The following is a 55,594-nucleotide window of genomic DNA, read 5'->3' as shown; positions in this document are numbered from 1 at the left end:
CCGGTCCTGATCGTCGGCTGCATCATCATCCTTGTCAGCTTTGCCGTCCGGGCCAGTTTCGGGGTCTTCCAGATCCCCATCGCCGAGGAGTTCGGCTGGGCGCGGGCCGAGTTCAGCCTGGCCATCGCGATCCAGAACCTGGCCTGGGGCATCGGCCAGCCGCTGTTCGGCGCCTTTGCCGAGCGGCTGGGCGACCGGGTGGCCATCATCCTGGGCGCGGTGATGTACGCCATCGGGCTGGTGCTGTCGGGCCTGTCGAGTGACCCGTTTTCGCTGCAGGCGCTGGAGGTGCTGGTGGGCTTCGGTATCGCGGGCACCGGCTTCGGTGTGATCCTGGCGGTGGTGGGCCGGGCGTCCAGCGCCGAGAACCGGTCGATGTCGCTGGCGATTGCCACGGCGGCGGGCAGCGCCGGGCAGGTGGTTGGCGCGCCGGTGGCCGAGGCGCTGCTGTCGCTGATGGCCTGGCAGATGGTGTTTTTCGTCTTTGCCGGCGCGATCCTGGCGGTGCTGCTGACCCTGCCCCTGATGCGGGCGCCGGCGGCCTCGAAAACCGAGATCGAGGAAAGCATGGGCGTGATTCTGCGCCGGGCGTTCCGCGATCCCTCTTTCTCGCTGATCTTCATCGGGTTCTTTTCCTGCGGCTACCAGCTGGCCTTCATCACGGCGCATTTCCCGGCGCTGGTGACGGAGATGTGCGGGCCGATCGCCGTGGGCGGCACGCTGCATTCGCTGGGGGTGACGACGACCTCTGCGCTGGGGGCAGCCTCGATCGCACTGATCGGGCTGTTCAACATCGCCGGGACGCTGACGGCGGGCTGGCTGGGCAATCTCTTTCCGCGCAAGTACCTGCTGGCGCTGATCTATACCGCGCGCACGGTGGTCGCCGCGGCCTTTATCCTGATGCCGATCACCCCGGGCAGCGTTCTGGTCTTTTCGGCGGTGATGGGCTCGCTCTGGCTGGCGACGGTGCCGCTGACCTCTGGCCTGGTCGCGCATCTTTACGGGCTGCGCTACATGGGCACGCTGTATGGCGTCGTCTTCTTCAGCCACCAGGTCGGCGGGTTCCTGGGGGTCTGGCTGGGCGGGCGGCTGTATGACGCGACCGGGGATTACACGATGGTCTGGTGGATCGGCGTGGGCGTAGGAGCGTTGAGCGCGCTGGTGCACCTGCCGATCCGGGAAAACCGGGCGTTGCCAGTGCCTGTGACGGCCTGAGGACAAGGGGGGCGCTGCCCCCCGGCTCTGCGAGCCTCCCCCGGAGGTATTTTTGGCCCAAAGAAACGCCGGGTGGTCAGAGGTCGAGCGCGCGGGCGAGTTGATCCGTGTGGGTATAGGTGAGGCCGTGGCCGGCGCCGTCGATGACCTCTTGCCGGGCGGTGCGGTTCCACTGGGTCAGCGTTGCCAGGGCACTGAGCGGGATCACCTTGTCCTCGCGGCCCCAGACCGCCGTGACGGGGATTCCGGCCCCGGCGATTTTCCGGTGTTCCTCTTGCAGGGGCGCGCGCAGAACGCCGCGCAGCGAGGACAACACCGAACGCAGTAAACCGCGCCGGTCGAGCTGGGCCAGTTGCAGGTCCGCGATCCCCTGAACCGAAGAGGGCAGGGCGCGCTCTGCCTCGATGCCCGCGCGTAACTGGCGGGGATAGCCCATGTGGAAGAGCCAGTCGCCCAGGAGAGGCACGCCGGTGTTGAAGCGGGCGATCGGCCCGAGATCGTGGCCCATGCCGGCGGGCGCCACGAGGGCCAACCGGTGCACGCGGTCCGGATGCGCGGCGGCAAAGCAGGTGACGATGGCGCCGCCCATCGAGTAGCCCACAAGGGTCACGGGGGTGTCGATCCCCTCATGCTCCAGCAGGTCGGACAGTTGCCGGGTGAAGAAGGCGCCGGTCTGGCGGCCGCGCGGCGCGTCGGAAAAGCCGCGCCCGTAGAGATCGTAGCTGAGTACCCGTGCGCCTGCGGCGGTCAGGTGCGGGATCAACCCGCGCCAGACGAAGGAAGGGGTGGTCAACCCGTGGACGCAGACGACGACCGGGGCGTCCTCGGGGCCGGACCACTGGTAGTGGGTGCGCCCCTGAGACAGTACGGCGAATTGCCCGGGGGCGCTGATCTGCAGGTCGGGGGTCCTTTGGCGGCGGGTTTCGCGCCAGGCGGGCAGAGCGGCGGCGCCGAGCGCGGCAAGCGCCAGCGCGCCGCCGAGCAGGGTCATGCCGCTTGCCAGGCGTCGAGGATGTAGCGCGCGCACATCAGGTCGAGATGGGCGCCGCCACCGTTCTTGAACAGGGTGATCTCTTCGTCGCTACGGCGGTGGAAGAGTTCCGGCGCATAGTAATCGGCGACGATGTCATGGCCGGTGATCAGCCCGTTGGTGAAGGGGATCTTGAGCTCTCCGATATGGGCCAGCGTGGTGTCGTAGCTGTCGACAAAGAGCCGCGCGCGCTTGATGGCGGTGTCGTCGGCCTCGCGCATGTCGGGGCGGTAGGCGCCGATCAGGTCGATGTGCTGGCCGGGGCGGAACCAGTCGCCTTTCAGCAGGGGGTTGGTGCTCATGGTGGCGGAGGTGACGATGTCGGCAGCGCCCACCGCCTGTTCGAGATCCTCGGCCCAGGCGATGCCGCGCTCTTCGGCGAAGGCGCGGGCCTTGTCGGGGGTGCGGTTCCAGACGGTGAATTCGGCCTCGGGGAAACCGGCGGAATAGGCCTGGTGAAGCGATGCGCCCACGGTGCCCGCACCGACGATCAGGATCTTGCGGCTGTCGGGGCGGGCCAGTTTCAGCGCCGCGCAGAGACTGTCGCCTGCGGTCTTCCACTTGGTGACAAGGTGGAAATCCACCACCGCGCTCAGGCTGCCGTCACCGTCGTCGAATAGGTTCACCGCGCCGCCGATCATCGGCTTGCCCTTACCGGGGTTGCCGGGAAAGACCGTGGCCGCCTTGACCGCGATGCCCAGCCCGTCGATCCAGGCCGAGCGATTCAGCAGCGTGTCCTTGCCGCGGTAGAGAAAGACATCCTCGATTTCCGCCTTGGGGCGCTGGTGGCCCGCGTCGAAAGCCCGCGCGAGGCCCAGCCAGTCGAGGTTTTTCTCGCCGTCTTCGAAGGGGATGATGGTGGTCATTGCGCCTCGCTTTCAGTCAGCAGGCCCTCGGCGACGAGCCTTTGCGCCCAGCCGTCGGGTCCGGTGAAATGATGGGTGTGCCAGCCGCGCGCGGCGGCGGCGGCGATGTTGTCGGCGCGGTCGTCGGTAAAGAGCAGCGCCTGACCGGGCAGGCCAAGTTGCGTTTCGACCTGTTGGTAGATCTCGGGCTCGGGCTTGATGACGCCCATGTGGCCGCTGACGAAAGCCTGATCGAATTCGTTCAGGAAGTCATAGGCCGGAGTGGCGATTTCCCATGTGCCGATGCCGAAATTGGTCAGCGCGTGGACCGGCGTGCCTTTGGCCCGCAGCGCCCGCATCACGCGGACGGAACGGGGAATGGCGGGTTTCGCCATTTCCAGCCAGTCGTCGTGCCAGAGGCGGATTTCCTCGCCCCATTCCGGGGTTTTCTCTGCCCAGTCGTAGACCGTGCCGCGAAAATCGCCGCCGCGGTCGATCACGTCGTTCATGCCGTGAAGGTCCAGTTGGGCGAACATGGCGCGGCGCCGGTCCTCGCCGATCCGTGCGTCGTAGTAACGTTCGGGCTGCCATTCGATCAGCACGTTGCCGATGTCGAAGATCACCGCCTTGATGGTCATGTCCTTGTTTTCCCTGCCTGCCGGACGGCCCGTTCCAATGCGTCGAGGAAACGGCTGCGGTCGGCCTTTGTAAACCCCTTGCCCGAGCCCTGCCGAAAGGGATCGGCGGCGCGCAGATCGCTCATCAGGTCGCGCATGGCCAGTTGCGCGCCGATGTTGGCCTGCGTCAGCGCAGAGCCGTCCGGGCGCAGCACCTGCGCGCCGGCCTCGACGCATTTGGCGGCCAGGGGGATGTCATTGGTGATGACCACGTCGCCGGGGCCGGCGCGGTCGGCGATCCACTTGTCGGCCTCGTCGGGGCCGTCGGGGACGATCTGCAGGCTGACCAGCGGGTTGCGCGAGGGGCGCAGCCCGCCGTTGGCGACCAGCACCATCGCCAGCCTGTGCCGGGTGGCGACGGTTTCGGCCTCTGCCTTGACCGGGCAGGCGTCGGCGTCGACGTAAAGCGTCATCGCACGGCCCCGCCCGGAAGGAGGTCCCGGCGCAGGGCCGGGACGGGGTCACGCATGGAGCGCCTCGGAGTGGAAGGCAACGTGGTCTTCCATGAAGGTCGAGACGAAGAAATAGCTGTGGTCATAGCCTTTCTGCATCCGGAAGACGCCATCCTGGCGGCGGGCGGCCATCGCTTCGGCCAGGCATTCGGGTTTGAGCAGATCGAGGAACTGGTCATCGCCGCCCTGGTCGATCAGCACCGGCCCGTCAAAGCCCTTGTCCCGCATCAGCAGGGTGGAATCATGGGCCGCCCAGGTCGACTCATTCGCGCCCAGGTAGGCGCCCAGCTGCTTGCGGCCCCAGTCGCTGGCGGAGGGGTGGGTGATCGGCGCAAAAGCCGAGACGCTGGCGAAACGGCCCGGCAGGCCCATCGCCAGGGTCAGCGCGCCATGCCCGCCCATCGAGTGCCCGGTGATCGCCTGCCGGCTCATGTCGAGCGCGAAATTTTCGCCCACCAGCGCAGGCAGTTCCTCTGCCACGTAGTCCCACATGTTGAAATGCGGCGCCCAGGGGGCCTCTGTCGCGTTGACGTAGAAACCGGCGCCCTTGCCCAGATCGTAGGCCTCGTCGTCGGCCACATCGTCGCCGCGCGGCGAGGTGTCGGGAAAGATCAGCGCCAGCCCGTGTTCGGCGGCCCAGCCCTGTGCGCCCGCCTTGACCATCGCGTTTTCATGCGTGCAGGTCAGCCCGGAGAGATACCAGAGCACGGGCACCGGCACATGCGCCGCCTCTTCGGGCAGGAACAGGCCAAAGGTCATGTCGCATTTGCAGGCGTCGGAGGCATGCGTGTAAACGCCCTGGGTTCCGCCAAAGCATTTGTTTTCGGATACGGTCTTCATCGTGTCTCCCAGCGCGCCCGCCGGGGGCGCTTGTCATGTTCCGTAGCGTGCCATGAAGGTTTCGACGGCACCATCCACGACTCGTGCGATGTCGTCATCGCTGAAACTGGACTGAATGCCAAATATGATCTTGGGCCAGAGGTCCGCCTTGCAGAGTTCCGCGAACTGGTCCGAGGCCAGCGTCATGTCGTCGATCTGCAACTCGCCGCGTTCGCAGGCGGCGGTGAGATAGTCGGTCATCACGCGGCGCATGATCATCGGCCCGCTCTGGTAGAACTGGCGGCCAAGCTCGGGGAAGCGGTCGGATTCGGCGACGCAGATCCGGAAGATCCGCTGCCCCATCTCGGAATAGAGAAAGCCAAGGAACTTGCGCCCGGCGCGGGCGAGGACCTCACGCGGGGGGCGGGTGAGGTCCATCGTCAGCAGGGCCTGGTCGGCCTGGTTGCGGCACTGGGCGCTGGCCACCTCGATGAAGAGCAGGCGCTTGTCGGGGAAATAGCTGTAGAGCGTCGCCTTGGAGACGCCCGCCTCGCGCGCGATGTCGTCGACGCTGGCGCCTTCGAAGCCGTCACGCAAAAAGATCTCGCGCGCGCCATCGACCACCTGGTCGAACTTGCGCCCTTTCCGGACCGCCGATTGTGTGTTCATTGCGCCCCTCTCTTTCGCAGGGTTGATTATAGACTGCTCGGTTCAGTTTGGGCAAGGAATGCGCGGCGTCACTTGCAGACCTGCGGCCCCGCGCAACCCTGCGAGGACATGTCGGGATGCGGCTGTGGCGCGGGGAAGGTGAGGTCGGGCAGGAAGACCGGGCCGACGTCGGCCAGTGCGGGACCGGTGACAAGGGCAGCAGCGGCGGCGAGGGCAAGGAGGATGCGTTTCATGACTGGCTCCATCTTGGAAATCGAACCGAACGGTTCAGTTGAATAAACTATACGGTTCAGTTTGATTTGCAAGAGGCAGGCAACGAATGCGGCAGATTGGCCAACCGCGGGACTTGGCGCTTGCGCTTGGGCAAATGCTGACTACTGTTTAGAATAATTCTAAAACGAGGCCCAACATGCTTTACATGGGAAACCGCCGCCGCTTTCGTGACCTCTCGGAACAGGAAGTGCTGGCACTTGCGATCTCCTCGGAAGAGGATGACGCACGCATCTATCGCAGCTTTGCCGAACGCCTGCGGGCGGACTACCCGGACACCGCGGCGGTCTTTGACGGTATGGCCCAGGAAGAGGACGGCCATCGCCGCGCCCTGATCGACCTGCACAGCGCCCGGTTCGGAGAGGTGATCCCGCTGATCCGCCGCGAACATGTGGCGGGGTACTATGCCCGCCGCCCCGTCTGGCTGACCGAAAACCTGTCGCTGGAACGGATCCGCGACGAGGCCGCCAGCATGGAGCGCCAGGCGGAGCGGTTCTATCACATGGCGGCGCAGAACGCGCAGGACGCGGATACCCGCAAGCTGCTGGGTGACCTGGCCGCGATGGAGGCGAAACACGAGGACCGGGCGCACGAACTGGAAGCCGAGCACCTGGGCGGAGAGGCCCGGGACGAGGAAGACGACCGCGCCAAGCGGCAGTTCGTCCTGACCTGGGTGCAGCCGGGGCTGGCGGGGCTGATGGATGGGTCGGTCTCGACCCTTGCGCCGATCTTTGCCACCGCCTTTGCCACCCACGATCCCTGGACGACTTTCCTGGTCGGGCTGGCCGCCTCTGTTGGCGCGGGGATCTCGATGGGCTTTACCGAAGCTGCTTCGGACGATGGCGAGTTGTCGGGGCGCGGGTCGCCGACGAAACGCGGCATCGCCTCTGGCGTGATGACCACGGTGGGCGGGCTGGGCCATGCGCTGCCCTACCTGATCCCGCATTTCTGGACCGCGACGACCATCGCCCTGATCGTCGTTTTCATCGAGCTTTGGGCGATTGCCTGGATCCAGAACAAGTTCATGGAAACGCCGTTCCTGCGCGCCACCTTCCAGGTTGTCCTGGGCGGGGCGCTGGTCTTTGCCGCCGGGGCCTTGATCGGCTCGGGGTGACAGCCGGTTTGGGACGGTGGGCGCCGCTCTTTCAGCCAGCTGAAATTCGCCCCGCCCGCCGTCCCACCGGACGCCTGCCGCCGGAGGCCCCGCTGGTATACCAAGCGGCGCTTGACGCTTGTGCCGCTTTCGGGGCTTGGTTATTCCAAGAAAAACCCACTCCACGGGAGGAGCCAAGCCCATGCTCAAGCGTCCATTCGACAAGACCAAACTGCCCAGCCGCCATGTCACCGAAGGCCCGGCGCGCGCACCGCATCGGTCGTTCCTGTACGCGATGGGGCTGACCGAGGAAGAGATTCACCAGCCGCTGGTCGGCGTGGCCACCTGCTGGAACGAGGCCGCGCCCTGCAACATCGCGCTGAACCGGCAGGCGCAGGCGGTCAAGCTGGGCGTCAAGGAAGCCAGCGGCACCCCGCGCGAGTTCACCACCATCACCGTGACCGACGGCATCGCGATGGGCCACGAGGGCATGCGTGCCTCGCTGGCGTCGCGCGAGGCCATTGCCGACACGGTGGAACTGACCATGCGCGGCCATTGTTACGATGCCATCGTGGGCCTGGCGGGCTGTGACAAGTCGCTGCCGGGGATGATGATGGCGATGGTGCGCCTGAACGTGCCCTCCGTCTTCATCTACGGTGGCTCGATCATGCCGGGCCGGTACAAGGGCAAGGACATCACCGTCCAGGATGTTTTCGAGGCGGTGGGCAAGCACCAGGCCGGTGCCAACAGCGACGAGGAGCTGCGCGCCATCGAGAAGGCGGCCTGCCCCTCAGCCGGCGCCTGCGGCGGCCAGTTCACCGCCAACACGATGGCCTGCGTCTCCGAGGCGATCGGCCTGGCGCTGATGAATTCCTCGGGCGCGCCGGCGCCGTATGAAAGCCGCGACGCCTATGGCACCGCGTCGGGCATTGCCGCGATGCACCTGCTAGAACAGAACATCCGCGCGCGCGACATCGTCACGCGGAAATCGCTGGAGAACGCGGCGCGTGTCGTCGCCTGTACCGGCGGATCGACGAACGCCGGGCTGCACCTGCCCGCCATCGCGCATGAGGCGGGGCTGGAATTCTACCTCGACGATGTCTGCGAGATCTTCCGCGACACGCCCTATTTCGTCGACCTCAAGCCGGGCGGCAACTACGTCGCCAAGGACCTGTACGAGGCGGGGGGTGTCCCGGTGGTGATGAAGGAGCTGCGCAAGGCGGGCCTGATCCACGAGGACTGCATGACCGCCAGCGGCCGCGCCATCGGCGAAGAACTGGACCTGATCGAGCGCGAGGCCGACGGCAAGGTGATCTATCCCATCGAGACGCCGATCACCCAGACCGGCGGTGTCGTGGGCCTGAAGGGCAACCTTGCCCCGCAGGGCGCCATCGTGAAGGTCGCGGGCATCGCGGCCGAAGACCAGGTCTTTACCGGGCCGGCGCGGGTGTTCGAATGCGAAGAGGACGCCTTTGAGGCGGTCAAGATACGCGGCTACAAGGAAGGCGAGGTCATCGTCATCCGCAACGAGGGTCCGGCGGGCGGCCCCGGCATGCGCGAGATGCTGGCCACCACGGCGGCACTGTCCGGTCAGGGCATGGGCAAGAAGGTGGCGCTGATCACCGATGGCCGGTTCTCGGGCGCGACGCGGGGGTTCTGCGTCGGTCACGTCGGCCCCGAGGCGGCGCATGGCGGACCGATCGCGCTGGTGCAGGACGGTGACGTCATCACCATCGACGCGGTGAACGGCGCTATCTCCGTCGACCTGACCGACGAGGAACTGGCCGCCCGCAAGGACGCCTGGTCCGGCCCCAGGGAGACGATCTACGCCTCCGGTTCGCTGTGGAAATACGCGCAACTGGTCGGCGAGACCTACAAGGGCGCGGTGACCCATCCCGGCGGCGCCGCCGAGAAACACGTCTACGCGGATCTCTGACCCGGTGGCGGCGCGCAGCCTCATGACGTGCGCCGCCGGCGCGCTGTTCCTGGCCGGTTGTCTAAACACCCTGCCGGGGTCGAACCCAGATGGCGCCGACGCCGAGGCGCTCGCGGGTCTTGCGGCCTTCTTTGCCGGAGGGGGCGGGCAACGGCGGGCACCGCTGGCCAAGGCCAGCCTTGCCGGGGGCGATGTGGTGGTTGCCGGGCCCGATGGCTATTGCCTCGACCCGGAGTCCAAGCGCGCGGGGCCGGAACGCGGGTTCGCGGTCATCGCCTCGTGCCATATCCTCAGCGGCGGACAGGCGGGGCGTCCGGTGGCGCCGGTGCTGGTCACCGTCACGGTGGGGCCGCGCGGCGATACCACGGACCTGCCCACGCCGCAGGCGCTGGCGCAGGCGGCGGGGGCCGAACTGCTGGATGGCGATACGCGGCGGGGCCGTGTCACGGCGCATCTTTCCAGCGGCGGCGACACGATGTTCGAGGGCAGCGACCCGCGCTATTGGCGGGCGGCCTTCCTGCAGGGCGGGCGCCTGGTCGGGCTTGCGCTTTACGCCCCGCGCGGCAGCGCGCTGGCGGGCGACCGGGGCGAGGCCATGCTTGGCCGGGTCAGGGACAATATTTCGCGTCTCAGCCCCAAGGAGGCCGGTGCCGCGCAGCCGAAACCGGCAAACGGCATGCTGGGGCGTTTATTCAATCGTTAGGATTTGCCAGAATAGTTTCCGATACGGAAACCATTCCCCGTGACCATCGCGCCCCGGCGTGACAGGTCAGGGGCGCAAGGGAACACGGGGGCGACAGTGCAGGACTGGTTGAGCCGGGCAGGCCATGCCGCCATGCTGCGGCGCTGGACACGGCTGGCGCGTGCCGCGGCCGGGATGGACCTGGCCGACTTGCGCCGCCAGAGGGCGCTGGCCCGGCGATTGCGGTCGCGTCTGGACGAGGTCCTGCATGTCGCGGATGCCCGGCTTGCGCTGCCGCAGGTCGGCAACCAGTCCTTTCCGCGTCCCAGGGACGCGGACTGGGCCTGGCGCCCCGAGATATGGAGCGGGCCGCTGCCGGTGCAGGGCATCGCCGAGGTCCAGAGCAAGACCCAGCTGGGACAAGAGGCGCGGCTGTTCCACGATTGCCCGCGATCCGAGATCACGCTGCGCCAGGTCCGCAACCGGCGCGCCGCCGATCTAGCGGCCTACGGGCTGCAACTGGATGTCTTCGGCTTTTCGGGGTCCTATCTGTCGCTGGCGGTTGAATTGCCAGAGGCGGCGGCGCAGGGTTTGTCGAAACAGCACCTGGTGCGGATCGAAACCATCGTCGAGATGGAACGCCCGCTGGAGATCTTTGCCCGTCTGAACGTCAAGCACGGGCCGAATACCGAACAGGTGGTCCGCGAACTGCCGCTGAACGCGGAGACCGTGCAGGTGGAATTCGACCTGGCCTATTCACGCCTGAACGAGAAACGGGTCGAGAAGATCTGGCTGGACCTGATCTTTGAAGGTCCACGGATGAACCAGGTCACCTTGCACGACCTGACCTTCAGCCGCCGTCGCAGGGCGGCGCTGTGACTGCCGGAGGGGCCAAGCCATGAGCGTGTTCACACTGACCAAGACCCGGTTCCGCGATGGCCTTTGGGAGGGGCTCTTGGTGCGGCAGCAGCAGGGCGCCGAACAGGTGCCCGAGATCGTGGCCAGCTTCGAGGACCGCCCGATCCGCGGCGTCACACTGACCGACACCGCCGAGCCGGGCCGCTGGGTCGTCGAGGTGCCCGTCCCGGTCGAGGCCCTGGGCGACGGGGTCAGCACCGTCCTGATCCGCGACGCGCGGGAGGAATGCGTGCTGGCCAGCTTTACCCTGGTCGCGGGTGAGGCGCTAGCAGAAGACATCCGCGCCGAAGTTTCGTTGTTGCGTGCGGAACTGGATCTTTTGAAACGCGCCTTCCGCAAACATTGCCGCGATACCGGTTGACCTGACGTTGGGTTCCAGGGGGCGATTGACCTTGGCTGCGCGCAGGTCCAGTGTTGCGCCATCCCCGAAGGAGCCCCCATGTCCCCGCTGCGTGGCATCGCGCTGAAGCTGACCTCTGTCGTCCTGTTCACCATCATGGCCTCGCTCATCAAGGCGAGCTCCGCCCATGTGCCGACAGGCGAGGCGGTGTTTTTCCGTTCGTTCTTTGCCATGCCGGTGATCGTGGCCTGGCTGGCCATGCGCGGCGATCTCAAGACCGGACTGAAGGCGAAAAAACCGGTTCTGCACGTCTGGCGCGGGCTGATCGGGGTGACGGCGATGGGCTGCGGCTTTGCCGCGCTGGGGTTGCTGCCCTTGCCCGAGGTGACGGCGCTGGGCTTTGCCGCGCCGATGCTGACGGTGCTGCTGGCCGCTCTGCTGCTGGGCGAGCGGTTGCGCCTGTTCAGGCTGTCGGCGGTCGTGCTGGGGCTGGTCGGGGTCTGCATCGTGCTCTGGCCCCGGCTGACGTTGGACAGCGTGGACGATGCGGCCATGCTGGGGGTGGCGCTGGTGCTGGCCTCGGCGGTGATGCGGGCGCTGGCGCAGATCCAGATCCGCCGCATGGTCGCGGTCGAGGAGACCTCTGCCATCGTCTTCTATTTCTCACTGACGGCGACGGGGTTTTCGCTGCTGACGCTGCCCTTTGGCTGGGTCGTGCCGGATGCCCATGTGCTGGCGATGCTGGTGGGGGCGGGGCTGATCGGCGGTGTGGCGCAGATCTTCATCACCTCGGCCTATCGTTTTGCCGGGGCAGCGGTGGTGGCGCCCTTCGACTATGCCTCGATCCTCTTCGCGATCCTCTTTGGCTATGTCTTCTTCGACGAGGTGCCCACGGCGATGGTGCTGGTCGGCTCGGCCATCGTGATCGCGGCGGGCGGGATCATCATCTGGCGCGAACGGCAGCTGGGCATCCAGCGTGGCAAGGCCCGCCCCAACATGACCCCGCAGGGGTGAGGCGCGGTCCGGGCGCAGCCCCGGCCCGAAGGGAGACGCGGTCCGGCAAGGCGCTACAGGTCGAAAGCCTCTGCCATCAGGTAGGCCGGCGCCATCAACAACCGGCGCCGACGACCAAGGGGAAAGCGCGGCGGCGGCGTGGCAAGCCAGTTCGGGGCGTCGGGGCGGTCGCCCAACACCTGATCCGCCGCCAGTCGCCCGGCATAGGATCCCATCGCGACCCCGTTGCCGTGAAACCCCAGCGCGGCGAACAGGCCGGGATGATCCGGCACCGGTCCGACGAAGGGCACGAGGTTGCGCATCAGGCAGACGAGGCCGGACCATTCATGCGTGATCTCCACATCCTTCCAGGCCGGGAAGATCCGCGCGAAATCCGCCCGTATGCGGCGCGACAGCCGTGCCTCGGCACCTGGCGTGGCGCGCAGACCGCCGCGCATCCCGAACAGGAACCGACCGTCGGGCATCTTGCGGAAGTAGTGCAGCAAGAGCCGCGTGTCATAGGCCATCTGGTCCGACCACCAGCCCGCCGCCTGCTGTTCCGCCGCACTCAGGGGGCGGGTGACGATGACATTGGATTGCAGCGGCAGGGTGCGGGCGCGCAGCCAGGGCGGCAGGGTCTCGTGGCTGTAACCATTGGTGGCCAGGATCACGTTTTGGGTGGTGACGGTGCCGCCATTGGTCGTCAGGCGCCAATGGTTGCCGACGCGCTCCATCCCGGTGACGGGACTGTGGGCGAACAGGCGCGCGCCCGTTGCCGTCGCTTCACTGGCCAGTGCCGCGTGATACTTGCGCGGGTTCAGGGCAAAGCCGATGGGCAGGGTCATGCCGCCATGCCACGGCCCGCCCAGGCCCCGGGCCGCGAGGTCGTCGGTGGTATGCACTTCTGGCGACACGCCATAGGTGGCGGCGGTCTCCTCGGCCTCCGCGCAGAGCGCGCGGTAGGCGCGGGGCTTGTGCGCCAGCAGGGTTTCGCCCTGTGAATGCCGGTCGACCTGCCAGCCGTGGCGGTCGATCAGTGCTTCGACATGGGAAACGGCGGCTTTCTCGGTCGCGGCCCAGTCCTGCGCCGCGCCTTGCCCGAACCGCCGGTTCAGCAGCGCAGCGGGGGCCTTGCTGCCACCGAGGCAGCAGAACCCGCCGTTGCGCCCGGAGGCCCCCCAACCGGGGTGCTCTGCCTCCAGCACGGCAAGCGACGTGCCGCGCGTGGCCAGGTGCAGGGCGGCGTTCAGACCTGCAAAACCGCCCCCGATCACGGCCACATCGACCGTCAGGTCGCCGTCAAGCCGCGGCCAGTCATCGGGCGTGACCGTGTCGGCCCAGTAACAGGCCCCTTGAGGCCCGTAGGCCGCCGGTTCGTAGAGCCGGCTCACGCGGTGCGCTGCGCGGCCTGTTCCTCGCGCCGGCGCTGGACCGCCGCGCGTTTCGACACCAGCGAGGCGGTGATGACACCCACGGTCACGATGCTGATAAGCAGGGTGGAGAGCGCGTTGATTTCCGGCGAGACCCCCAGCCGGACGGCGGAGAAGACCTTGATCGGCAGGGTCGTGGCACCCGGCCCGGTGGTGAAGCTGGCGATCACCAGATCGTCGAGCGACAGGGTAAAGGCCAGCAGCCAGCCCGAGATCACGGCGGGCGCGATGATCGGCAGGGTGATCAGGGTAAAGCTTTCGAAGGGCGAGGCGCCAAGATCCAGCGCCGCCTCTTCCAGCGCCTGGTCAAAGGTGCTGAGCCGTGACGAGACCACGACCGAGACGTAGCACATGGAAAAGGTCGTATGGGCCAGCACCACGGTTAGCACGCCCCGGTCCAGCCCGATTCCGATGAACAACAGCAAGAGCGACAGGCCGGTGATGACTTCCGGCATGACAAGCGGCGCGTAGATCATGCCGGAAAACAGCGTCCGCCCCGGAAAGCGGCCCGCGCGGATCATCACGTAGGCCGCCATCGTGCCCAGCACCGTGGCGATGGTCGAGGAAAAGAAGGCGACCTTGAGCGTGACCCAGGCGGCGTCGAGGAATTCCTCGTTCTGCAGCAGTTCGCCGTACCACTTGGTCGAGAAGCCGGCCCAGACCGTCACCAGCCGGCTTTCGTTGAAGGAATAGACCACCAGCAGGATCATCGGCAGGTAGAGAAAGGCAAAACCCAGGGTCAGCGAGGTGGCGTTGAACCAGCTGAAACGTCTCATCGTCCGGCCTCCCGCGCCTTTTCCTCGGACCGCTGGAACAGCACGATCGGGATGATCAGGATCAAGAGCAGCACCACGGCCACGGCGCTGGCCACCGGCCAGTCGCGGTTCGAGAAGAACTCTTCCCACAGCACCTTGCCGATCATCAGCGTATCCGACCCGCCCAAGAGCGAGGGGATCACGAATTCACCGATGGAGGGGATGAAGACCAGGAAACAGCCTGCCACGATGCCATTGCGCGACAGTGGGATCGTCACCAGCCAGAAGGCGGCGAGCCGGGACGAGCCCAGGTCCTCTGCCGCCTCCAGCAGGCTTTCGTCCATCTTTTCCAGCGCCGAGTAGATCGGCAGGATCATGAAGGGCAGGTAGGTGTAGACGATGCCGATGTAGACGGCGGTGTTGGTGTTCAGGATCGTCAGCGGTTCACCGATCAGGCCGATGCCCATCAGGAACTGGTTCAAGACACCCTCGGTCGACAGGATGCCGATCCAGGAATAGACCCGGATCAGGAAGCTGGTCCAGAACGGCAGGATCACCAGCATCAGCAGCGTCGGGCGCCATTCATGCGGCGCGCGGGCCATGCCGTAGGCAATCGGATAGCCCACCAGCAGGGTGCAGAGCGTGGCAACGGCGGCGATGCGGACAGAACTGAGATAGGCCTTCCAGTAGAGGTCGTCGGTGGTCAGGAAGGTGAAGTTCTCGAAGTCCAGCCCGGCAAAGAAGGCCCGTATCCCGGCCCAGCCTTCGTTCAGGTCCAGCTGCGGCGCGTAGGGCGGGCGGGCCAGCGCGATGTCCGAAAGAGAGATCTTCAGGACGATGATGAAGGGCACCAGGAAAAGGGCCAGCAGCCAGAGGTAGGGAACGGCGATCAGGACGGCGCGGCGCATCATTCGTCCTTCAGGACGACGCCGGCGGTGGCGGTGAAGCTCAGCCAGACCTCGTCTTCCCAGGTGATGTCACGGCGCGCGATGCGGCGTGTGTTGGCGGCCTGTGCCTTGACCATGACGCCGCCCTCGATCTCGACGTGATAGGTCGAGATATTGCCGAGGTAGGCGATGTCGATGACCTTGCCTTTCAGCGTGTTCGGAGCTTGTGGGCGGGTCTTGGCAATTCCCAGCTTTTCGGGGCGCAGCGCCAGGACGACCTTTTCGCCGTCAAGCGCGGGATCGCCGTTCGCCGCAATGATTGCTGCCTGCCCCTCGGACCAGTCGATTTCCAGACCGCCGGGCGGAATATCCTGTGGTTGAGGGGACGGGGCCGTTGTCTCGGGGGCGGCGGCCCTTGGCGCCTCGGGGGCTGTGGGCGGCGGCAGGCGGCGCGGCTCATCCTCGAGCCATTTGCCGAAGATTGGGCTGAGCAGCTTGTCATGCAAGGCCCGGCCAAGGGTGTTGGGCTGCGGTGCGGCGCGTTCGGGCGCGGGGGCGCTGGCCGTTTCCCTGGGCGCGGGCGCCGGTTTCGGCTCTGGTTCCGGCTTGGCCACCGTTTCGGGTGGGGTGTCCGTCGGCCGGGCCCGCGCCGTGCCGCGGATCAGGTTCACATCGCCGATGAAATCCGCGACATAGACCGAATTCGGCGCCTCGTAGATCACGTCGGGCGTCGCCACCTGGACAATGCGGCCCTCGTCCATCACCGCGACCCGGCTGGCCACGGTCATCGCCTCTTCCTGGTCATGGGTGACGATGATGAAGGTGGTGCCGGTCTTTTCCTGGATGTCCATCAGCTCGAACTGCGTTTCCTCGCGCAGTTTCTTGTCGAGCGCGCCCAGCGGTTCGTCGAGCAGCAGGAGCTTTGGCGCCTTGGCCAGGCTGCGGGCCAGGGCGACGCGCTGACGCTGACCGCCGGAAATCTGGTGCGGTTTGCGTTGCGCAAACCGGTCAAGCCGCGTCAACCGCAGCATTTCCTTCACCCGCGCGTGGATCTCGTCCTTGGGCTTTTTCTCGCGGCGCAGGCCAAAGGCAATGTTGTCGTAGACCGAGAGGTGCGGGAACAGGGCGTAGCTCTGGAACATCATGTTCACTGCCCGCTTGTTCGGAGGAACATGGCCGATATCGACGCCGTTCAGCAGGATCTGGCCTTCGGTGGGTTCCTCGAACCCGGCCAGCATGCGCATCAGGGTGGTCTTGCCGCAGCCCGACGGCCCGAGCAGGGCAAAGAATTCGCGTTCGTAGATGTTCTGGGTGAGGTCGTCGATGGCGGTGAAATCGCCGAAACGCTTGGTCACGCCCTTGAACTGGATGAGGGGTTTCGCCTCTGGATCATTCCAGGGGGCAAAGACGGATTCGGCCATGATAAGTCACCACGCAGAAGGCGGACCGCGCCCTTGGGACGCGGTCCGGATTTGGGCTCAGGTGCCCGATTTGATCTTGGTCCACAGGCGCGTCACGGTGCGTTGCACGCGCGGTGGGAAGGGCGTGGTGGTAAAGGTGTTGTCCAGCGCCGCGGCATCCGGGTAGATCGCCGGATCGCCGATCACGTCCTCGGCCAGGTATTCCTGCGCAGCCTTGTTGCCGTTGGCGTAGTAAACGTAGTTCGACGCCGCCGCCATGTTCTGCGCATCCATGATGAAGTTCAGGAAGGCATGGGCGCCCTCGGGGTTCGGCGCATCGACCGGAATCGCCATCTGGTCGAACCACATCTGCGCGCCCTCGTCCGGGGCATAGTAGCTGATGACCACGCCGTTGTCGGCCTCGGCCGCGCGGTCGCGCGCCTGCAGCACGTCACCGGACCAGCCCACGGCCACGCAGATGTCGCCGTTGGCCAGCGCGTTGATGTATTCCGAGCTGTGGAATTTCTGGATGTAGGGGCGGATCGGCATCAGCACCTCTTCGGCGCGGGCGATCACGTCCGGATCGTGGCTGTCCGGATCTTCGCCGATGTAGTTCAGCGCGGCAGGGATCATCTCTGCCGGGGCGTCCAGCATGTGGATGCCGCATTCCGCCAGCTTCTCCGCGTTCTCGGGCTTGAAGATCAGGTCCCAGGAGGTAACGGGCGCGTCGTCGCCCAGGATTTCCTTGACCTTGGCCTCGTTCACGCCGAGGCCGGTGGTGCCCCACATGTAGTTGATCGCGTATTCGTTGCCGGGGTCGTACTTGGCCGTCCGGTCCGCGATCACGTCCCACATGTTGTCGATGTTGGGCAGCTTGGACTTGTCCAGCTTCTGGAAGGCGCCGGCCATGATCTGGCGCTGCAGGAAGGTGCCGGTGGGCACCACCACGTCATAGCCCGAGCCGCCTGCCAGCATCTTGGTCTCCAGGACCTCGTTGCTGTCGAAGACGTCGTAGACCAGCTCATAGCCGGTGTCCTGCTCGAATTTCTCCAGCAGGCTTTCGTCGATGTAGTCAGACCAGTTGTAGACGCGCACCTCCTCGGCGGCAGCCATCCCGGCCGCCAGCGCAAGGGACGCCGTCATCGTCACAAGTGTCTTGGTCATGTTATTCTCCCGGTTGGTGGCGGGGGTCTTTCGCGCCCCGTCCCCAAATTTTGATCATAAGTTGCGCTGTCGTGCAACTTCGGCGATGTTTCCACGGCCTGCTGTCCTGCGCAAGGGATGGCGAAAACGGTGTGGCCCGGGGGGACGGCGATGGCGGAAAATGCGGCAGAGGCACGGACGCAAGCGGGGATGCCGGCCCATGAACAGGTGTACCGCAATCTGCGCGAGGCGGTGCTGTTCGGGACGCTGGCGCCGGGGGAGCCGGTGACGATCCAGGGGCTTGTGGAGCGGTTGGGGGCCGGGATGACGCCGGTGCGCGAGGCGATCCGGCGGTTGACGGCCGAGGGGGCGTTGCAGGCGCTGGGGAACCGGCGGATCGAGGTGCCGGTGCTGGGGGCGGCGGCCCTGGAAGAGCTGACCGAGGCGCGGCTGGCGCTGGAGCCTCGGCTGGCGGTCCGGGCAGCGGGCCGGGCCGGGCCGGAGGAGGTGGCGCGGCTGGTGGAGATCGACGCGCGGCTGGACCGGGCGATCCTGCGGGGCGACATAGAGGGCTACCTGCGCGAGAATCATGCCTTTCATTCCGTGTTGAATGACACCGCCCAGGCGCCCGTGATGAAGGCGCTGACAGAGTCGCTCTGGCTGCGGTTCGGACCGTCGCTGCGGGTGGTCTGTGGCCAGATGGGGACCCGTCACCTGCCGGATTGCCACAAGGACCTGGTGCGCGCGCTGGAGGTGCGGGACGGTGCCGCGGCGGCGCGGGCGATCGAGCAGGACGTGGCGCAGGGGATGGAGATGATCCTGCAAAGCCTCTGAGCGGGGCGCCGTTCGGACGCTCCTGCGCGATGCGCAGATCGCCCCGCCCGCCGTCCCGCAAGGCGCTGTCCGGGTGCTGGAAACTGAACCGGTCAGTCTGTACGTTTTGTACAAAACGTACGGCGATTTCAGCATTTTGTACAAACCGGCAGGGGATCGTTAACCTTGCCTGACCGGGGGCTGCGTCTGGCATGGAGGGTGGTCGCTGGTGACCTTTGCTGCGCAAAGGCACCCTTGCCACTGGCCGCGCAACACGGGGCTTGCGCAACCTGATTCGATTGACTTCCAGAAATTTGATCATATTCTGCGCCCGACCATTATCCGGAGGCCGCGCATGACCCTGCTTACCCCCAATTCGCCCACCGCCGAACTGCAGGCGCTGGACGCCGCGCATCACCTGCATCCCTTCACCCACGGGGCCGGGCTGGCCGAAAAGGGTGCGCGGGTCGTGACCCGGGCCGAGGGCTGCTGGCTGACCGACAGCGACGGCAACCGCATCCTGGACGGGATGGCGGGCCTGTGGTGCGTGAACATCGGCTACGGCCGCAGCGAACTGGCCGATGCAGCGCATCGGCAGATGCTGGAACTGCCCTTTTACAACACCTTCTTCCAGACCACCCATGTGCCGGCGCTGAACCTGGCGGCCAAGCTGGCGGAACTGGCGCCGGGCGACCTGAACCACGTCTTCTTTGCCTCTTCGGGGTCGGAGGCGAACGACACCAACCTGCGGCTGGTGCGGACCTACTGGCAGGAAAAGGGCCAGCCGGAACGCCAGGTGGTGATTTCCCGGTGGAATGCCTACCACGGGTCCTCCGTGGGCTCGGGCAGCCTGGGCGGCATGAAGGGAATGCACGCGCAGGGCGGAATGCCGATCCCGGGCATCCACCACATCGACCAGCCGAACTGGTGGAGCGAAGGCGGCTATGCCACGCCCGAGGCATTCGGCCTTGAACGCGCGCAGGCGCTGGAAACCGCGATCCTGGAAATCGGCCCCGAGAAGGTCGCCGCCTTCATCGCCGAACCGATCCAGGGCGCTGGTGGCGTCATCGTCCCGCCCGATACCTACTGGCCCGAGATCCAGCGCATCGCGAAGAAATACGGCATCCTGCTAATCGTGGACGAGGTGATCTGTGGCTTTGGCCGCACCGGCAACTGGTTCGGCAGCCAGACCTATGACATTCAGCCCGACATCATGACCGTCGCCAAGGGCCTGTCTTCGGGGTATCAACCGATCGGCGCCTCTATCGTCACGGACGACGTGGCCAAGGTGATCGAGAACACCGAGTTCAACCACGGTTACACCTATTCCGGCCACCCGGTCGCCTGTGCCGTGGCGCTGGAAAACCTGCGCATCCTCGAAGAAGAGGGCATCGTCGACCGCGTGCGGGACGAGACCGCGCCCTATCTGAAGGAGCGCTTCGAAAGCCTGGCGGATCACCCGCTGGTGGGTGAGGTCAAGATCGTCGGCATGATGGGCAGCCTTGCCCTGACCCCGGACAAGGTGACGCGTGCGCCCTTTGCCGAACCGGGCACCGCCGGGCTGATCTGCCGCGAACGCTGTTTCGCCAACAACCTGATCATGCGCCATGTCTATGACCGCATGGTGATCTCTCCGCCGCTGGTGATCTCGAAGGACGAGATCGACACGCTGGTCGAACGGGCGCGCAAGAGCCTGGACGAGGCGCTGGAGCAGCTCAAGGCCGAAGGGCACATGGGCGTCCCGGCCGAATAGGCCGGGGACTGCGGGGCCCGCGGGACGGTCGCACGAAATCCCTTGCGCGGCTTGGGTCCGTTGGCCGGTCTGCCAAGACGGCGCCGGAGTGCCCGCTCAGCCCTTGATCCAGACCTTTGCCGTCTCGAACTCGTCGGCGGTGAAGAAGCGGGTATCGGCGCCGCTGAGCGTGCGCAGCGCCCGTTCCCCCAGCCGTTGCCAGGCGGCGTTGCCGACTATCGCCGCGCGGTCGATCAGGCGGTAATGGTCGCGCACCACCTTGAGGTGTTCGAACAGCGCGCCAAGGCCCTGCCATCCGTCGAAATCGCGCGCGTCGATCAACAGGCGAAAGCGGTCGTTGGCGCGGATGAAGGCATCCAGATCGCCGGATTCGGCGGCGTAGATTGCGCTGTCGAGCTGGCCGCGCAGCTGGATGTGCAGGACGCCGTCGCCGAGGTCGACCTGGTGAATGGCGCCCAGGGATTCGGACATCCAGCGCCGGGCGTCCTCGGCCTGTTCCAACGGAAAGACCCGGACCGGGCAGGGCATCAGCACCGACAGGCCGGTGACGGCGCGGCGAATCCAGGGTTTGTCCGTCACCACGGCCAGCCGGTCGAAGCCGCGCCAGTGGCGCAGGCCCATGCGCGCATCGTCGAACAGGGCGCCAAGGGTGAAATCCCGGAAATCCGGGCCGAAGATCACCAGGACGCGAATCCTTTCGTGTTCCTCGATGGCGGCCTCGAGCGCGGGGACAAGCGTCTGTGCATAGTCCGTGTCGCTCACGACGCCGGACACATGCACCTCGTAGAGACCGGGGTGGCCGGTGGTCTGAACCTCGATCATGGCATCCTCCGTAGATCGCGTGACACCAGTCTAGGGGGGTGCGTGACCGGCGCCTTGACGCAGGTCACGCGGGGGCCGGTCAGGCGGAAACGCGCTGCGGCGCGCCGGTGGCCATGTTGGTGCCGACATAGGGCTGTTTCGCGGCCTTCCAGGCGGCAAATCCACCTTCCATGTGCGCGATGCTCTTTATGCCGGCGTCGAGGGCCGCGCGCGAGACGCGTTCCGACCGCACGCCAGAGCCGCAGTGAAAGACGATGCGCTTGTCCGACTGGCCGGGCAGGGCGTCGGGCTTGAAGAAGGCCATCGGCATCAGCAACGCGCCTTCGATATGTTCGAACATGTATTCCTGGGGGGTGCGGACGTCGATCACCACGATCGACTTGTCGGCGATGCCCTTGGCGACCTCTTCGACGGTCCATGTCTCGAAGCTGGCGTCGCCCACGGTTTCGGTCTTCATTTCCTGTCTCCTCGGCGTCTGGCTGGATTTCGATCCGCTTTGCCGGGCGCGCTGTGCGCCGGCCTCGACATTCAGATAGTCGAATATCAGCGCGTTGCAACAGGAGGGGCTGTGGGGAAGGGGCCGCAAAGCGGCGGTCTGGAGGGCGGGCGCATGTGCCGCCGTCCGGTGGATCCGGGCGTGCCGGATCGGTCTGGCCCCGGCCCGCCGCCGGGGCGTCAGCGGTCAGCCGGCCTTCTTGATCGCCGATACCGGGCGGAAGAAGGTCTTGGCGAAAGTCTCGCCATAGAGGGCGGAAATGGTTTCGAAGGTGATCAGGGGAACTGGCACAACTGCCTCCTTTGGTTTGTGTATCGTATTTATTAAAGCAATTATCTTTCACGAGCAAGGCGCTAACACGATCAATTATTACCCGACTAATGTCGTATTTCGTGAGCAGGTTTTCGCGGTACCATGCGCGCGGTCCCCATTTCAGAATCGCGGATGACCTGCTAAGTCTTGTGGGATGAATACGCAGGACCGCAATATCCGCCCGCTCATCCGTCAGCTGGACGAGGCCGCCATCAACCGCATCGCTGCTGGCGAAGTGGTCGAACGGCCTGCTTCGGCGGTCAAGGAACTGGTCGAGAACGCCGTCGACGCCGGGGCGCGCAGGGTGCGCATCGACATCGCGGACGGCGGCAAGACCCTGATCCGGGTGAGCGACGACGGCTGCGGCATGACCCCCGAGGACCTGCCGCTGGCCCTGTCGCGTCATGCGACGTCAAAGATCGACGGCAGCGACCTGCTGAACATCCATTCCTTCGGCTTCCGCGGTGAGGCGCTGCCCTCGCTTGGGGCGGTGGGCCGGCTCACGGTGCAGAGCCGCACGCAGGGCGCCGAGGGGGCCGAGATCACCGTGGCCGGCGGCGTGGCGGGGGCGGTGAAACCCTGTGCGCTGAACGCCGGGACGGTGGTGTCCTTGCGCGACCTCTTTTATGCCACGCCCGCGCGGTTGAAATTCCTGCGCTCGGACCGGGCCGAGGTCATGGCCATTTCCGACACGGTGAAACGGCTGGCGATGGCGGAACCCTCGGTGGGATTTACCCTGCGCGACGTGAGCGGCGGGCAGGAGCGGGTGACATTCCGGGTCGACCCGGAAACCGGCGACCTCTTCGATGCGCTGCGCGGGCGATTGGGCCGCATCATGGGGCAGGAGTTCATCGAGAACGCCCTGCCCATCGATGCCGACCGCGAAGAGGTGCGGCTGACCGGCTACGCGGCGCTGCCCACCTATTCGCGCGGCTCTGCCGTGGCGCAGTTCCTGTTCGTCAACGGCCGCCCGGTGCGGGACAAGATGCTGATCGGCGCCCTGCGCGGCGCCTACCAGGACTTCCTGTCGCGGGACCGGCACCCGGCGGTGGCGCTGTTCGTGGACTGCGATCCACACCGTGTCGACGTGAACGTGCACCCGGCCAAATCCGAGGTGCGGTTCCGCGAGCCGGGCGTGGTGCGCGGGCTGATCGTCTCTGGCCTGCGGCACGCGCTGGCCGAGGCGGGGCACCGGGCCTCGACCACGGTGGCGGGGGCGACACTGGGCGCGATGCGGCCCGAACCTTCGGGGCCGCGCGTCTACCAGATGGATCGGCCCTCGATGGGCGCGCGCCAGTCGAGCTACGCCGCCCAGGCGCCGGGGTTTGCGGATTTCAATGGCGGCTATTCGGGGCGGGTGGTGGAGCCTGTTCCGCTGTCCCGGGAGGTCCCGGATCAGGTCCGGGACGGGGGTGCGGACCACCGCCCCGCTCATGGCCCGAATGACGGCGAGGTCCCGGGGCAGGCCCGGGACGGGGTCTCGCTGCCCCTGGGGGCGGCGCGGGGACAGGTGCATGAGAATTACATCATCGCCCAGACCGAGGACGGCGTGGTGATCGTCGACCAGCACGCGGCGCATGAGCGGCTGGTCTATGAAAAGCTGAAACGGCAGATGGCGGAAAAGGGTGTGCCCGCGCAGGGATTGCTGATCCCCGAGGTCGTCGACCTGTCGCCGGACGATGCCGCCCGGCTGCTGGCGCGGGCGGAGGACCTGGAGCGCATGGGCCTGCGGATCGAACCCTTTGGCGCCGGGGCGATTGCCGTGCGCGAAACGCCCGCGATCCTGGGCGAGGTCAACGCCGAGGCGCTGGTGCGCGACATCCTTGACGAACTGTCGGACACCGGCGACAGCGGGTTGTTGCAGGAGCGGATCGAGGCGATCCTGTCGCGCATGGCCTGTCACGGCTCTGTCCGCTCGGGCCGGGTGATGCGGGCCGAAGAGATGAACGCGCTGTTGCGCGAGATGGAGGCGACGCCGCATTCCGGCCAGTGCAACCACGGGCGGCCCACCTACGTCGAGTTGAAACTGTCGGATATCGAGCGGCTGTTCGGGCGCACATGATCGAGATCGGCGGCGTCGCGTACAGTCTTGATGATCCTGTGGTGCTGGTGGTGCTGGGCGGCGGCGGTGTTGTCCTGCTGATGCTGTTGCTGCTTGTGCTGGCAGTGCGGGCGGCGGGACGTGCGGCACGGGCCAGCGCGCCGGTGCTGCAGCACGTCAGCCACCTGTCGCACCGGGTGCAGGGCCTGTCCGAAGGGCAGGAACGGCTGGCCGGGGGGCTGCACCATGTTACAGAGGCGCAGGCCAGCAGCCAAACCGCGATGCTGGAGCTGATGGAGCGGCGGCTGGCCGAGGTGCAGGAGCGCATGGGGGAATCGCTGCACGGCTCTGCCCGGCGCACGGCGCGGTCCCTGGGCGAATTGCAGGAACGCTTGCAGGCCATCGACAAGGCGCAGGCCAATATCACCAAGCTGTCGGGTGACGTGCTGTCCTTGCAGGACATTCTATCGAACAAGCAGACGCGCGGTGCCTTTGGCGAGATCCAGCTGCGCGAGATCGTGGGCAAGGCGCTGCCCGCCGATTCCTTTACCCTGCAGGCCACGCTGTCGAACGGGCGGCGGGCCGATTGCCTGATCCACATGCCACAGCCGCCGGGACCGATCGTGGTCGACGCCAAGTTCCCGCTGGAAGGCTACGAGGCCTTGATGCAGGCCGAGGGCAAAGAGATGCAGGCGCGCGCGGCGCAGGCCTTTCGCCTGTCGGTGCGCAAGCACATCCGGGACATTGCCGCGCGCTATATTATCGAGGGGGAGACTGCCGAGGGCGCGCTGATGTTCCTGCCCTCCGAGGCGGTCTATGCGGAACTGCACGCACGCTTTCCCGAGGTGGTGCGCGAGGGGTTCGAGGCGCGGGTCTGGATCGTCTCGCCCACCACCTGCATGGCGACCCTGAACACGCTGCGCGCGGTGCTGAAGGACGCGCGGATGAAGGAACAGGCGGGGGCGATCCGGCGCGAGCTGGCGTTGCTTTATGGCGATGTCGAGCGTCTGACGGGACGGGTGGCGAACCTGGACCGGCATTTCGGTCAGGCGGCGCGGGACATCGAGGAAATCAAGATCAGCGCCGACAAGGCGGGCAGGCGGGCACACCGGCTGGACCAGTTCGATTTCGAAGAGGTCGAGGCGCCGAAAATCCCGGTCCTGCGGCTGGGCGATCCGGCGGAATAGGCGCTTTTGCGCTGTGGGCGCGGTTCTGCCCGAACGGTGCCCAATTCCTGCCCTTTCCACCGCCTAGACCGGCGGCATGAGCGACAAGAACACGATCGATTTCCGCAGTACGGACCATTGGCATCGAAAGAAGCGGCGGCAGTGGCTGTTCCTGGCGGTGCTTGCGGGGATCACGGCGCTGGCATGGGGGCTTGTCCTGACGCGCGAGGCGCCCGGCCCGACGGGGCAGACGGCCGCTGTGGTGCGGGCGCAGCGCTAGGGCGCGAGGGCGCCGTACATATCTTCTCAGTTGAATGTCGTCAGACCGGTTGAACCGAATGCGGTTCAGCGCGTTATACTCAAAGAGAATCGCGGGGTTGCGCAGGAATCCGGACGTGGTCGACAGAACCGCGCCGGTATCCCGCCCGCGTGGCACCGCCCCGAACCCGGGGCGGGAGGAGGTGTCGGATGCGCGAGGGAGGTTGTTTAGCATTAAACAAAGTGTCATGCGCTGGGTGCATGGATGTTATGCAGCTACGCGCCTGCCGCGAGGGCACGTGGACTGATACACCCTGCTCAACCGTCGGGAGGATTGGGAGAGACGGGGCGGACGCCGGTTGCACCCCAATATCAAACCTGATTGTTCAAGATTAAATCAATCGCGCCGCGCCGGGCGCAGCAAAGGGAAGAGGGCATATGAAAGATACCCCCCAGGACGTCGATCCCGTCGAGAGCCAGGAATGGCAAGACGCGATCGAGGACGTGATCGAGCGTGACGGGGCAGACCGCGCGCATTTCCTGCTCGACAAGGCGGTACAAAGCGCCCGGGCCGCAGGGGCGCGTCTGCCCTTCTCGGCCACCACGCCCTACCAGAACACCATCTCGCCGGATGACGAGGTCGACGTGCCCGGCGATACCGAGATGGAATGGCGCATCCGCACCATCAACCGCTGGAACGCGATGGCGACAGTGGTCAAGCGCAACAAGGAATCGAGCGAATACGGCGGGCATATCGCCTCCTTTGCCTCTTCCGCAGCACTGTACGACATCGGTCTGAACCACTTCTGGCGCTCGAAGTCCGCGATCCACGGCGGCGACCTGGTGTTCTTCCAGGGCCACGTCATCCCGGGCATCTACGCGCGCTCCTTCATGGAGGGGCGGATCAGCGAGGAAGAGCTGAAGAACTTCCGCTCCGAGGTGAACGGCGGCGGGCTGTCGTCCTATCCGCACCCTTGGCTGATGCCGGACTACTGGCAGTTCCCGACCGTCAGCATGGGCCTTGGCCCGCTGATGGCGATCTACCAGGCGCGGTTCATGAAATACCTCGAGAATCGCGGGCTGATCGAAAAGCAGGACCGCAAGGTCTGGGCCTTCCTCGGCGATGGCGAGATGGACGAGCCGGAAAGCATCGGCGCCATCCACCTGGCCGCGCGCGAGGGGCTGGACAACCTGATCTTTGTCATCAACTGCAACCTGCAGCGTCTTGACGGGCCGGTGCGCGGCAACTCGAAGATCGTGCAGGAGCTTGAAGGCAACTTCCGCGGCTCGGGCTGGGACGTGATCAAGCTGCTCTGGGGCCGGGGCTGGGACGAGCTGCTGGAACAGGATACCTCCGGCAAGCTGCGCCAGCTGATGGACGAGACCATCGACGGCGACTACCAGACCTTCAAGTCCAAGGACGGCGCCTATATCCGCAAGCATTTCTTCGGCAAGTACCCGGAGACCGCGGAACTGGTGAAAGACTGGACCGACGACCAGATCTGGGCGCTGCGCCGGGGCGGTCACGATCCGAAAAAGGTCTACAACGCCTTCAAGCGCGCCACCGAGGCCGAGGGCCAGCCGACCGTCCTGCTGGTCAAGACGGTCAAGGGCTATGGCATGGGCACCGCCGGTGAGGGGCAGAACACCACCCACCAGCAGAAGAAGATGCAGCTGGACCAGCTCAAGGCGATGCGCGACCGGTTCAAGATCCCGGTCACGGATGAAGAGCTGGAGAAGGACATCCCCTTTGTCAGTCTGAACAACGCGCAGAAAGCCTATCTGGCCGAGCGGCGCAAGGAGCTGGGCGGGGCTTTCCCGAAACGCTCGACCGAGGCGCCCAAGCTGGAAATCCCCGGCCTGGACAAGTTCAAGGGCCAGCTGGAATCGACGGGCGACCGCGAGATTTCCACCACGATGGCCTTTGTCCGCATCCTGACCACGCTGTTGCGCGACAAACAGGTGGGCAAGCAGGTGGTGCCGATCGTGCCCGACGAAAGCCGCACCTTCGGCATGGAGGGCCTGTTCCGCTCGGTGGGCATCTACAACCCGAAGGGCCAGCAGTACACGCCCGAAGACCGTGAACAGATGTCCTATTACAAGGAATCCGAGAACGGGCAGGTGCTGCAGGAAGGCATCAACGAAGCCGGTGCAATGGCCGACTGGATCGCGGCGGCAACCGCCTATTCCAACCACGGCGTGCCGATGATCCCCTTCTACATCTACTACTCGATGTTCGGGTTCCAGCGGATCGGCGACCTGGCCTGGGCAGCGGGCGACAGCCGGGCGCGCGGCTTCATGCTGGGCGGCACCGCCGGGCGGACCACGCTGAACGGCGAGGGCCTGCAGCACGAGGATGGCCACAGCCATATCCTGGCGGGCACGATCCCGAACTGCATCAGCTATGACCCGACCTTCAGCTACGAGGTGGCGGTGATCGTGCAGCACGGGTTGCAGCGGATGTTCGTCGATCAGGAGGACGTGTTCTTCTACCTCACCCTGATGAACGAGAACTATCAGCATCCCGACATGCCGATGGGCGCCGAAGAGGGAATCATCAAGGGGCTGTACCGCTTCCGCAAGACGGCCAACCCGGCCAAGAAGCACGTCAACCTGATGGGCTCGGGCACGATCCTGGTGCAGGCGATCAAGGCCGCCGACATGCTGCAGGAAGATTTCGGTGTGACCTCGGACATCTGGTCGGCGACCTCGTTCAACGAACTGGCGCGCGATTGCCAGGACGTGGCGCGGCACAACCGGCTGAATCCCTTTGCCGAGCAGAAAACCTCTTACGCGGGGCAGGTGCTGGCGAACATCACCGGGCCGACCATCGCCGCCACCGACTACATGAAGAACTACGCCGAGCAGATCCGGGCCTGCGTGCCGGGGCGCTACACGGTGCTGGGCACGGACGGTTTCGGCCGGTCGGACAGCCGCGTGAACCTGCGACGCTTCTTCGAGGTGGACGCCAATCACATCGCCGCGGCGGCGATGGTGGACCTTTGGCGCGAGGGGGCTGTTTCGGACAAGGATCTGGAGGCAGCGCTGAAGAAATACGACATCGACGGCGGCAAGCCGAACCCGCGTCTGGTCTGATACGGCGCACGAGGAGACAGGAAATATGACCGTAGAAGTAAAAGTGCCGGATATCGGCGATTTCAGCGATGTGCCGGTGGTGACGGTCCTGGTGAGCGTGGGCGACACGATTGCCGAGGAAGACCCGATTGTCGAACTGGAGTCGGACAAGGCGACGATGGAAGTGCCCTCCTCTGCCGCGGGCGTTGTTAAGGAGATCAAGGTTGCCGAGGGGGACAAGGTGTCCGAAGGCGCGGTGATCCTGATCGTCGAGGCGGACGGCGCCCCGGCGGCCAAGGAAGAGCCCAAGGCCGAGGCGCCGAAGGCCGAAGCGCCCAAGGCGGCGGCGCCTGCCGCGGCCCCCGCGCCGGCACCGAAGACGGATGCCGGGTTCTCCAAGGTGCATGCCTCGCCGTCGGTCCGGGCCTATGCCCGCCGGGTCGAGGTGGACTTGAACAAGGTGAACGGATCGGGCCGCAAGGGCCGCATCCTGCGCGAGGACGTGGAAAAGGCGCTGAAGGCGCAGACCGCCCCGGCGGCGGCCGGGGGCGGTGCCGTGTCCGGTGGCATGGGCATCCCGCCGATCCCGGCGGTGGACTTCTCCAAGTTCGGGCCCGTGGAAGAGGTGGAGATGAGCCGGATCAAGAAGATCTCCGGCCCCGCGCTGCACCGGTCCTGGCTGAACATCCCGCATGTCACCCACAACGACGAGGCGGACATCACCGACCTGGACAAGTACCGCAAGGAAATGGACACGATGGCCAAGGAAAACGGCTATCGCGTCACCCTGCTGTCCTTTGTCATCAAGGCCAGCGTCTCGGCGCTGAAAGAGCACTGGGAGTTCAACTCGTCCATCCATCCTGACGGTGACAAGCTGATCAAGAAGGACTTCTACAACATCGGTTTCGCGGCGGACACGCCGAACGGGCTGATGGTTCCGGTGATCAAGGACGCCGACCGCAAGGGGCTGGTGGACATTTCCAAGGAGCTGATGGAACTGTCGAAGGCCGCGCGCGAAGGCAACCTGAAGTCCAAGGACATGCAGGGCGCGACCTTCACCATCTCGTCGCTGGGCGGGATCGGGGGCACCTCCTTTACCCCCATCGTGAACGCGCCGGAGGTGGCGATCCTGGGCCTGACCCGGTCCAAGATGCAGCCGGTCTGGAACGGCGAGGAATTCGTGCCGCGCCTGATGCAGCCGCTGTCGCTGTCCTATGACCACCGTGCCGTCGACGGTGCCTTGGCCGCGCGCTTTGTCGTGACGCTCAAGACGCTGCTGGGCGACATGCGCAAGTTGATGTGGTGAGGTGAGGACGATGGAAGTCAAAGTACCCGATATCGGTGATTTCACCGAGGTGCCCGTCGTTGCGATCCTGGTCAGCGTGGGCGACACAGTCAGCGAGGAAGACCCGCTGATCGAACTGGAAAGCGACAAGGCCACGATGGAAGTGCCTTCGCCCGCCGCGGGCAAGGTGGTGGAAATCAAGGTCTCGGAAGGCGACAAGGTCGGCGAAGGATCGGTGATCCTGGTGCTGGAAGGCGCGGATGCCGGTGCGGAGGCGCCGAAGGACGAGGCCCCCGCGGCCGAGGCGCCGAAATCCGTGGCGGCCACCGGCAGCGCCAGCGGCCCCGGCGATGTGCATGCCGAGGTGGTTGTGCTGGGCTCTGGCCCCGGCGGCTATTCGGCGGCTTTCCGTGCCGCCGACCTTGGCAAGAAGGTGGTCATGATCGAGCGCAACCCGACGCTGGGCGGTGTCTGCCTGAACGTCGGCTGCATCCCGTCCAAGGCGCTGTTGCACGTTGCCAAGGTCATCACCGAGGCCGAGGAGATGGGCGCGCACGGGATCAGGTTCTCCAAACCGGAGATCGACCTGGACGAGTTGCGTGGCTTCAAGGATGGCGTTGTCGGCCAGTTGACCGGCGGGCTGGACGGCCTGTCGAAGGGCCGCAAGGTGCAAATCGTGCGCGGCTATGGCAAGTTTACCGGGCCGAACATGATCGAGGTGCAGGGCGAGGACGGGGTCAAGACCGTCTCCTTTGACCAGTGCATCATCGCCGCCGGGTCGGAACCCGTGGCGCTGCCCTTCATCCCGCATGACGATCCGCGCGTGATCGACTCGACCGGCGCGCTGGAATTGGCCGACATCCCGCAACGGATGCTGGTGCTGGGCGGCGGGATCATCGGGCTGGAGATGGCCTGTGTCTATGACGCGCTGGGATCGAAGATCACCGTGGTCGAACTGATGGACCAGATCATTCCGGGCGCCGACAAGGACATCGTCAAGCCGCTGATGACCCGCATCAAGGGCCGGTACGAGAACATCTTCCTCAAGACCAAGGTGACGGCGGTCGAGGCCTCGGATGCCGGGCTGAAAGTGACCTTCGAGGACGACAAGGGCGAGAGCTTTTCCGATACCTTCGACAAGGTGCTGGTGGCCGTGGGGCGCAAGCCGAACGGCAAGCTGATCGACGCCGAGAAGGCCGGTGTTGCGGTGGACGACCGTGGTTTCATCGGCGTGGACAGCCAGCAGCGGACCGGTGTGAGCCATATCTTTGCCATCGGTGACGTGGTGGGCCAGCCGATGCTGGCGCACAAGGCGGTGCACGAAGGCAAGGTCGCGGCCGAAGTCTGTGCCGGGGAAAAGCGGCATTTCGATGCCAAGCTGATCCCCTCGGTGGCCTACACGGATCCGGAAGTGGCCTGGTGCGGGCTGACCGAGACCGAGGCCAAGGCGAAGGGCGTCAAGTACGAGAAGGGCGTGTTCCCCTGGGCGGCCTCGGGCAAGAGCCTGTCGAACGGGCGCAGCGAGGGTGTGACCAAGCTCTTGTTCGATCCCGAGGACGACCGGGTGATCGGCGCCTGCATCGTGGGCACCAATGCGGGCGACCTGATCTCGGAGGCGGCGCTGGCCATCGAGATGGGGGCGGACGCGGTGGACCTGGGCCACACGATCCACCCGCACCCGACGCTGTCGGAGACGGTGAACTTTGCCGCCGAGATGTTCGAGGGCACGATCACCGACCTGATGCCGCCGAAGAAGCGCAAGAAATGAGCGCCTGAGAGGGCTGTTGGAAAGGGCGGGGTTTCCCGCCCTTTTCGTTTGCCGGGCCGCCGGGACGGGACTGTTTGCGGCTTGCGCCGCAAAGGCGCCCGCCCGCCGACCCTTTGCGACAGGCTGCGCCTGTTTTTCGCTTCCGGAGTCACCAAGGAACAAGCATCGCCATGTGCCCCGGCGCCCTCCCTCGCTTTCTTGTTGCCTGAGACAGACCGTCCGGCTATGCAAGGGCAAGCCGCGCGAGCGCGGGCCTGCGGCCCCTTGCATCGCCGGACGCTCCGTCTCTTTTCGGCATCAAGCGAGGGAGGGCTCCGGGGAACAGGCTGGGCGCAGGTCCGGGCGGTGCGCGCGGGCGCTCAGATGTTGAGGAAGGGCTGGGCGAGACGTGCCAGGCCCTTGAGCCTGAGCGGCGCGTCGGTCACCGCGAGGCAGATGCAATCCTGCGAGATGTCCGCGACCGGGGTATGGTGCAGCTCTGCATCGGCGATTTCGATGTCGCCGCGCGCAAAATAGCCCTCGTCGTCCTGGAAGGCGCCTTGCAGGACCAGCGTCAGTTCCAGACCGCGGTGGCCGTGATCGGGCATGGCCGTGCCCGCGGGGATGTAGAGCAGGCGCGCGGTCGCCTCGGGCGAGGTTTTCAGGATCGCCTGTTTGACACCCATGCCCACGGGGCGCCATTTCACCGCTTCCAGAGACCCGCCGATGTAATCCAGCAGAGGCGCCGGGGCGATCGCATCCCGAGGCATTGCGATGTCGCGCGGCGTGGGGGCGTCCATCGCCCGGATCATTGCCAGCGTGGCGTCGAGACAGCCGTCGTCCAGCGTCTCGGCCTCTGTCGCGTCCAGAACGGCGCCGCCAAGCGCGTCGTGCGCCTCGACCGCAGCGCGGCAATCGTCGCAAAGCGAGACGTGGGTGGCGATGATGAGATTGACGGCCTCGGGCAGGGTGCCCGCGGAATATCCCATGATGAGGTCGTCGGTCAGGTGGTGTCGGATCGTCGTCATCGAAGCATCACTTCCTGTCCATAGCGTGTCTGAGGCGCTGTAGCGCCAGTCTGATGCGGGACTTGATCGTGCCGAGCGGCAGCCCGGTGGCCTCGGCGATCTCGCTGTGGGTGAGATCGCCGAAATAGGCCTTTTCGATCAGGTCCCGCTGTTTCGCGGGGAGAGAGGCAAGCGCCTCTCCCAGGTGTTCCGTTTCCTGTTGCAGGCCCAGCCGGTCTTCCTGGTCCGGTTCTGCCTCGGGGCCCCAGGGCAGATCCTCGGGCTCGGGTCGTTTCTGTTTGCGCAGGGCGTCGATCCGACGGTTCCGCGCGATGGTGAAGATCCATGTCGCGGCCGAGGCGCGCGCCGGATCGAATTGTGCCGCCTTCTGCCAGACGGTGGCCATGACGTCCTGGACGCATTCCTCTGCCTGGGCGGCATCGGCGCCCGAGCGCATGAGGAAGGCCTTTACCCGGGGCGCGAAGTGCCGGAACAACGCGACAAAGGCCGCTTCATCGCGGTTGTCGCGGATGCGGATCAGCACCGCCGCCCAGTCCGGGGCATTCTCGTCTGCGGTCCCTGCGCTCACGGGTTTGGCCTTGTCACGGTCATTGCCCCTGACATGCCGGTTGATCGCCGAAGCCGCAATGGACGTAGCGTCGCGGGTGTCGAGAGGTTCAGTCGCGCCAAACATATCAGGAATACGCAGGGGGTGCGGGTTCGGATCACCGGATGCGAAAAAATGTTTTCCGGGCTTTTTTCATCCGCGCGGGGTGTCTGGCCGTAACAAGGTGGAAAGACCATCAAGTTCAGGGAACGGGACAGACCATGCCATTCGAAGCCAGCAGCACCGCCGCACGCAGGATCGCCGTGATCGGTGGCGGGATCTCGGGCATGGGGGCCGCGCACATGCTGGGCGAGCAGCACCGTGTCACCCTGATCGAGGCGGAACCGCGCCTGGGCGGTCATGCCCGGACGAAGCTGGCGGGCAAGGACGGGACTCAGCCGGTGGATACCGGGTTCATCGTGTTCAACTATGCCAACTACCCGCTGCTGACCTCTTTGTTCGAGCGGCTGGAGGTGCCGGTGGCGAAGTCGGACATGAGCTTTTCCGCCAGCCTGCGCGGCGGGGCGATGGAATACGGGCTGCGGGACCTGCGCGCCGTCTTTGCCCAGAAGCGCAACGCGCTGAACCCGCGGTTCCTGGCGATGATCCGGGACATCATGAAATTCAACTCGCGCGCGCTGGATGCGGCGCGGGACCCTTCTGTCTCGCTGGGCGATTTCCTGGAGGGCATGGGGACAGGGGACTGGTTCCGCGACTACTACCTGCTGCCGCTGTCCGGTGCGATCTGGTCGACGCCCACGGACAAGATCCTGGACTTCCCGGCCTATGCGCTGATCCGCTTTTTCGAGAACCACGCCCTGCTCAGCCATACCGGTCAGCACCAGTGGTACACGGTGCAGGGCGGGTCGGTGGAATATGTCTGGCGGCTGGGTGCCGCGCTGATGCGGCAGGGGGTGGACCTGCGGCTGGGCGCAGCGGTTGGCGGCGTGAGGCGGACCACCGCCGGGGTCGAGGTGCGGCTTGAGGGTGGTGAGTGGGAAAGTTTTGACGAGGTGGTCTTTGCCACGCATTCGGATGACACGCTGCGGCTGTTGTCGGATGCGCGCCCGGCGGAACGGGCGGCGCTGGAGAAGATCGCCTATCAGCCGAACCGCGTGGTGCTGCATTCCGATACCTCGCTGATGCCGCGGCGCCGGGCCTGCTGGTCGTCCTGGAACTATACCGAGGCGCCCAGGAAAGAGATGAACTGCATCGACCTGACTTATTGGATGAACTGCCTGCAGCCGATCCCGCAGGACGATCCGCTCTTCGTGACGCTGAATTCCACCCGTGCGATCCGTGACGAGCTGATCCACGACGAGGTCACATTGCGGCACCCGGTCTACGATCAGGGCGCCCTGCAGGCGCAGCGCGAGATCGCGGCGATGAACGGCGAAAGCGGGACATGGTTCTGCGGTGCCTGGATGAAGAACGGCTTTCACGAGGACGGGCTGGCCAGCGCGGCGGACGTGGCCGATGCCATCCTGGCCCGGGGACCGGTCAAGGCGGTGGCATGAGCAGTCTCGACCTGATCCGGGGCCATTCCTACCACGGGCGGAAGGGCGATGTGGCCAATGCCTTTCGCTATTCGGTCGACTACGTCCTGCTGGACGCCGAGGCCGATGCGCGCGGCCCACGCCTGTTTTCGCGCAATCGGGGCAACCTGACCTCGGTGCAGGACAGGGACCACGGCGGCGCGCCGGGGCAGGGGCAGGGGCCATCCTGGGCGCGCGAGGTGCTGGACGCGCATGGGATCGCCTTTGACGGGCCGCTGATGCTGTTGGCGCAGCCGCGCCTGCTGGGCCACGTGTTCAACCCGGTGTCCTTCTGGCTGGCCTATGACGGGGGCGCGTTGCGGGCGGTGATTGCCGAGGTGACGAATACCTTTGGCGACCGGCATTGCTATCTCTGTGCCCATGCCGACGGCTCGCCGATCACGCCCAGCGACCGGATCGAGGCAAAAAAGCTGTTTCATGTCTCGCCGTTCCAGCCCATCGCCGGGGGCTATACCTTTCGGTTCGACATCCGCGCGGATCGTGTCGGGGTCTGGATCGACTTTACCCATGACAAGGGCGGCGTGATCGCCACGCTCTGCGGGCCGCGCGCACCTCTGACCGACCGGGCCATCCTGCTGTCCGCCCTGCGGCGGCCGTTCGGTGCGCGGCGGGTTCTGGCGCTGATCCATTGGCAGGCCCTCAAACTGTGGTGGAAGGGCGCGCGCTATCGCACCCGTCCTGAACCGCCCGCGCGCGAGGTCAGCGGCGGCCCCGCGCCCGAGGCCATCAGAAAGGCATCGTGATGACTGCATTCCTCTATACCCTCTTGGGCGCTTTGATCGTGCTGGCGCTTGTCCTGTTGCGCCAGCGCCGCTTTGGCTTTCTGGGGCAGTCGCCCGCCGACTATGCGGATGACACGGGCACGCGGTTCGACCTGCGCACCCACCTGAACGGCCCGCTGATCTGCGAAGGCGTGATCTATGGGCCGACGGGGCGTGTCACCTCACGTTTCGTCGGCGAGTTCGAGGCCCGCTGGGACGGCAATCAGGGCGTCATGGACGAGCATTTCCGCTATGAGTCCGGGGCCGAGCAGCATCGCCAATGGAAACTGACGCTGGGCAACGATGGCCGGATCCGCGCGACCGCGCCGGACGTGGTGGGCGAAGGAGAGGGCCAGCAGAGCGGCCCCTCGGTGCGGCTGCGCTATCGCATCCGCCTGCCCGAGGACGCCGGCGGGCACGTGCTGGACACGGTGGACTGGATGTATCTGGCGCCCAACGGGACCATCGTGAACCGGTCGCAGTTCCGCAAGTTCGGCATCACTGTGGCCGAGCTGGTGGCGACCATGCGGCGCAAGGAGGCCGCGTGAGGGACTGGACCGGCAAGCGGTACTGGCTGGTTGGCGCCAGCGAGGGGCTGGGCGCGGCGCTGGCGCGGCGTCTGAGCAAGGCGGGTGTCGAACTGATCCTGAGCGCGCGGAGCGAAGAGAGCCTGCGGGCGCTGGCGGAAGGTTTGCCGACGCGGGCGCAGGTGGAAGTGGTCGACGTGACCGACGCCGAAGCACTGGAGACCGTGGCGGAGCGGATCGGGGAGATCGACGGGGTGATCCAGGTGGCCGGCGCCTACTGGCCCTTCGGGGCGCAGGACTGGGACGCGGAGCGCGCCAACACGATGGCAGATGTGAATTTCACCGGGGCGATGCGCCTGGCAGGAGTCGTGGTGCCGCGATTCGTGGCGCGCGACCGGGGGCATTTCGTGCTGACCGGATCGCTGTCGGGCTATCGCGGCCTGCCGGGGGCGGCGGCCTATGTCTCGTCGAAGGCGGGGGTCATGGTGCTGGCGCAATCGCTGTACGCCGACCTGCGCAAGACCGGGGTCCAGGTGCAGCTGCTGGTGCCGGGCTATATCCGCACCCGGCTGACCGACAAGAACGATTTTGCCATGCCCTTCATCATGGACCCGGAAAAGGCGGCAGAGATCTGTTTCCGGCACATGTCCGGGCAGGGGTTCCAGAGGGCCTTTCCGCGCGGCTTTTCCTGGCTGTTCCGGGGCAGCCGGTTTCTGCCGGACTGGCTGTACTATCGGCTGTTTGCGTAAGATCAAGGTTTGACTCCTCTTTTCGCGTCATCTCTTGTCGATGACAGAGAAGGAGACGCGAAATGCAGAACATCAGCCCAAGGAAGGTGGCCGCGGTCATCGTCATGGCGCGCGAGCTGAGCCGCGCGGAGGGCGAGTTGCGCGGGTTGATCGACCGGATGGACGAAGAGGAACAGGCGGCGCTGGTCGCGGTCATGTGGATCGGCCGGGGCGCCTTTGACGCCGAGGACTGGGACGAGGCCTATGGCACCGCCGTGGCCGAGGCGACGACACCAACGGCGGATTACCTGATCGGGACCCCGCACCTGGCCGACAACCTGGAAGCGGGGCTGGAGGCCTTTGGCTATGACGCCACCGGCGAGGAAGACGACCTGATGCGCCGCGGGGCGTGAAGCCAGGCGGTTTCCGGACGCGCGCTACCTGAGCGCGCGGCCCTTGAGAATGGCCCCGTCGCCAAAGCGTGCCCGGATCGCATCCGTGGCGCGCTCGGCCTTGGCGCGGGTTTCGGCCTGCGGGTCCAGCAGGTCGCCCGAAACATCCGCCTGCGCCTCTGGCACCAGGTCGGAAATGCCCGCGCCGATCAGCCGGTAGGGCTGGCCGGGCGGCATCTGGTCGAACAGCCCGCGCGCGGTGCGATAGATCCGGTCTGCGATCTGGGTGGCGCCGGGCAGGGCGGTGCGGCGCGTCACGATCCGGAAATCCGATTTCCGCAGTTTCAGCGTCACCACCCGGCCCGCCACGCCCTTGGCCTTGGCCCGGTCCGCGACCTTTTCCGCCATCCGCCAGAGATGCCCGTCCAGGATCTCTGCGTCCGCGGTATCCTCGTTGAAGGTGGTCTCGTTCGAGATGGATTTCATAGGCGCGTTGCGCGTCACGCGGCGCTTGTCCTCGCCCCTCGCCAGGTGCCAGAGCCGCTCACCCATAGAGCCGAAACGGGCGGTCAGGTCACGCTGATCCCAGCGCAGCAGGTCCTCGAAGGTGCGGATGCCGGCCTTTTCCAGAGCGCCCTGGGTGGCCTGCCCGACACCCCAGATCAGGCGGATGGGCCTGGGGCGCAGGAAATCCTGCGTCTCTGCCGCACCGATGACCGCGAAGCCGCGCGGCTTGTCGAGGTCGCTGGCGATCTTTGCCAGGAACTTGTTGTGGGAAAGGCCGATGGAGCCGGTCACGCCCAGGTCGGATTTCATCCGGTTGACCAGTTTTGCCAGCATGACAGCGGGCGGCGCGCCGTGCAGCCGCGCTGTGCCGGTGAGGTCGAGGAATGCCTCGTCCAGCGACAGCGGTTCGATGGCGGGGGTCAGTTCCTCCATCATGGCGCGGATCTGTTTCGAGACCTCGGCGTAGACGGCCATGCGCGGCTTGACCACGACGGCGTCAGGACAGAGCTCCAGCGCCTTGAACATCGGCATCGCGGATCGCACGCCGCGAATCCGGGCGACATAACAGGCCGTCGAGACGACTCCGCGCCGGCCGCCGCCGATAATCACCGGCTTGTCGGCCAGTTCCGGGTTGTCGCGCTTTTCAACGCTTGCATAAAAGGCATCACAGTCCATGTGGGCAATGGAGAGATCCCAAAGCTCGGCATGAGAGATCACCCGCGGCCGCCCGCAGGCCGGGCAGCGGGGTCCGGTGTCGAACTGGGTCAGGCAATCGCGGCACAGGCTGGGCATGGGTCCAGTATAATGCGCCGCAGAAAGGGGCGCCATGAGCGATCCGAGACAACAGTTCACGGGCGCCAAGCTGATGCTTTTTGCAGGCGGCGACCTGATCGTTCTGCGGCGCGACCGCAAACCCTCGATTCCCTGGCCGGGGTATCTGGATTTTCCGGGCGGCGAGCGTGACGGGCGGGAAACGCCCGAGGCCTGTGCTCTGCGCGAAACGCAGGAGGAACTGGGCCTGACGCTGGCAGAGGGCGACCTGCACGTTGTGCATCTGCGCGACGATGCGGGGAAGATCAGCTGGTTCTTCGCGGCGCATCTGCCGGGGGCCATCGTCGATGACGTGGTCTTTGGCGACGAGGGCGAGGAATGGCTGGTGATGCTGCCGGCGGATTTCATCGCCTCGGACGAGGCGATTCCGCATTTCCGCGAGATCCTGAGAGACTACCTGGAAAAAAGGCCGGGACCCGCAGAATAGCACGGGCCCCGGCAGGACGCCGCCACGCCCGAGGGACAAGGGGGCGCGGCGGTGCGGCTCATACAGGCGTGTAAAGAGCCGAACCCTGGAAAGGGGTGGATCAGGCGGCGGTCGGCATCTCGACGGCAGGCAGGCGCAGTTGCAGCCGTTCGGGTGTGCCCAGCGACAGGCGGGCGCGCATCCACAGCCCGCGCGCGGCCTCTTCGAAATCGGTGGTGACGGGCGCCGCGTACTGGCTGGCGACCCGCAGCAGGCCTTGGGGGGTGACGACGGTGACCAGGGCCTCGAAACACTGCTCGGCGGCGTTGTAACGCACCTGGTCGATGCGGGGGGTCCACGTGCTCATATCGGTCTCCTAACCTCATGCCCCGTTTTTCGGGCTTATATTCAAGAGGTAGGGTCAGAATGACCGCGTTTCATCGGGGCAACAGGTCAGGAATACCCCCGGCGCAGGGGAATTTTCGCGAATTTTCGCCGGTTTTCGGAGATTTGGGCGCCAGTTTGCCGGTGCGCCGAGGGCGCGGGAACACCTTTCGCGCCCATGCGTTGATAGAGGCTTGGCCCTGCGATGACGGCAGGCGGGGCTAGGCGCCCGCATCAGCGGGCTTTCCTCTCCACCGGGGCTCTGCGATGCTGGGCGCAACGCATTTCCGGGAGAGCTCAATCATGGACAATCAGGTGGCGATGGAGTTTGCCGGCGCCAATATCGTCTGGCTGTTGCTGGCCGCATTCGTCATCCTCTGCATCCTGCTGGGGGTGCGGATCGTGCCGCAATCCGAGAAATTCGTGGTCGAACGCTTTGGCCGGCTGCGCACGGTGCTGGGGCCGGGGATCAACCTGATCGTGCCCTTCATCGACAAGGTGCGGCACAGGATTTCCATTCTGGAACGGCAGCTGCCCGACGCGACGCAGGATGCCATCACCTCGGACAACGTTCTGGTGCAGGTGGAAACCAGCGTCTTTTACCGCATCCTCGAGCCGGAAAAGACCGTCTATCGAATCCGGGACGTGGACGGTGCCATTGCCACCACGGTGGCCGGGATCGTCCGCGCCGCGATTGGCCGGATGGAACTGGACGAGGTGCAATCGAACCGCAGCGAGCTGATCGGCGAGATCAAGAGCAACGTCGAGGACGCGGTGGACAACTGGGGGATCGAGGTGACGCGGGCCGAGATCCTGGACGTCAACCTGGACGAGGCCACGCGCCAGGCCATGCTGCAACAGCTGAACGCCGAACGTGCCCGCCGGGCCCTGGTGACAGAGGCCGAAGGTCAGCGCCGGGCCGTCGAGCTGCAGGCGGATGCCGAGCTTTACGCCGCCGAGCAGGCTGCCAAGGCGCGCCGCATCGCCGCCGATGCCGAGGCTTATGCCACCGGCGTCGTCGCCAAGGCGATCCAGGACAACGGCATCGAGGCGGCGCAGTACCAGGTGGCGCTGAAACAGGTCGAGGCGCTGACGGCGGTGGGCAAGGGTGAGGGCAAGCAGACCGTGATCCTGCCGGCCAATGCGCTGGATGCCTTTGCCGATGCCTTCAAGATGCTGATGGGGTCGCGGTGATGAGCTGGGGCTGGGACGTCTGGTGGATCTGGATCGCCGGCGGGATCGCCCTGGCGATCCTCGAACTGCTGGCGCCGGGGTTCATCTTCCTGGGCTTTGCGCTGGGCGCGCTGGCGATGGGCCTGCTGTTCCTGCTGGCCGGGCCGGGCGGGCTGTTCATCGGCGGCTCTCTGCCGCTGGCGCTGCTGACCTTTGCGGTGCTTTCGGCTCTGGCCTGGCTGGCCATGCGCCGGTTGGTGGGCGTGCGCAAGGGTCAGACGCGTGTCTGGGACCGCGACATCAACGAGGACTGACGCCTAAGATCCGTTGGGCCGCTGCGCCTGGGGCGAGGCCATTTCCGACAGGATCGCCTGTGCCGCCGCGCGGGGATTGGGGGCGCGGTGGATCGGGCGGCCGACGACGATGTGGTCGGCGCCGTCGCGGATCGCCTGGGCCGGGGTCGCGATGCGTTTCTGATCGCCGACGTCCGCGCCCGCGGGCCGCACACCCGGCGTCACGATCAGCCGGCCTTCGGACTGGGGCAGGGCGCGGACCAGCGCCGCCTCGTTGGGGGAGCAGATGATGCCGTCGGCCCCTGCCTCGAAGGCGCGGCCCGCGCGGGTCTGCACCAGGTCGGGGATCGGCCCTTCGGCAATCATGGCGGCATCCAGGTCATCGCGGTCGAGAGAGGTCAGGATCGTGACGGCAAGGATCTTGGTGTTCGAGCCTGCCGCGCCCTCCTTGGCGGCGCGCACCACATGCGGGTCGCCGTGGACGGTCAGGAAGTCGAGGTCGAACTGGGCCACGCCGCGCACGGCGGCCTCGATCGTGGCGCCGATGTCGAACAGCTTGAGGTCAAGAAAGATGCGCTTGCCGTGCTCGCCCTTCAGCTCGTTCGCCAGTGCCAGCCCGCCGCCGGTGAGCATCCCCAGCCCGATCTTGTAGAAGGACACGGCGTCACCCAGGCGGTCGACAAGGTCGAGCCCTTCGATCACGTTGGGGACGTCGAGGGCGACGATCAGACGGTCATCGGACATGGGGCGGGCTCCTGCTCTGGGGTTCGGGATCACATGAAAGCCCTTGCGCACAAGGTCAAGATGGCGCGCGTTGCTTTTTTGCAACGGCGCTCACTTGAACAGATCGTGAGCCGCGACCATCTTGGAAGCGAGGCCCCGAAACGCCCGCGTGCTGCAAGGCCAGGCGCGGCGCACTTCAAGGGGCGCTTGATGGAAGGAGACAGATATGAACTTGGAGAAGTTCACGGAACGTGCGCGTGGTTTCATTCAGGCCGCGCAGACGATTGCGATGCGGGAAAGCCACCAGAAGCTGGCGCCAGAACACCTGCTCAAGGCCCTGCTGGACGATGAAGAGGGGATGGCATCGAACCTGATCGCCGCCTCGGGCGGTGAGCCGAAGCGGGTGGTGCAGGTGCTGGACACCAAGCTGGCCAAGATCCCGAAGGTTTCGGGTGACGCAGGGCAGGTCTACCTGGATTCCGCGACCGGCAAGGTTCTGGACGAGGCCGAGAAGCTGGCCCAGAAAGCCGGCGACAGCTATGTGCCCGTCGAGCGGATGCTGACCGCGCTTGCGATGGTCCGCAGCCCCGCGAAAGAGGCGCTGGAGGCTGGCAAGGTCACGCCGCAGAAGCTGAACGAGGCGATCAATGACGTGCGCAAGGGGCGCACGGCGGACACGGCGAACGCCGAGGACAGCTATGAAGCGCTGAAGAAATACACGCTGGACCTGACCGAGCGCGCCCGCGAAGGCAAGATCGACCCGATCATCGGCCGCGACGACGAGATCCGCCGCACCATGCAGGTGCTGTCCCGCCGGACCAAAAACAACCCGGTGCTGATCGGTGAGCCGGGCGTCGGCAAGACCGCGATCGCCGAGGGGCTGGCCCTGCGGATCGTGAACGGCGACGTGCCGGAGTCGCTCCGCAACAAGCGCCTGCTGGCGCTGGACATGGGCGCGTTGATCGCTGGTGCGAAGTATCGCGGCGAATTCGAGGAGCGGTTGAAATCCATCCTCTCCGAAGTGACGTCGGCAGCGGGCGAAATCGTGCTGTTCATCGACGAGATGCACACGCTGGTCGGCGCGGGCAAGGCGGATGGGGCAATGGATGCCTCGAACCTGCTGAAACCGGCGCTGGCGCGGGGTGAGCTGCACTGTGTCGGTGCCACCACGCTGGACGAGTACCGCAAGCACGTCGAAAAGGACGCGGCGCTGGCGCGGCGGTTCCAGCCGGTCATGGTCGAGGAGCCGACGGTCGAGGATACGATCAGCATCCTGCGCGGGATCAAGGAAAAGTACGAGCTGCACCACGGCGTGCGGATCTCGGACTCGGCGCTGGTGACGGCGGCGACGCTGTCGCACCGCTATATCACCGACCGTTTCCTGCCGGACAAGGCCATCGACCTGATGGATGAGGCCGCCAGCCGCCTGCGGATGGAGGTCGACAGCAAGCCCGAGGAACTGGACGCGCTGGACCGCGACATCCTGCAAAAGCAGATCGAGGTCGAAGCACTGCGCCTGGAAGACGACCAGGCCTCCAAGGACCGGCTGGCCAAGCTGGAAAAGGACCTGTCCGAGCTGCAGCAGAAGTCGGCTGAGATGACCTCGCGCTGGCAGGCGGAGCGGGACAAGCTGGCTTCAGCCCGCGACCTGAAGGAAGAACTGGACCACCTGCGCGCCGAGCTGGAATCGGCCAAGCGTGACGGCAATTTCGCCAAGGCCGGCGAGCTGCAGTACGGGCGCATTCCCGAACTGGAGCGCAGGCTGAACGAAGCCGAAACCGAGGAATCGGACGTGATGGTCGAAGAGGCCGTCGGCCCCGAGCAGATCGCGGCGGTGGTCGAACGCTGGACCGGTGTGCCGACCTCGAAGATGCTGGAAGGCGAACGCGAAAAGCTGTTGCGGATGGAAGACGAGCTGCACAGGCGGGTCATCGGTCAGAACCAGGCGGTGACGGCGGTGGCCAATGCGGTGCGCCGGGCGCGCGCGGGTCTGAACGACGAGAACCGGCCGCTGGGCTCTTTCCTCTTCCTTGGCCCGACCGGCGTTGGCAAGACCGAGCTGACCAAGGCGGTTGCGAACTATCTCTTTGACGACGACAGCGCGATGGTGCGCATCGACATGTCCGAGTTCATGGAGAAACACGCGGTGGCCCGTCTGATCGGTGCGCCTCCGGGCTATGTCGGCTATGACGAAGGCGGTGTCCTGACCGAGGCCGTGCGGCGGCGTCCCTACCAGGTGGTGCTGTTCGACGAGGTCGAGAAGGCGCACCCGGACGTGTTCAACGTGCTCTTGCAGGTGCTGGATGACGGTGTGCTGACCGATGGTCAGGGCCGGACGGTGGACTTCAAGCAGACGCTGATCGTTCTGACCTCGAACCTTGGGTCGCAGGCGTTGAGTCAACTGCCCGAGGGCGCGGATTCGAGCCAGGCGCGTCGGGACGTGATGGATGCTGTGCGCGCCCATTTCCGGCCCGAGTTCCTGAACCGTCTCGATGAGACCATCATCTTTGACCGCCTCAAGCGCGAGGACATGTCGGGAATCGTCGATATTCAGATGGCGCGCCTGCTCAAGCGGCTTGCGGCCCGCAAGATCCGGCTGGAGCTGGACGATGCGGCCAAGACCTGGCTGGCGGACGAGGGCTATGATCCGGTGTTCGGGGCGCGCCCGCTCAAGCGGGTGATCCAGCGGGCGCTGCAAGATCCGCTGGCCGAGATGCTGCTGGCGGGCGACGTGGCGGACGGCGACGTGGTGGTTGTCTCTGCCGGGGCCGATGGTCTGATCATCGGTGACCGTGTGGGGGCAACGAACCGTCCCAAGCCGGACGATGCCGTGGTCCACTGATCCCGGTGACAGGCAAGAGGAAAGGCGGGGGAGACCCCGCCTTTTTTCATGCCCGCGCGGACAGGCCCAACGATTGCCGGCAAACGAAACCGGAGGGTCCTGCCCTCAGGAGGTTTCCATGTTCAGCGGGTTGTCCACGAGTTTGCGCCACCCGGCGACGACCTTCTTGCGGTCGGGCAGGCTGGCTTCCAGCTCGGCCAGAACCTTGTCCTGGTAGGCCTCCATCGCCTTTATCACGTCGGCCTTGCTGCTGCCGGGCACCGGGATGTTCTTGCCGTCCTTGTCGTTGGTGTATTCGTACTTGATCCGGTTCAGGTGCTTGTCGGCATCGATCGCCTCGTCGGCGTAATAGCCGACAAGGTAATGATGACGGAACACCACGCCATGTTCGGCGCCGTAGACCACGCGGCTCTTGCGTTTTTCGCGGATCTTTTCCCATACCTTGTCGGCGTGGTCCGCGTATTGCTTGGCATATTTCGCGACAGAGCCGGTCTTGGGGACGCCATAGCTCGACTTCAGCGGATCGAAATTCTCATCCTTGTTGGTTGGGTCGACATTGGCGATTTCCTGCAGGATCGACAGGTGCATCCCCGCCCCCAGAAGGAAGACCGGGAAACAGGCCAGCTGGTATTTTTCATCCATCAGCGTCCCCAGCATGCCGTCCGTACCGATGAAGAAGGTGTTGGAGTAGTCGTGCAGATGGTAGTCGAACAGGTTCTTGCGGTCCTGCTGGACCCGAAGGTCCGATTGCAGCCGGGCGGGCGCGTAGACGTTGGTCAGCTCGTTGCGCAGCGCAACGAAGGTCCCGGCAATTTCGTCGATGGTCTGCTGCTTCAGCTCTTGTTGCATCAGCTTTTGCATGCCCTCGAAATAGGCGTCGAGGGTCGATTTCTTGTCCTCCGGGAACAGCGCCCCGAGAATCGTGTCGATGATCGCCCCGGCGATGGCCCCTGCGATCACGCCGCCCGCGATCTGGGTCAGGTTGCCGCTGATCGCCTTGAGCGCGTCCTTGGCCATCTGGTCGGCCAGTTTCTTGGCCACGTCCACGGCAATGCTGTGCGGCAGCGAGGCCGCAGCCAGTACCATTACGGGGGCCTCACCCAGCCCCAGTTGCGCATCGGTCGGCTCTGCCGCCGCCGCGCTGTCAAAGCGCAAGGCGCCCGTCTGCGCATCCACGACCACGTTGCGATAGATGTAGAGCAGCCGGGCCATCGAGGTCTGGCGGTCGACGAACACCGTTCCCGGCGGAAACACCTCCCAGGATTCGGACAGGAAGGCAAAGCGCTCGTGCACCAGGGTTTCGCCGGGGAGCATCGGCGAGGCGGCGTTCAATTCGTCTATCGCACAGCGCACGCGCAGTTTCAGCATCGTGTCATCGGAATGCGACAACACCGGATGGTCATAGACGAGAGGAACGTCTGACGCCTCGACGTAGGCGCCTTCGACACCGACCACGGTTGCCGCTGGATCGTCCAGGGCTTCGAACCCGGCCTGCAGTTTCCGGATGGTGTAAGTCTCTCGGTCCACACCATTTTCGACGGAGGCAACCATCGTGCTGATAGATGCGCGCACGGGGGGTTCTGCAAACATGGACATGGTGTCTCCTGGTCGATGGATTGGTCTGATCGGATGGGTGGCAAATTTGAACCCTGCCCCACTGGGAGAGTTCGATCAACCGGATTCCACTTGAGGTGTAGCGGGCTGTGCGCATCCGCGAATCCGGAGGGATCGAAACCAAATACCGCAGCCGTCCTGGCATATGGCCTGCCAGTGTGGGCCTGCGCGCCCAAAGCTGGAAATCGCGGACGGTTCAGACAGTACGTTCCCCCACTTGAGTGTTCGGAACCTGTCTTTGACTTTCGTTCCCGAGTGGCGGGCCGAGGTCAGGCACCCTACACTGCCCCGGTAATCTGCGAGTGAGACCATGCGTATTCTGGTACATGCCGGGTTCCACAAGACCGGAACAAGCAGCCTGCAGTCCTGCGCGGCCGCCAATGCAGACCGGCTGTCACGGAACCTGAATCTGTTGCTGCCCGGCGACCTGCGCCCTGTTGCGCAATTGGCCCGAGGCTACGCAATCAGACCGGAACAGAGAAAGCTGAACAGGATGCGGCGGGAACTGAACGCGGTCCTGCCGCCGCCCGACAAGCCGTTGTTCATCACCGCCGAGGATCTTTCCGGGCTTGTTCCCGGTCGCAGGCCCGGGGCGGGCTATGATGAGGTGCCGGAATTGTTGCGGACGGTGGTGACGACCTTGGACGACCGATATCCGCAGGCCGAGATCACCGTCTGGTTCACCACGCGTGACGAGGACGCCTGGATGAGAAGCATCTACTGGCAAAACCTGCGCGGGCACCGCATCACGGAGGATTTCGACACCTACCGCGCGCGGCTGACCGATTCCTTGCCGCTGGCGGATCGGGTCGAGGCGGTACGGGCCGGGCTGCGGGGGCGTGCCCGGGTGCTGAGTACCGGTGTCGAAACCAGCCGCACACGGGCCGTCGGGCCGCTGTCCCTGGCGCTTGACCTGCTGGGACTGCCTGATGAGGGGCTGACGCTGACCCCGCCAGGTAACGTGCCCCCGAAAGACGGGATCGAGCCCCTGTTGAGGCTGAAACGGTCGACCCTCGACGAGGACCGGCTGGCGCGCCGCAAGCGTCGGTACCTGCGCAATCAGCGCATGGGACGTCTGTAGAGCGGCGGACAGGATCAGACGATGGCCAGCACGTCGTCGTATTGCAGCACGATATTGTCGATCCCCAGGCCCCCGCCAAGATCCGCGGAGTCGCCCATGTCGTCGAGGGTGATCGTGATGTGCAGGCTCTCCATGTCCTCGAAGTAGGGCAACATCTGATCGAATGTCAGGTCCTCGGGGCCGCCGTCGATGTCCCACAGCCCGTCGCCATCCTCGTTGAAGGTGGCCACGGAGCCTGCGCCCGGTGCGCCGCTGCGCAGGCTGATCGTGTTGTCCGACCCGTCGAGATAAAAGGCGTCGAGATCGAAACCCACAAGATCGAAGCTCTTGCCGGTCACCTGTGACCCGATGTCGATCGTGATGCTGTCGCTGCGGCCTGTTCCGAAATCGGTGTCCGCCAGGCCCAGCTCGAACTCGCAGTCGCCATCCAGGTCGATGAGCCCGATCTGCCCCGAGACGCCAAGGCCCATGTTCAACGCCCCATCCACCACGAACCCGCCCTGTTCGTAGGTGAACTGGTTGGCTGTGGCGTCGTACTGGAACAGCCCGCTGTCGAAATCGAGCGTTTCTGTACCGGTGCCGAAGATGAAGTCGCCGGCGTCGAGGTCGGCCACGTCCATGTTGCACAGGATGATCTTGTTGTCGGAGTCGAAATAGATCACCGCGTGGGCGTTGTTCTGGGTGATCGTGAGATCATCGACCGAGGTGATGCCAAGGTGGCCATAGGCGGTCAGGTCGATCTTGTCGGTTCCGTCCTCGAAATCGCGGACCACGTCGACCCCATCCGAGATGGCAAAGCGGAACACATCCGCGCCGATGTCCCCCTGGAGCACGTCGTTGCCCTGTCCCCCGTGGAGCGTGTCGTCCCCGGGACCGCCGTTGAGGTGATCGGCATCCAAGCCGCCATAGAGCAGGTCATTGTCGGCATTGCCCAGCAGGGTATCGTTGCCAGCGCCGCCGAGCAGGGTGTCATCGCCCGCCTGGCCGACCAGCGTGTCGTGGCCGCCTTCGCCAAAAATCTCGTCGCGGCCCCTGCGTCCGACCAGGTGATCGCCGCCGCTTGTTCCCGGCAGGCTGTTGTCGGCGCCGATCCGCGTCCCGAAGATGAAATCATCGGCGTCGAGCTCGGCGATGCTGGTGTCCTGCAGGATGATCTTGGTATCGCTGCCGAAGAAGATCACGGCGCTGCTGCCGTTCTGGTTCAGCACCAGGTCGTCGAAAGAGGTGATGTCGAGCGCGCCAAAGGCCTTCAGGTCGATCAAGTCTGTTCCGTTCTCGAAATCGCGGATCACGTCGACCCCGTCGAAGGTATCGAAGCGAAAGACATCCGCCCCTTCGTCGCCCTGCAGGACGTCGTTACCGCGCCCGCCCAGAAGCGTGTCGTCCCCGGGGCCGCCAACCAGCAGGTCCCTGTGGCTGCCGCCATCGAGAAAATCATTGTCAGCGTTTCCCCGCAGCACATCGCGATTGGCGCCGCCGAGCAGGGTATCGTTGCCCGTGTCTCCGACCAGTGTGTCGTTGCCGTCCGCCCCGAAAATCTGGTCGTGACCGTCATTCCCCAGGAGAAAATCCGCCCCGGCGCCGCCCTGGATCGTATCGTTGCCGCCTTTGCCGATGTAGGTGTCGTCGCCGTCCAGCATGCTCACGAGGTTGGCGAGGAAATCGCCCGTTTCATTGTCGGCCAGATTTGTCGGCATCACTCGTTCCTAATCGCTTGTTAATATCGAATGAGACAAAAAATTTAGTCGCACCTCGTCCAATTCGTTTACGATTTGTTAACTAGTGGTCAAGCTGAAACCGGGGGGAGATGTCGCCCAAGGGTTGAACTGCTGGCAAGACGCCGGAAATGGGGCGGGTTACTGCCTGTGCGCAAATGGAAACGGCCCGCACAGGGTGCGGGCCGAATACCTGGAATGACCTGTTGCGGGTCACATGCCCGGCATGATCACCTTGTCGATGACGTGGATGACACCGTTCGACGCTTCGATGTCGGCGGTCACGACGCTGGCGTCGTTGACCATCACGCCGTTGTCGAGGTCGATGGTGATTTCCGACCCTTCGACGGTCTTGGCCATCATGTCATCGCTGAGGTCGGTCGACATGACCTTGCCCGCAACGACGTGGTAGGTGAGGATCGCGGTCAGCTGGTCCTTGTTTTCAGGCTTCAGCAGGTTCTCGACCGTGCCTTCGGGCAGGGCGGCAAAGGCCGCGTCGGTGGGCGCGAAGACGGTCAGCGGACCTTCACCCTTGAGCGTGTCGACAAGGCCCGCGGCAGTGGCTGCCGCCAGCAGGGTTTCAAAGCTGCCCGCCTCCTTGGCGGTGTCGACGATATCCATCGAGTGGCCGCCGGCAAAGGCCGGAGCGGCAAAGGCGAGTGCGGTCGTGGCGGCGAGGAACGTTCTACGGATCATGGAAATCCTCCATTGGTTTCGCAGTTGCGATGTGTCCGTCACATCGAAAGGGTCTACGGGAGGATTGGCGCACTGGATCAGGCGGAATTTCTGCGCGCACCGCTTGACGAGCGCGGGTCCGCCGCTAAGCCCGAGGCAAAGGGATTTTCCAATTACATCTTTGTGAATTCAGGCCATGATGTTTTTGGTGATCCGGCAGAAAAACCGGGAAAACGGCGCCGGGCCGTTCTCCCTCTCTGCCTGCCAATGGCCGGAGGTCCCGGGGCAGACCCAGGACGCGGTCGGCTCAATCCAGGCCGATGGCCGCGCGGGCGATGCCGTCGAGCAGGGCCTCGACCTTTTTCATTTCGCCTTCGGGGAATTCGCGGAAACCGATGGTGGTGGTCTCCGGGGTCTCCGGCCGGACGATGACGAAGATGTCATAGGGACAGAAGACCACGTTCATCGGGTCCGCTTCCATCACCTCGCGGCTGATCTTGGCCGAACAGAAGCTGAAGATGTCCGCGTTGGTGAAGATGGTGATGTCCGACCCCACGTCGCCCTTGGTGCGTTCCAGCATGTCACCCGTGTGACTGACCGCGTCGATCACGAGGCCCTCGTCGAGGATCGCGTTTTCCAGCCCGAAGACGACATCGTCGAAGCTCTGGTCGGTGTCGTAGCTGATGATGCCCTGGGCCATTGCCCCGCTTGCCACGAGCGCAAGCGCGGCGGCGCTGATGAAGTGTCTCATGCTCTCTCCCTTTCACGAATTGCGCAGACGGGCTGCCATTCGTCTGTGATGGTGGCAGAGTATCGATTCAATAACAGCATGACCTTGAGACAAATCAACACATTCGGGGGGTAGAATATGGAATACGCGATGGCCGCGCTGCAATATCTGGCGCTGTTCTTCGTCTTCATGATCGGGGTGGCGGTGGCGCTGGTCGTCGTGATGTACGTCATCGACAAGACGCAGACAGGGGACGCGATCCGCAGGAACTATCCGGTGATCGGGAGGTTCCGTGCCCTGTTCACCGAGTTGGGAGAGTTCTTTCGCCAATACTTCTTTGCGATGGACCGCGAGGAGATGCCGTTCAACCGGGCGCAGCGCAATTGGATCTACAATGCCAGTTCCAGCAAGGGGAACACGGTGGCCTTTGGCTCGACCCGGAACCTGAACGTGCCGGGGACGCCGATCTTCATGAACGCGGTCTTTCCGCCGCTGGACGATCAATATGCCTCGACCGAACCGATGATGATCGGCCCCTATTGCCGCGAACCCTACCTGGCGCCCTCGATCTACAATATCTCGGGCATGTCCTACGGTGCGATCTCGAAACCGGCGGTGCAGGCGCTCAGCCGGGGAGCCAAGCAGGCGGGGGTCTGGCTGAACACCGGGGAAGGGGGGCTGTCGCCCTATCACCTGGAGGGCGGTTGCGACATCGTCTACCAGATCGGCACGGCCAAGTTCGGCGTGCGCGATCAGGACGGCAACCTGAGCGATGCCAAGCTGAAGGAGGTTGCCGCAAATCCGAACGTCAGGATGTTCGAGATCAAGCTGAGCCAGGGTGCCAAGCCGGGCAAGGGCGGCATCCTGCCGGCGGCCAAGATCGACGAAGAGGTCGCCGCCATTCGCGGTGTACCGATGGGCAAGGACGCAATTTCGCCAAACCGGCACCGCGAGGTGGATGATTTCGACGGGCTGCTGGACCTGATCGGTCATATCCGCGAGGTCACGGGCAAGCCGGTCGGGTTCAAGACCTGCATGGGCTCGGCCGACCCCTGGTTTGCCTTCTTCAAGAAGATCAAGGAACGTGGCGAGGAACACGCGCCCGATTTCATCACCGTCGATGGGGGCGAGGGCGGCACCGGCGCGGCGCCGCTGCCGTTGATCGACCTGGTGGGCCTGCCGCTGCGCGAGGCGCTGATCCGCATGGTCGACCTGCGTGACCTCGCCGGGCTGCACGACCGCATCCGCATCGTGGCCAGCGGCAAGCTGGTCAATCCCGGCGACGTGGCCTGGGCCATCTGCCTGGGCGCGGATTTCGTGACTTCGGCGCGGGGGTTCATGTTCTCGCTGGGCTGTATCCAGGCGCTGAAGTGCAACAAGAACACCTGCCCGACCGGGATCACCACGCATATCCCCTCTCTGCAAAAGGGGCTGGTTGTGGCCGAGAAGGACAAGCGTGTCGCGGCCTACGCCAGGGCCGTCATCGGCGAGATCGAGACCATCGCCCATTCCGTCGGGGTCGGAGAGCCGCGCCAGATGCGGCGGCGGCACGTGCGAGTGGTCAAGGATGACGGCTCGTCCGTGCAGATGAACGAGATCTACCCCTCGGTCCGGCTGGGCGACGATGGCGCCGCCGGGAACCGCATGTTCGAAGAGGCCATTCGCCGGATGCAGGTGGACGCAAGGGCGCCGTGATCGCTATCGCGGGCAGCCCTCCCCCCGGCTGCCCGCGATAGGGCTGTCTGTGATATACTGCGGACGGTTCCGGCGTGATTTTTTATCCAAAACCTTTTCATCATTGGGGGGAGACATGGACGACCAGCATTTCGAACAGGCCGAAGAGGGACTTGATCCCGCGGATTGGAACGTCCTGAGGGACATGGCGCACCGGATCGTGGATGACGCACTTGCCCATATCCGCGACGTGCGCGACCGGCCTGTCTGGGCCGAGATGCCAGGGGAGGTGCGCCAGAGCTATGCCGCGCCGCTGCCGGTCGGCCCGCAACCGCTGTCCGACATTTACGGGGAAGTGCAGGAGAACCTGTTGCCTTACCCGATGGGCAACATCCATCCGCGGTTCTGGATGTGGTACATGGGATCGGGCAGTTTCAGCGGCGCCCTGGCAGAGTTCCTGTCCGCGATCGACGGATCCAACCTTGGCGGCGGCAACAATGCCGCCGCCCTGATGGACCTGCAGGTCGTGGACTGGCTGAAGCAGATGATGGGTTTCCCCGAGACCGCCAGCGGGACGCTGGTCAGCGGCGGCTCGATGGCGAACATCATCGGGCTGACGGCGGCGCGCAATGCGATGGCGGGGGTGGATGTCCGCGAAGAGGGCATCGGCGCCATACCACAACCCCTGCGCTTTTACGGATCGGACCAGCTGCACAGTTGTCACCAGAAGGCGGTGGAACTGCTGGGCCTGGGCAATCGGGCGCTGCGGCGGGTGCCGTCGGATCGCAACTTGCGGATGGACATGGGTGCGCTGCGCGAGCTGATCGCCGAGGACCGCGCCAAGGGATATCGTCCGGCCTGCGTCATCGCCACCGCGGGGACGGTCAACACGGGCGCCATCGACGACCTGCCCGCCATCCGCGCGTTGTGTGACGACGAAGGGCTCTGGTTTCATGTCGACGGCTGCATCGGGGCGTTGATCGCGATTGCCCCGGGCAACCGCGACTTGGTGCGCGGTCTGGAGGCGGCGGATTCGCTTGCCCTGGACCCGCACAAATGGCTGCATGTGCCCTTCGAGGCGGGTTGTGCGCTGATCCGGGATGCAGACCGTCATCGCCAGACCTTTGCCGTGCACCCCGAGTACCTGGAGGAAAAGCCCCGAGGCATCGCGGCGACGGAATACCTGCATGATTACAACCTCCAGACCTCGCGCGGGTTTCGCGCCCTCAAGGTCTGGTTGACGCTCAAGGAGCATGGCGTCGAGAAGTTCGGCCGCCTGATCGACCAGAACATCGCGCAGGCCGCCTATCTCGCCGCCCGGATAGAAGAGGTGCCGCATCTTGAATTGATGGCGCCGGTGACGATCAACATCGTCTGTTTCCGGTTCACGGTGCCGGGACAGTCGGACCCTGACCTGCGAGAGCTGAACACAGAGATAATGTTGCAGATGCAGGAGGCGGGTATTGCCGCCCTGTCCGACACCACCGTGGCCGGGCGCCATTGCCTGCGGGTGGCGATCTGCAATCACCGCACGCGGCGCGCCGACCTCGACCTGCTGGTCGAAGAGGTGCTGCGGATCGGCGGTGATCTGGCGGTCTGATCCCTGCCGCCCCTGCCAGGGCACGTGGGAGACGTGTTACAGCCGCGTTACGCCAACGTGAGACATCGTTTGTTTGGGTCGAGGCGCGTGTCGCCTATCTTGTCGGATAACGGACCACCCGAGGAGGACACATGGCCAACCGCTGGACAAACAAGCTCACCCGTTCCGACGTCACGCCGGAGCCGATCTTCATGAACCGCCGCCGCGTTTTGGCGGGGCTGGGTCTTGGCGCCGGGGCGGCAGCGGGTGGTGCCGCGCTGCTGGGGGGCATGCCCAACGCGGCGCAGGCGCAGGCGCAGGATGCGCTGGAGCCCAATGCCTTCGAGGACATCACCTCGTACTGCAACTACTATGAATTCGGCACCCGCAAGGGCGATCCGGCCGAAAACGCCCACATGCTGACGACGCAGCCCTGGACGATCCAGATCGACGGGCTGGTCGACAAGCCGGGCGACTACGCGCTTGACGATATCCTGAGCCAGATGACCATCGAGGAGCGCATCTATCGCTTCCGTTGTGTCGAGGCCTGGTCGATGGTCGTGCCCTGGAACGGGTTCGAACTGGCAGACCTGCTGGAGCTGGCGGGGGTGAAGCCCGAGGCGAAATACGTTGCCTTCGAAACGGTGTTGCGCCCCGAGGAGATGCCCGGCACGCGTTTCCCGGTTCTCGACTGGCCCTATGTCGAAGGGCTGCGCCTGGATGAGGCGATGCACCCGCTGACGATGATGGCGACGGGCATCTACGGCAAGACGATCCCCAACCAGAACGGTGCTCCGATCCGCTTGGTGGTGCCGTGGAAATACGGCTTCAAGTCGATCAAGTCGATCGTGCGGATCACCCTGACCGACAGCGAACCGCCGACCTCGTGGAACAAGGCCGCTGCGCGCGAATACGGATTCTATTCGAACGTGAACCCGACGGTGGATCACCCGCGCTGGAGCCAGGCGACCGAGCGGCGCATCGGGGGCGGCCTCTTTGCACGCCGCCAGCCGACGCTGATGTTCAACGGCTATGAAGAGGAGGTCGCATCGCTCTACGAGGGCATGGATCTCAAGGCGAACTTCTGATGACAGTTCTGCTGTCTGTCTTGACCTGCCCGTCCTGCGGCACGCGCACGGAAGAGACGATGCCTACCGATGCTTGCCAGTTTTTCTGGGAATGCCCGTCGTGCAGAACGGTTTCGCGGCCCAGGCAGGGGGATTGCTGCGTGTATTGTTCCTACGGCACGGTTCCGTGCCCGCCGATCCAGGATGGAAAGGCTTGCTGCTCATGACCGCTTTGACCGATGGCATAAATCGGGGCGCGCGGTGGCTGCCGACGTGGACGCTCTATCTGCTGCTGGCGGTTCCGGCACCCTGGTATCTCTACCAGGGGCTGACCGGGGGGCTGGGTGTCGAGCCGATCAAGGCGCTGGAACATGCGCTGGGGGAATTTGCGCTTCAACTGGCCATCGCCGGATTGGCCGTGACTCCGTTGCGCCGCTGGGCCGGGGTGAACCTGCTCAAGTTCCGGCGCGCGATCGGCATCATGACATTCACCTATGTCTTTCTGCATCTGCTGGTCTGGCTGGTCCTGGATGTGCAGATCCTTGGGCAGATCTGGGCCGACATTCTCAAGCGTCCCTATATCACCGTGGGCATGGCGGGCTTTGTCCTGATGCTGCCCCTGGTGATGACCTCTAACAACTGGTCGGTTCGGCGACTGGGCCCGCGCTGGCGCAAGCTGCACCGGCTGACCTACCCCGCGGTACTTTTGGGGGGCGTGCACTACCTGATGCTGGTGAAGGGGTTTCAGATCGAACCGCTGGCCTACCTCGGCGTGATCTGCCTTTTGCTGGCGCTGCGGGTTCGTTTGACGGCCCGACCCCGACTCGCCTGAGACGTCTTTCGCCTTGGTCAGGGGTGAAACGCGGCGATTCAGGCCGCTGATCGGCTCAAAAAGCGGGCCTCTTGGGGGTAAGCCTGTGGATAACCCAAGATATGGAGACGGGCTCTGCCGCGGTGCAGCATGGGGCGTCGATGTTAGCGCCGGAGACGAGATTTTTCGCACCTCTCAATCCACTGATTTTGCGTAGTTTTCAGGCGTTCATGAAAAAAAGATGACGAGAGGCCAAAAAACTGCTTGCGGGTTTTGGTGTGTAACCGTAAAAGCCCCTTCACCGGCGGCGCTGAGGCGCTGATCGGGAGGCCGGACGGGACGGCGGGGCGATGCTCCGGGGACTGCGAGGCAACAATCTGAGGCAATGACGGGCGGGCGCGCCGAGCAAGTTAGGGCGCACCGGTTCGGTTTTTGTCTCTACGCTATTTGACATTGATGGTATCTGAAGAGATATGCGGGCGGCTCTGGTTCATTTCGATGGATCAAGCTTCTGTATATCGCGCTTCTAGGGCTTCGGTCCGATGATGAAGTGTCAGCTTCACTGTTTGTATGGACTTCGTTCCCTTGG

52 protein-coding genes and 1 pseudogene (1 of these 53 cut by a window edge) are annotated in these 55,594 nt (G+C 65.3%); 30 read left to right on the top strand and 23 right to left on the bottom strand.

All coding sequences use genetic code 11. The annotated features are described in order from the left end of the window. A protein-coding gene (locus tag BLQ71_RS22795; protein WP_074623371.1) for an MFS transporter crosses the window boundary here: on the top strand, positions 1 to 1,215 show its 3' portion. The gene continues 27 nt to the left of window position 1, outside the view; the window shows 1,215 of its 1,242 coding nt (coding positions 28–1,242); the start codon falls outside the window, past its left edge; it ends in the stop codon at positions 1,213 to 1,215. 76 nt (positions 1,216 to 1,291) lie between these two features. On the opposite strand, the gene BLQ71_RS22790 is transcribed toward BLQ71_RS22795, so the two are convergent. The 7 genes from BLQ71_RS22790 to BLQ71_RS26515 form a co-directional block, all read right to left on the bottom strand. After that, positions 1,292 to 2,206 carry an alpha/beta fold hydrolase gene (locus BLQ71_RS22790; RefSeq protein WP_088702487.1) on the bottom strand — a complete coding sequence of 305 codons (915 nt, stop codon included), beginning with the start codon at positions 2,204 to 2,206 and terminating at the stop codon, positions 1,292 to 1,294. Next, positions 2,203 to 3,111, bottom strand: a complete 909-nt coding sequence (locus tag BLQ71_RS22785) for an ornithine cyclodeaminase family protein (RefSeq protein ID WP_074623370.1) — start codon at positions 3,109 to 3,111, stop codon at positions 2,203 to 2,205. The genes BLQ71_RS22790 and BLQ71_RS22785 overlap by 4 nt, the downstream gene beginning before the upstream one ends. Then, on the bottom strand, positions 3,108 to 3,728 hold the full coding sequence (locus tag BLQ71_RS22780; RefSeq protein ID WP_043146026.1) for an HAD family hydrolase: 621 nt from the start codon (positions 3,726 to 3,728) through the stop codon (positions 3,108 to 3,110). Before BLQ71_RS22780 ends, BLQ71_RS22785 begins: the two co-directional genes overlap by 4 nt. Continuing rightward, the gene (locus BLQ71_RS22775; protein WP_043146023.1) at positions 3,725 to 4,180 is read right to left on the bottom strand and encodes a YaiI/YqxD family protein; all 456 of its coding nucleotides are present in this window, start codon (positions 4,178 to 4,180) and stop codon (positions 3,725 to 3,727) included. Before BLQ71_RS22775 ends, BLQ71_RS22780 begins: the two co-directional genes overlap by 4 nt. 48 nt (positions 4,181 to 4,228) lie before the next feature. Then, entirely contained in the window at positions 4,229 to 5,059 is an 831-nt protein-coding gene (fghA, locus tag BLQ71_RS22770; RefSeq protein ID WP_069210738.1) for an S-formylglutathione hydrolase, read from the bottom strand. A 33-nt stretch (positions 5,060 to 5,092) separates the two neighbouring features. After that, positions 5,093 to 5,707, bottom strand: a complete 615-nt coding sequence (locus tag BLQ71_RS22765) for a TetR/AcrR family transcriptional regulator (RefSeq protein ID WP_074623369.1) — start codon at positions 5,705 to 5,707, stop codon at positions 5,093 to 5,095. Between the two features lie 68 nt (positions 5,708 to 5,775). Continuing rightward, positions 5,776 to 5,940: a hypothetical protein gene (locus BLQ71_RS26515; RefSeq protein ID WP_157903885.1), complete on the bottom strand. Its 165-nt coding sequence runs from the start codon at positions 5,938 to 5,940 to the stop codon at positions 5,776 to 5,778. A gap of 176 nt (positions 5,941 to 6,116) precedes the next feature. On the opposite strand from BLQ71_RS26515, the gene mbfA reads away from it, so the two are divergent. From mbfA to BLQ71_RS22735, 6 genes are all read left to right on the top strand, one after another. Beyond that, the gene (mbfA, locus tag BLQ71_RS22760; RefSeq protein WP_043146017.1) at positions 6,117 to 7,091 is read left to right on the top strand and encodes an iron exporter MbfA; all 975 of its coding nucleotides are present in this window, start codon (positions 6,117 to 6,119) and stop codon (positions 7,089 to 7,091) included. Between the two features lie 181 nt (positions 7,092 to 7,272). Beyond that, positions 7,273 to 9,006: a dihydroxy-acid dehydratase gene (gene ilvD / locus BLQ71_RS22755; RefSeq protein ID WP_074623368.1), complete on the top strand. Its 1,734-nt coding sequence runs from the start codon at positions 7,273 to 7,275 to the stop codon at positions 9,004 to 9,006. A 22-nt stretch (positions 9,007 to 9,028) separates the two neighbouring features. Further along, positions 9,029 to 9,709: a dihydroxy-acid dehydratase gene (locus tag BLQ71_RS22750; RefSeq protein WP_229754874.1), complete on the top strand. Its 681-nt coding sequence runs from the start codon at positions 9,029 to 9,031 to the stop codon at positions 9,707 to 9,709. A gap of 96 nt (positions 9,710 to 9,805) precedes the next feature. After that, complete coding sequence (locus tag BLQ71_RS22745; protein ID WP_268236874.1) at positions 9,806 to 10,567, top strand: DUF6478 family protein; 762 nt, start codon at positions 9,806 to 9,808, stop codon at positions 10,565 to 10,567. Positions 10,568 to 10,586: 19 nt separating this feature from the next. Continuing rightward, positions 10,587 to 10,967, top strand: a complete 381-nt coding sequence (locus tag BLQ71_RS22740) for a hypothetical protein (RefSeq protein WP_074623366.1) — start codon at positions 10,587 to 10,589, stop codon at positions 10,965 to 10,967. Between the two features lie 78 nt (positions 10,968 to 11,045). After that, positions 11,046 to 11,960 (top strand): DMT family transporter, encoded by a 915-nt coding sequence (locus tag BLQ71_RS22735; RefSeq protein WP_074623365.1) that lies wholly within the window; start codon positions 11,046 to 11,048, stop codon positions 11,958 to 11,960. A gap of 53 nt (positions 11,961 to 12,013) precedes the next feature. Here BLQ71_RS22735 and BLQ71_RS22730 read toward each other — a convergent pair whose 3' ends face one another. The 5 genes from BLQ71_RS22730 to BLQ71_RS22710 are packed head-to-tail and all read right to left on the bottom strand — an operon-like array spanning position 12,014 to position 17,575. Beyond that, complete coding sequence (locus BLQ71_RS22730; protein ID WP_074623364.1) at positions 12,014 to 13,330, bottom strand: NAD(P)/FAD-dependent oxidoreductase; 1,317 nt, start codon at positions 13,328 to 13,330, stop codon at positions 12,014 to 12,016. Beyond that, positions 13,327 to 14,145 carry an ABC transporter permease gene (locus tag BLQ71_RS22725; protein ID WP_043146005.1) on the bottom strand — a complete coding sequence of 273 codons (819 nt, stop codon included), beginning with the start codon at positions 14,143 to 14,145 and terminating at the stop codon, positions 13,327 to 13,329. Before BLQ71_RS22725 ends, BLQ71_RS22730 begins: the two co-directional genes overlap by 4 nt. Beyond that, positions 14,142 to 15,032 carry an ABC transporter permease subunit gene (locus BLQ71_RS22720; protein WP_043146003.1) on the bottom strand — a complete coding sequence of 297 codons (891 nt, stop codon included), beginning with the start codon at positions 15,030 to 15,032 and terminating at the stop codon, positions 14,142 to 14,144. The genes BLQ71_RS22725 and BLQ71_RS22720 overlap by 4 nt, the downstream gene beginning before the upstream one ends. After that, positions 15,032 to 16,432 (bottom strand): ABC transporter ATP-binding protein, encoded by a 1,401-nt coding sequence (locus BLQ71_RS22715; protein WP_074623363.1) that lies wholly within the window; start codon positions 16,430 to 16,432, stop codon positions 15,032 to 15,034. Before BLQ71_RS22715 ends, BLQ71_RS22720 begins: the two co-directional genes overlap by 1 nt. 57 nt (positions 16,433 to 16,489) lie before the next feature. Beyond that, positions 16,490 to 17,575, bottom strand: coding sequence for a polyamine ABC transporter substrate-binding protein (locus tag BLQ71_RS22710; protein ID WP_043145998.1), 1,086 nt, complete (start codon positions 17,573 to 17,575; stop codon positions 16,490 to 16,492). 150 nt (positions 17,576 to 17,725) lie between these two features. On the opposite strand from BLQ71_RS22710, the gene BLQ71_RS22705 reads away from it, so the two are divergent. Together BLQ71_RS22705 and BLQ71_RS22700 are read left to right on the top strand one after the other, a co-directional pair. Beyond that, the gene (locus BLQ71_RS22705; RefSeq protein WP_074623362.1) at positions 17,726 to 18,388 is read left to right on the top strand and encodes a GntR family transcriptional regulator; all 663 of its coding nucleotides are present in this window, start codon (positions 17,726 to 17,728) and stop codon (positions 18,386 to 18,388) included. Between the two features lie 334 nt (positions 18,389 to 18,722). Then, positions 18,723 to 20,120 carry an aspartate aminotransferase family protein gene (locus BLQ71_RS22700; protein WP_074623361.1) on the top strand — a complete coding sequence of 466 codons (1,398 nt, stop codon included), beginning with the start codon at positions 18,723 to 18,725 and terminating at the stop codon, positions 20,118 to 20,120. Positions 20,121 to 20,216: 96 nt separating this feature from the next. Here the strand turns inward: BLQ71_RS22700 and BLQ71_RS22695 are convergent, their stop codons facing one another. Together BLQ71_RS22695 and BLQ71_RS22690 are read right to left on the bottom strand one after the other, a co-directional pair. Then, complete coding sequence (locus tag BLQ71_RS22695; RefSeq protein WP_069210407.1) at positions 20,217 to 20,942, bottom strand: SpoIIAA family protein; 726 nt, start codon at positions 20,940 to 20,942, stop codon at positions 20,217 to 20,219. 79 nt (positions 20,943 to 21,021) lie between these two features. Next, positions 21,022 to 21,399, bottom strand: coding sequence for a rhodanese-like domain-containing protein (locus BLQ71_RS22690; protein ID WP_069210406.1), 378 nt, complete (start codon positions 21,397 to 21,399; stop codon positions 21,022 to 21,024). A gap of 505 nt (positions 21,400 to 21,904) precedes the next feature. On the opposite strand from BLQ71_RS22690, the gene mutL reads away from it, so the two are divergent. The 6 genes and pseudogenes from mutL to lpdA all read left to right on the top strand — a co-directional run bounded on the left by mutL (position 21,905) and on the right by lpdA (position 31,343). Next, positions 21,905 to 23,812, top strand: a complete 1,908-nt coding sequence (gene mutL, locus BLQ71_RS22685; RefSeq protein WP_074623360.1) for a DNA mismatch repair endonuclease MutL — start codon at positions 21,905 to 21,907, stop codon at positions 23,810 to 23,812. Next, entirely contained in the window at positions 23,809 to 24,978 is a 1,170-nt protein-coding gene (locus BLQ71_RS22680; protein ID WP_069210404.1) for a DNA recombination protein RmuC, read from the top strand. The genes mutL and BLQ71_RS22680 overlap by 4 nt, the downstream gene beginning before the upstream one ends. Positions 24,979 to 25,054: 76 nt before the next feature. Continuing rightward, entirely contained in the window at positions 25,055 to 25,237 is a 183-nt protein-coding gene (locus tag BLQ71_RS22675) for a hypothetical protein (RefSeq protein WP_069210403.1), read from the top strand. Between the two features lie 416 nt (positions 25,238 to 25,653). Next, positions 25,654 to 28,311 (top strand): pyruvate dehydrogenase (acetyl-transferring), homodimeric type, encoded by a 2,658-nt coding sequence (gene aceE / locus BLQ71_RS22670; protein ID WP_043145978.1) that lies wholly within the window; start codon positions 25,654 to 25,656, stop codon positions 28,309 to 28,311. Between the two features lie 10 nt (positions 28,312 to 28,321). Then, positions 28,322 to 29,596, top strand: a pseudogene (gene aceF / locus BLQ71_RS22665) (dihydrolipoyllysine-residue acetyltransferase); the annotation flags it as partial. A gap of 10 nt (positions 29,597 to 29,606) precedes the next feature. Then, positions 29,607 to 31,343 (top strand): dihydrolipoyl dehydrogenase, encoded by a 1,737-nt coding sequence (lpdA, locus tag BLQ71_RS22660; protein WP_175459255.1) that lies wholly within the window; start codon positions 29,607 to 29,609, stop codon positions 31,341 to 31,343. Between the two features lie 359 nt (positions 31,344 to 31,702). Here lpdA and BLQ71_RS22655 read toward each other — a convergent pair whose 3' ends face one another. Together BLQ71_RS22655 and BLQ71_RS22650 are read right to left on the bottom strand one after the other, a co-directional pair. Next, positions 31,703 to 32,350 (bottom strand): ChrR family anti-sigma-E factor, encoded by a 648-nt coding sequence (locus tag BLQ71_RS22655; protein WP_043145973.1) that lies wholly within the window; start codon positions 32,348 to 32,350, stop codon positions 31,703 to 31,705. A gap of 7 nt (positions 32,351 to 32,357) precedes the next feature. Then, positions 32,358 to 32,918: a sigma-70 family RNA polymerase sigma factor gene (locus tag BLQ71_RS22650; protein WP_074623398.1), complete on the bottom strand. Its 561-nt coding sequence runs from the start codon at positions 32,916 to 32,918 to the stop codon at positions 32,358 to 32,360. A gap of 239 nt (positions 32,919 to 33,157) precedes the next feature. Between BLQ71_RS22650 and BLQ71_RS22645 the strand changes: the two genes are divergently transcribed. The 5 genes from BLQ71_RS22645 (at position 33,158) to BLQ71_RS22625 (ending at position 36,921) form a co-directional block, all read left to right on the top strand. Beyond that, on the top strand, positions 33,158 to 34,453 hold the full coding sequence (locus BLQ71_RS22645; RefSeq protein WP_074623357.1) for an NAD(P)/FAD-dependent oxidoreductase: 1,296 nt from the start codon (positions 33,158 to 33,160) through the stop codon (positions 34,451 to 34,453). Continuing rightward, positions 34,450 to 35,235: a DUF1365 domain-containing protein gene (locus tag BLQ71_RS22640; protein ID WP_074623356.1), complete on the top strand. Its 786-nt coding sequence runs from the start codon at positions 34,450 to 34,452 to the stop codon at positions 35,233 to 35,235. The genes BLQ71_RS22645 and BLQ71_RS22640 overlap by 4 nt, the downstream gene beginning before the upstream one ends. Then, entirely contained in the window at positions 35,235 to 35,801 is a 567-nt protein-coding gene (locus BLQ71_RS22635; RefSeq protein WP_074623355.1) for a DUF3833 domain-containing protein, read from the top strand. The genes BLQ71_RS22640 and BLQ71_RS22635 overlap by 1 nt, the downstream gene beginning before the upstream one ends. After that, positions 35,798 to 36,529 (top strand): SDR family NAD(P)-dependent oxidoreductase, encoded by a 732-nt coding sequence (locus BLQ71_RS22630; protein ID WP_074623354.1) that lies wholly within the window; start codon positions 35,798 to 35,800, stop codon positions 36,527 to 36,529. Before BLQ71_RS22635 ends, BLQ71_RS22630 begins: the two co-directional genes overlap by 4 nt. 62 nt (positions 36,530 to 36,591) lie before the next feature. Beyond that, on the top strand, positions 36,592 to 36,921 hold the full coding sequence (locus BLQ71_RS22625) for a DUF3775 domain-containing protein (RefSeq protein WP_043145966.1): 330 nt from the start codon (positions 36,592 to 36,594) through the stop codon (positions 36,919 to 36,921). A 24-nt stretch (positions 36,922 to 36,945) separates the two neighbouring features. Here the strand turns inward: BLQ71_RS22625 and BLQ71_RS22620 are convergent, their stop codons facing one another. Beyond that, a complete protein-coding gene (locus BLQ71_RS22620; RefSeq protein ID WP_074623353.1) occupies positions 36,946 to 38,199 on the bottom strand; it encodes a DNA polymerase IV in 1,254 nt (417 codons plus the stop codon). Positions 38,200 to 38,233: 34 nt separating this feature from the next. Between BLQ71_RS22620 and BLQ71_RS22615 the strand changes: the two genes are divergently transcribed. Then, positions 38,234 to 38,665 (top strand): NUDIX domain-containing protein, encoded by a 432-nt coding sequence (locus tag BLQ71_RS22615; protein ID WP_074623352.1) that lies wholly within the window; start codon positions 38,234 to 38,236, stop codon positions 38,663 to 38,665. 100 nt (positions 38,666 to 38,765) lie between these two features. On the opposite strand, the gene BLQ71_RS22610 is transcribed toward BLQ71_RS22615, so the two are convergent. Continuing rightward, on the bottom strand, positions 38,766 to 39,011 hold the full coding sequence (locus BLQ71_RS22610; RefSeq protein ID WP_052244820.1) for a hypothetical protein: 246 nt from the start codon (positions 39,009 to 39,011) through the stop codon (positions 38,766 to 38,768). Positions 39,012 to 39,331: 320 nt separating this feature from the next. Here BLQ71_RS22610 and BLQ71_RS22605 point away from each other — a divergent pair, with 320 nt between their 5' ends. Next, positions 39,332 to 40,222, top strand: coding sequence for an SPFH domain-containing protein (locus BLQ71_RS22605; RefSeq protein WP_074623397.1), 891 nt, complete (start codon positions 39,332 to 39,334; stop codon positions 40,220 to 40,222). Beyond that, the gene (locus BLQ71_RS22600; RefSeq protein WP_074623351.1) at positions 40,222 to 40,515 is read left to right on the top strand and encodes an NfeD family protein; all 294 of its coding nucleotides are present in this window, start codon (positions 40,222 to 40,224) and stop codon (positions 40,513 to 40,515) included. Before BLQ71_RS22605 ends, BLQ71_RS22600 begins: the two co-directional genes overlap by 1 nt. A gap of 3 nt (positions 40,516 to 40,518) precedes the next feature. Here BLQ71_RS22600 and pyrF read toward each other — a convergent pair whose 3' ends face one another. Beyond that, a complete protein-coding gene (pyrF, locus tag BLQ71_RS22595; protein ID WP_074623350.1) occupies positions 40,519 to 41,238 on the bottom strand; it encodes an orotidine-5'-phosphate decarboxylase in 720 nt (239 codons plus the stop codon). A 205-nt stretch (positions 41,239 to 41,443) separates the two neighbouring features. On the opposite strand from pyrF, the gene clpB reads away from it, so the two are divergent. After that, entirely contained in the window at positions 41,444 to 44,059 is a 2,616-nt protein-coding gene (clpB, locus tag BLQ71_RS22590; RefSeq protein ID WP_043145959.1) for an ATP-dependent chaperone ClpB, read from the top strand. 105 nt (positions 44,060 to 44,164) lie between these two features. On the opposite strand, the gene BLQ71_RS22585 is transcribed toward clpB, so the two are convergent. Continuing rightward, positions 44,165 to 45,655, bottom strand: a complete 1,491-nt coding sequence (locus BLQ71_RS22585; RefSeq protein ID WP_074623349.1) for an insecticidal delta-endotoxin domain-containing protein — start codon at positions 45,653 to 45,655, stop codon at positions 44,165 to 44,167. 328 nt (positions 45,656 to 45,983) lie between these two features. Between BLQ71_RS22585 and BLQ71_RS22580 the strand changes: the two genes are divergently transcribed. Then, on the top strand, positions 45,984 to 46,754 hold the full coding sequence (locus tag BLQ71_RS22580) for a hypothetical protein (RefSeq protein ID WP_074623348.1): 771 nt from the start codon (positions 45,984 to 45,986) through the stop codon (positions 46,752 to 46,754). A gap of 14 nt (positions 46,755 to 46,768) precedes the next feature. On the opposite strand, the gene BLQ71_RS22575 is transcribed toward BLQ71_RS22580, so the two are convergent. From BLQ71_RS22575 to BLQ71_RS22565, 3 genes are all read right to left on the bottom strand, one after another. Then, on the bottom strand, positions 46,769 to 48,451 hold the full coding sequence (locus BLQ71_RS22575; protein ID WP_074623347.1) for a calcium-binding protein: 1,683 nt from the start codon (positions 48,449 to 48,451) through the stop codon (positions 46,769 to 46,771). Positions 48,452 to 48,682: 231 nt separating this feature from the next. Beyond that, complete coding sequence (locus BLQ71_RS22570; protein ID WP_074623346.1) at positions 48,683 to 49,165, bottom strand: fasciclin domain-containing protein; 483 nt, start codon at positions 49,163 to 49,165, stop codon at positions 48,683 to 48,685. Between the two features lie 286 nt (positions 49,166 to 49,451). Beyond that, positions 49,452 to 49,895, bottom strand: coding sequence for a DUF302 domain-containing protein (locus tag BLQ71_RS22565; RefSeq protein WP_069210388.1), 444 nt, complete (start codon positions 49,893 to 49,895; stop codon positions 49,452 to 49,454). Positions 49,896 to 50,012: 117 nt separating this feature from the next. Here BLQ71_RS22565 and BLQ71_RS22560 point away from each other — a divergent pair, with 117 nt between their 5' ends. The 5 genes from BLQ71_RS22560 (at position 50,013) to msrQ (ending at position 55,026) form a co-directional block, all read left to right on the top strand. Beyond that, entirely contained in the window at positions 50,013 to 51,569 is a 1,557-nt protein-coding gene (locus tag BLQ71_RS22560) for an FMN-binding glutamate synthase family protein (RefSeq protein ID WP_074623345.1), read from the top strand. 115 nt (positions 51,570 to 51,684) lie between these two features. Continuing rightward, on the top strand, positions 51,685 to 53,148 hold the full coding sequence (locus BLQ71_RS22555) for a pyridoxal phosphate-dependent decarboxylase family protein (protein ID WP_074623344.1): 1,464 nt from the start codon (positions 51,685 to 51,687) through the stop codon (positions 53,146 to 53,148). Positions 53,149 to 53,279: 131 nt separating this feature from the next. After that, a complete protein-coding gene (msrP, locus tag BLQ71_RS22550) occupies positions 53,280 to 54,215 on the top strand; it encodes a protein-methionine-sulfoxide reductase catalytic subunit MsrP (protein WP_074623343.1) in 936 nt (311 codons plus the stop codon). Further along, positions 54,215 to 54,421: a GDCCVxC domain-containing (seleno)protein gene (locus BLQ71_RS26910; RefSeq protein ID WP_074623342.1), complete on the top strand. Its 207-nt coding sequence runs from the start codon at positions 54,215 to 54,217 to the stop codon at positions 54,419 to 54,421. The genes msrP and BLQ71_RS26910 overlap by 1 nt, the downstream gene beginning before the upstream one ends. Then, on the top strand, positions 54,418 to 55,026 hold the full coding sequence (gene msrQ, locus BLQ71_RS22540; RefSeq protein ID WP_074623341.1) for a protein-methionine-sulfoxide reductase heme-binding subunit MsrQ: 609 nt from the start codon (positions 54,418 to 54,420) through the stop codon (positions 55,024 to 55,026). The genes BLQ71_RS26910 and msrQ overlap by 4 nt, the downstream gene beginning before the upstream one ends. Positions 55,027 to 55,594 lie beyond the last annotated feature (568 nt).

This window comes from Antarctobacter albus (assembly GCF_900101505.1).
Classification (GTDB): domain Bacteria; phylum Pseudomonadota; class Alphaproteobacteria; order Rhodobacterales; family Rhodobacteraceae; genus Antarctobacter; species Antarctobacter albus.
The sequence above is the reverse complement of the archived record's forward strand: the minus strand, read 5'-3'. Positions and strand labels throughout refer to the sequence as shown.

Excerpts from the sequence above, each read along its gene's own strand:
- BLQ71_RS22790 (WP_088702487.1), bottom strand. The coding sequence starts at position 2,206 with ATGACCCTGCTCGGCGGCGCGCTGGCGCTTGCCGCGCTCGGCGCCGCC.
- BLQ71_RS22785 (WP_074623370.1), bottom strand. The coding sequence starts at position 3,111 with ATGACCACCATCATCCCCTTCGAAGACGGCGAGAAAAACCTCGACTGG.
- BLQ71_RS22780 (WP_043146026.1), bottom strand. The coding sequence starts at position 3,728 with ATGACCATCAAGGCGGTGATCTTCGACATCGGCAACGTGCTGATCGAA.
- BLQ71_RS22775 (WP_043146023.1), bottom strand. The coding sequence starts at position 4,180 with ATGACGCTTTACGTCGACGCCGACGCCTGCCCGGTCAAGGCAGAGGCC.
- fghA (WP_069210738.1), bottom strand. The coding sequence starts at position 5,059 with ATGAAGACCGTATCCGAAAACAAATGCTTTGGCGGAACCCAGGGCGTT.
- BLQ71_RS22765 (WP_074623369.1), bottom strand. The coding sequence starts at position 5,707 with ATGAACACACAATCGGCGGTCCGGAAAGGGCGCAAGTTCGACCAGGTG.
- BLQ71_RS26515 (WP_157903885.1), bottom strand. The coding sequence starts at position 5,940 with ATGAAACGCATCCTCCTTGCCCTCGCCGCCGCTGCTGCCCTTGTCACC.
- mbfA (WP_043146017.1), top strand. The coding sequence starts at position 6,117 with ATGCTTTACATGGGAAACCGCCGCCGCTTTCGTGACCTCTCGGAACAG.
- ilvD (WP_074623368.1), top strand. The coding sequence starts at position 7,273 with ATGCTCAAGCGTCCATTCGACAAGACCAAACTGCCCAGCCGCCATGTC.
- BLQ71_RS22750 (WP_229754874.1), top strand. The coding sequence starts at position 9,029 with ATGACGTGCGCCGCCGGCGCGCTGTTCCTGGCCGGTTGTCTAAACACC.
- BLQ71_RS22740 (WP_074623366.1), top strand. The coding sequence starts at position 10,587 with ATGAGCGTGTTCACACTGACCAAGACCCGGTTCCGCGATGGCCTTTGG.
- BLQ71_RS22735 (WP_074623365.1), top strand. The coding sequence starts at position 11,046 with ATGTCCCCGCTGCGTGGCATCGCGCTGAAGCTGACCTCTGTCGTCCTG.
- BLQ71_RS22725 (WP_043146005.1), bottom strand. The coding sequence starts at position 14,145 with ATGAGACGTTTCAGCTGGTTCAACGCCACCTCGCTGACCCTGGGTTTT.
- BLQ71_RS22720 (WP_043146003.1), bottom strand. The coding sequence starts at position 15,032 with ATGCGCCGCGCCGTCCTGATCGCCGTTCCCTACCTCTGGCTGCTGGCC.
- BLQ71_RS22715 (WP_074623363.1), bottom strand. The coding sequence starts at position 16,432 with ATGGCCGAATCCGTCTTTGCCCCCTGGAATGATCCAGAGGCGAAACCC.
- BLQ71_RS22710 (WP_043145998.1), bottom strand. The coding sequence starts at position 17,575 with ATGACCAAGACACTTGTGACGATGACGGCGTCCCTTGCGCTGGCGGCC.
- BLQ71_RS22705 (WP_074623362.1), top strand. The coding sequence starts at position 17,726 with ATGGCGGAAAATGCGGCAGAGGCACGGACGCAAGCGGGGATGCCGGCC.
- BLQ71_RS22700 (WP_074623361.1), top strand. The coding sequence starts at position 18,723 with ATGACCCTGCTTACCCCCAATTCGCCCACCGCCGAACTGCAGGCGCTG.
- BLQ71_RS22695 (WP_069210407.1), bottom strand. The coding sequence starts at position 20,942 with ATGATCGAGGTTCAGACCACCGGCCACCCCGGTCTCTACGAGGTGCAT.
- BLQ71_RS22690 (WP_069210406.1), bottom strand. The coding sequence starts at position 21,399 with ATGAAGACCGAAACCGTGGGCGACGCCAGCTTCGAGACATGGACCGTC.
- mutL (WP_074623360.1), top strand. The coding sequence starts at position 21,905 with ATGAATACGCAGGACCGCAATATCCGCCCGCTCATCCGTCAGCTGGAC.
- BLQ71_RS22680 (WP_069210404.1), top strand. The coding sequence starts at position 23,809 with ATGATCGAGATCGGCGGCGTCGCGTACAGTCTTGATGATCCTGTGGTG.
- BLQ71_RS22675 (WP_069210403.1), top strand. The coding sequence starts at position 25,055 with ATGAGCGACAAGAACACGATCGATTTCCGCAGTACGGACCATTGGCAT.
- aceE (WP_043145978.1), top strand. The coding sequence starts at position 25,654 with ATGAAAGATACCCCCCAGGACGTCGATCCCGTCGAGAGCCAGGAATGG.
- lpdA (WP_175459255.1), top strand. The coding sequence starts at position 29,607 with ATGGAAGTCAAAGTACCCGATATCGGTGATTTCACCGAGGTGCCCGTC.
- BLQ71_RS22655 (WP_043145973.1), bottom strand. The coding sequence starts at position 32,350 with ATGACGACGATCCGACACCACCTGACCGACGACCTCATCATGGGATAT.
- BLQ71_RS22645 (WP_074623357.1), top strand. The coding sequence starts at position 33,158 with ATGCCATTCGAAGCCAGCAGCACCGCCGCACGCAGGATCGCCGTGATC.
- BLQ71_RS22640 (WP_074623356.1), top strand. The coding sequence starts at position 34,450 with ATGAGCAGTCTCGACCTGATCCGGGGCCATTCCTACCACGGGCGGAAG.
- BLQ71_RS22635 (WP_074623355.1), top strand. The coding sequence starts at position 35,235 with ATGACTGCATTCCTCTATACCCTCTTGGGCGCTTTGATCGTGCTGGCG.
- BLQ71_RS22625 (WP_043145966.1), top strand. The coding sequence starts at position 36,592 with ATGCAGAACATCAGCCCAAGGAAGGTGGCCGCGGTCATCGTCATGGCG.
- BLQ71_RS22620 (WP_074623353.1), bottom strand. The coding sequence starts at position 38,199 with ATGCCCAGCCTGTGCCGCGATTGCCTGACCCAGTTCGACACCGGACCC.
- BLQ71_RS22615 (WP_074623352.1), top strand. The coding sequence starts at position 38,234 with ATGAGCGATCCGAGACAACAGTTCACGGGCGCCAAGCTGATGCTTTTT.
- BLQ71_RS22610 (WP_052244820.1), bottom strand. The coding sequence starts at position 39,011 with ATGAGCACGTGGACCCCCCGCATCGACCAGGTGCGTTACAACGCCGCC.
- BLQ71_RS22605 (WP_074623397.1), top strand. The coding sequence starts at position 39,332 with ATGGACAATCAGGTGGCGATGGAGTTTGCCGGCGCCAATATCGTCTGG.
- BLQ71_RS22600 (WP_074623351.1), top strand. The coding sequence starts at position 40,222 with ATGAGCTGGGGCTGGGACGTCTGGTGGATCTGGATCGCCGGCGGGATC.
- pyrF (WP_074623350.1), bottom strand. The coding sequence starts at position 41,238 with ATGTCCGATGACCGTCTGATCGTCGCCCTCGACGTCCCCAACGTGATC.
- clpB (WP_043145959.1), top strand. The coding sequence starts at position 41,444 with ATGAACTTGGAGAAGTTCACGGAACGTGCGCGTGGTTTCATTCAGGCC.
- BLQ71_RS22585 (WP_074623349.1), bottom strand. The coding sequence starts at position 45,655 with ATGTCCATGTTTGCAGAACCCCCCGTGCGCGCATCTATCAGCACGATG.
- BLQ71_RS22580 (WP_074623348.1), top strand. The coding sequence starts at position 45,984 with ATGCGTATTCTGGTACATGCCGGGTTCCACAAGACCGGAACAAGCAGC.
- BLQ71_RS22575 (WP_074623347.1), bottom strand. The coding sequence starts at position 48,451 with ATGCCGACAAATCTGGCCGACAATGAAACGGGCGATTTCCTCGCCAAC.
- BLQ71_RS22570 (WP_074623346.1), bottom strand. The coding sequence starts at position 49,165 with ATGATCCGTAGAACGTTCCTCGCCGCCACGACCGCACTCGCCTTTGCC.
- BLQ71_RS22565 (WP_069210388.1), bottom strand. The coding sequence starts at position 49,895 with ATGAGACACTTCATCAGCGCCGCCGCGCTTGCGCTCGTGGCAAGCGGG.
- BLQ71_RS22560 (WP_074623345.1), top strand. The coding sequence starts at position 50,013 with ATGGAATACGCGATGGCCGCGCTGCAATATCTGGCGCTGTTCTTCGTC.
- BLQ71_RS22555 (WP_074623344.1), top strand. The coding sequence starts at position 51,685 with ATGGACGACCAGCATTTCGAACAGGCCGAAGAGGGACTTGATCCCGCG.
- msrP (WP_074623343.1), top strand. The coding sequence starts at position 53,280 with ATGGCCAACCGCTGGACAAACAAGCTCACCCGTTCCGACGTCACGCCG.
- BLQ71_RS26910 (WP_074623342.1), top strand. The coding sequence starts at position 54,215 with ATGACAGTTCTGCTGTCTGTCTTGACCTGCCCGTCCTGCGGCACGCGC.
- msrQ (WP_074623341.1), top strand. The coding sequence starts at position 54,418 with ATGACCGCTTTGACCGATGGCATAAATCGGGGCGCGCGGTGGCTGCCG.